The organism is Polynucleobacter arcticus (genome assembly GCF_013307205.1).
Taxonomy (GTDB): Bacteria; Pseudomonadota; Gammaproteobacteria; order Burkholderiales; family Burkholderiaceae; genus Polynucleobacter; species Polynucleobacter arcticus.
Window position 1 is genome coordinate 467,129 of sequence record NZ_CP028940.1, and the last position, 57,671, is coordinate 524,799.

General features: G+C 47.3%; 52 protein-coding genes, 1 tRNA gene, 1 other RNA gene, 2 pseudogenes and 1 riboswitch (2 of these 57 running past the window's edge). Of the genes and pseudogenes, 33 read left to right on the top strand and 23 right to left on the bottom strand.

What is annotated here, in order from left to right; genetic code table 11:
• Together DN92_RS02495 and DN92_RS02500 are read left to right on the top strand one after the other, a co-directional pair.
• Nucleotides 1-60, top strand: the end of a protein-coding gene (locus tag DN92_RS02495; RefSeq protein ID WP_173959767.1) for a DEAD/DEAH box helicase. It extends 1,479 nt beyond the left edge of the window; the window shows 60 of its 1,539 coding nt (coding positions 1,480-1,539); its start codon lies beyond the left edge, outside the window; its stop codon occupies nt 58-60.
• A 2-nt stretch (nt 61-62) separates the two neighbouring features.
• Entirely contained in the window at nt 63-626 is a 564-nt protein-coding gene (locus DN92_RS02500; protein WP_173959768.1) for a chorismate--pyruvate lyase family protein, read from the top strand.
• Between the two features lie 13 nt (nt 627-639).
• Here the strand turns inward: DN92_RS02500 and DN92_RS02505 are convergent, their stop codons facing one another.
• Nucleotides 640-1,449, bottom strand: coding sequence for a uroporphyrinogen-III synthase (locus tag DN92_RS02505; RefSeq protein ID WP_173959769.1), 810 nt, complete (start codon nt 1,447-1,449; stop codon nt 640-642).
• A 22-nt stretch (nt 1,450-1,471) separates the two neighbouring features.
• On the bottom strand, nt 1,472-2,452 hold the full coding sequence (gene hemC, locus DN92_RS02510) for a hydroxymethylbilane synthase (protein WP_217426038.1): 981 nt from the start codon (nt 2,450-2,452) through the stop codon (nt 1,472-1,474).
• Nucleotides 2,453-2,496: 44 nt separating this feature from the next.
• Here hemC and argH point away from each other — a divergent pair, with 44 nt between their 5' ends.
• Genes argH through DN92_RS02525 form a run of 3 tightly spaced genes read left to right on the top strand, consistent with a single transcriptional unit; the run spans nt 2,497 to nt 6,001 of the window.
• A complete protein-coding gene (gene argH / locus DN92_RS02515; RefSeq protein WP_173959770.1) occupies nt 2,497-3,915 on the top strand; it encodes an argininosuccinate lyase in 1,419 nt (472 codons plus the stop codon).
• A gap of 5 nt (nt 3,916-3,920) precedes the next feature.
• Nucleotides 3,921-4,472 (top strand): TRAP transporter small permease subunit, encoded by a 552-nt coding sequence (locus DN92_RS02520; protein ID WP_173959771.1) that lies wholly within the window; start codon nt 3,921-3,923, stop codon nt 4,470-4,472.
• Nucleotides 4,469-6,001 (top strand): TRAP transporter large permease, encoded by a 1,533-nt coding sequence (locus DN92_RS02525; RefSeq protein WP_173959772.1) that lies wholly within the window; start codon nt 4,469-4,471, stop codon nt 5,999-6,001. Before DN92_RS02520 ends, DN92_RS02525 begins: the two co-directional genes overlap by 4 nt.
• A gap of 43 nt (nt 6,002-6,044) precedes the next feature.
• Here DN92_RS02525 and DN92_RS02530 read toward each other — a convergent pair.
• The 4 genes from DN92_RS02530 to DN92_RS02545 all read right to left on the bottom strand — a co-directional run bounded on the left by DN92_RS02530 (nt 6,045) and on the right by DN92_RS02545 (nt 11,239).
• Nucleotides 6,045-7,396, bottom strand: a protein-coding gene (locus DN92_RS02530) for an IS3 family transposase (protein WP_437342745.1) whose coding sequence is annotated in 2 segments (ribosomal slippage) — nt 6,045-6,934 and nt 6,934-7,396 — 1,353 coding nt in all. Because the reading frame shifts where the segments join, the coding sequence is not laid out codon by codon here.
• Nucleotides 7,397-7,477: 81 nt separating this feature from the next.
• Nucleotides 7,478-9,745, bottom strand: coding sequence for an arginine/lysine/ornithine decarboxylase (locus tag DN92_RS02535; RefSeq protein WP_173959773.1), 2,268 nt, complete (start codon nt 9,743-9,745; stop codon nt 7,478-7,480).
• Nucleotides 9,746-9,783: 38 nt separating this feature from the next.
• The gene (gene dcd, locus DN92_RS02540; RefSeq protein WP_173959774.1) at nt 9,784-10,350 is read right to left on the bottom strand and encodes a dCTP deaminase; all 567 of its coding nucleotides are present in this window, start codon (nt 10,348-10,350) and stop codon (nt 9,784-9,786) included.
• Nucleotides 10,351-10,390: 40 nt separating this feature from the next.
• Nucleotides 10,391-11,239, bottom strand: coding sequence for a formate dehydrogenase accessory sulfurtransferase FdhD (locus DN92_RS02545; protein ID WP_173959775.1), 849 nt, complete (start codon nt 11,237-11,239; stop codon nt 10,391-10,393).
• 134 nt (nt 11,240-11,373) lie between these two features.
• Here DN92_RS02545 and metG point away from each other — a divergent pair, with 134 nt between their 5' ends.
• From metG to panC, 4 genes are all read left to right on the top strand, one after another.
• Nucleotides 11,374-13,044 carry a methionine--tRNA ligase gene (gene metG / locus DN92_RS02550; protein ID WP_173959776.1) on the top strand — a complete coding sequence of 557 codons (1,671 nt, stop codon included), beginning with the start codon at nt 11,374-11,376 and terminating at the stop codon, nt 13,042-13,044.
• Between the two features lie 150 nt (nt 13,045-13,194).
• Nucleotides 13,195-13,383, top strand: a complete 189-nt coding sequence (locus tag DN92_RS02555; protein ID WP_173959777.1) for a DUF3460 family protein — start codon at nt 13,195-13,197, stop codon at nt 13,381-13,383.
• A 76-nt stretch (nt 13,384-13,459) separates the two neighbouring features.
• Nucleotides 13,460-14,257, top strand: a complete 798-nt coding sequence (locus DN92_RS02560) for a segregation and condensation protein A (RefSeq protein WP_254598361.1) — start codon at nt 13,460-13,462, stop codon at nt 14,255-14,257.
• Nucleotides 14,254-15,105, top strand: a complete 852-nt coding sequence (panC, locus tag DN92_RS02565) for a pantoate--beta-alanine ligase (RefSeq protein WP_173959779.1) — start codon at nt 14,254-14,256, stop codon at nt 15,103-15,105. Before DN92_RS02560 ends, panC begins: the two co-directional genes overlap by 4 nt.
• A 51-nt stretch (nt 15,106-15,156) precedes the next feature.
• Here the strand turns inward: panC and DN92_RS02570 are convergent, their stop codons facing one another.
• The 7 genes from DN92_RS02570 to DN92_RS02600 all read right to left on the bottom strand — a co-directional run bounded on the left by DN92_RS02570 (nt 15,157) and on the right by DN92_RS02600 (nt 22,682).
• On the bottom strand, nt 15,157-15,456 hold the full coding sequence (locus tag DN92_RS02570; protein WP_173959780.1) for a hypothetical protein: 300 nt from the start codon (nt 15,454-15,456) through the stop codon (nt 15,157-15,159).
• Nucleotides 15,457-15,967: 511 nt separating this feature from the next.
• Nucleotides 15,968-16,900 (bottom strand): methionyl-tRNA formyltransferase, encoded by a 933-nt coding sequence (locus DN92_RS02575; protein ID WP_173959781.1) that lies wholly within the window; start codon nt 16,898-16,900, stop codon nt 15,968-15,970.
• 1 nt (nt 16,901) lies between these two features.
• Nucleotides 16,902-18,149 carry a formyl-CoA transferase gene (gene frc / locus DN92_RS02580; protein WP_173959782.1) on the bottom strand — a complete coding sequence of 416 codons (1,248 nt, stop codon included), beginning with the start codon at nt 18,147-18,149 and terminating at the stop codon, nt 16,902-16,904.
• 134 nt (nt 18,150-18,283) lie between these two features.
• The gene (locus tag DN92_RS02585) at nt 18,284-18,712 is read right to left on the bottom strand and encodes a PAS domain-containing protein (protein ID WP_173959783.1); all 429 of its coding nucleotides are present in this window, start codon (nt 18,710-18,712) and stop codon (nt 18,284-18,286) included.
• A gap of 94 nt (nt 18,713-18,806) precedes the next feature.
• Nucleotides 18,807-20,057, bottom strand: a complete 1,251-nt coding sequence (gene frc, locus DN92_RS02590; protein ID WP_173959784.1) for a formyl-CoA transferase — start codon at nt 20,055-20,057, stop codon at nt 18,807-18,809.
• A gap of 85 nt (nt 20,058-20,142) precedes the next feature.
• A complete protein-coding gene (oxc, locus tag DN92_RS02595; RefSeq protein WP_173959785.1) occupies nt 20,143-21,852 on the bottom strand; it encodes an oxalyl-CoA decarboxylase in 1,710 nt (569 codons plus the stop codon).
• Nucleotides 21,853-22,064: 212 nt separating this feature from the next.
• The gene (locus DN92_RS02600; protein ID WP_173959786.1) at nt 22,065-22,682 is read right to left on the bottom strand and encodes a Crp/Fnr family transcriptional regulator; all 618 of its coding nucleotides are present in this window, start codon (nt 22,680-22,682) and stop codon (nt 22,065-22,067) included.
• 70 nt (nt 22,683-22,752) lie between these two features.
• Nucleotides 22,753-22,967: riboswitch (cobalamin riboswitch) on the top strand.
• Between the two features lie 148 nt (nt 22,968-23,115).
• On the opposite strand from DN92_RS02600, the gene DN92_RS02605 reads away from it, so the two are divergent.
• The 8 genes and pseudogenes from DN92_RS02605 to DN92_RS02640 all read left to right on the top strand — a co-directional run bounded on the left by DN92_RS02605 (nt 23,116) and on the right by DN92_RS02640 (nt 29,562).
• Nucleotides 23,116-25,233: a TonB-dependent receptor gene (locus tag DN92_RS02605; protein ID WP_173959787.1), complete on the top strand. Its 2,118-nt coding sequence runs from the start codon at nt 23,116-23,118 to the stop codon at nt 25,231-25,233.
• A 10-nt stretch (nt 25,234-25,243) separates the two neighbouring features.
• A complete protein-coding gene (locus DN92_RS02610) occupies nt 25,244-26,149 on the top strand; it encodes an ABC transporter substrate-binding protein (RefSeq protein ID WP_173959788.1) in 906 nt (301 codons plus the stop codon).
• The gene (locus DN92_RS02615) at nt 26,149-27,126 is read left to right on the top strand and encodes a FecCD family ABC transporter permease (RefSeq protein ID WP_173959789.1); all 978 of its coding nucleotides are present in this window, start codon (nt 26,149-26,151) and stop codon (nt 27,124-27,126) included. Before DN92_RS02610 ends, DN92_RS02615 begins: the two co-directional genes overlap by 1 nt.
• Nucleotides 27,123-27,884, top strand: a complete 762-nt coding sequence (locus DN92_RS02620) for an ABC transporter ATP-binding protein (protein ID WP_173959790.1) — start codon at nt 27,123-27,125, stop codon at nt 27,882-27,884. The genes DN92_RS02615 and DN92_RS02620 overlap by 4 nt, the downstream gene beginning before the upstream one ends.
• A 51-nt stretch (nt 27,885-27,935) precedes the next feature.
• On the top strand, nt 27,936-28,220 hold the full coding sequence (locus DN92_RS02625; protein WP_173959791.1) for a hypothetical protein: 285 nt from the start codon (nt 27,936-27,938) through the stop codon (nt 28,218-28,220).
• Nucleotides 28,201-28,422, top strand: a pseudogene (locus tag DN92_RS10720) (cell division protein ZapA); the annotation flags it as partial. The gene DN92_RS02625 and the pseudogene DN92_RS10720, both read left to right, overlap by 20 nt.
• Nucleotides 28,423-28,524: 102 nt before the next feature.
• Nucleotides 28,525-28,743: non-coding RNA, 6S RNA (gene ssrS, locus DN92_RS02635), on the top strand.
• Nucleotides 28,744-29,562, top strand: a complete 819-nt coding sequence (locus tag DN92_RS02640) for a sulfite exporter TauE/SafE family protein (RefSeq protein WP_173959792.1) — start codon at nt 28,744-28,746, stop codon at nt 29,560-29,562.
• A 19-nt stretch (nt 29,563-29,581) separates the two neighbouring features.
• On the opposite strand, the gene DN92_RS02645 is transcribed toward DN92_RS02640, so the two are convergent.
• The 6 genes from DN92_RS02645 to DN92_RS02670 form a co-directional block, all read right to left on the bottom strand.
• On the bottom strand, nt 29,582-31,105 hold the full coding sequence (locus tag DN92_RS02645) for a malonate--CoA ligase (protein ID WP_173959793.1): 1,524 nt from the start codon (nt 31,103-31,105) through the stop codon (nt 29,582-29,584).
• 38 nt (nt 31,106-31,143) lie between these two features.
• A complete protein-coding gene (locus DN92_RS02650; protein ID WP_254598362.1) occupies nt 31,144-32,052 on the bottom strand; it encodes a Bug family tripartite tricarboxylate transporter substrate binding protein in 909 nt (302 codons plus the stop codon).
• A 205-nt stretch (nt 32,053-32,257) separates the two neighbouring features.
• A complete protein-coding gene (locus tag DN92_RS02655; RefSeq protein ID WP_173959795.1) occupies nt 32,258-33,562 on the bottom strand; it encodes a malonyl-CoA decarboxylase in 1,305 nt (434 codons plus the stop codon).
• Between the two features lie 128 nt (nt 33,563-33,690).
• The gene (gene lgt, locus DN92_RS02660) at nt 33,691-34,488 is read right to left on the bottom strand and encodes a prolipoprotein diacylglyceryl transferase (protein ID WP_173959796.1); all 798 of its coding nucleotides are present in this window, start codon (nt 34,486-34,488) and stop codon (nt 33,691-33,693) included.
• Nucleotides 34,489-34,507: 19 nt separating this feature from the next.
• Nucleotides 34,508-34,972, bottom strand: a complete 465-nt coding sequence (locus tag DN92_RS02665; protein ID WP_173959797.1) for a DNA polymerase III subunit chi — start codon at nt 34,970-34,972, stop codon at nt 34,508-34,510.
• An 18-nt stretch (nt 34,973-34,990) separates the two neighbouring features.
• Nucleotides 34,991-36,586, bottom strand: a complete 1,596-nt coding sequence (locus tag DN92_RS02670; protein ID WP_496430661.1) for a leucyl aminopeptidase — start codon at nt 36,584-36,586, stop codon at nt 34,991-34,993.
• A gap of 124 nt (nt 36,587-36,710) precedes the next feature.
• Between DN92_RS02670 and lptF the strand changes: the two genes are divergently transcribed.
• The 3 genes from lptF (at nt 36,711) to DN92_RS02685 (ending at nt 39,986) form a co-directional block, all read left to right on the top strand.
• Entirely contained in the window at nt 36,711-37,826 is a 1,116-nt protein-coding gene (gene lptF, locus DN92_RS02675; RefSeq protein WP_173959799.1) for an LPS export ABC transporter permease LptF, read from the top strand.
• Nucleotides 37,823-38,977, top strand: a complete 1,155-nt coding sequence (gene lptG, locus DN92_RS02680) for an LPS export ABC transporter permease LptG (RefSeq protein ID WP_173959800.1) — start codon at nt 37,823-37,825, stop codon at nt 38,975-38,977. Before lptF ends, lptG begins: the two co-directional genes overlap by 4 nt.
• A gap of 67 nt (nt 38,978-39,044) precedes the next feature.
• Entirely contained in the window at nt 39,045-39,986 is a 942-nt protein-coding gene (locus tag DN92_RS02685; protein ID WP_173959801.1) for a CysB family HTH-type transcriptional regulator, read from the top strand.
• Between the two features lie 42 nt (nt 39,987-40,028).
• Here the strand turns inward: DN92_RS02685 and DN92_RS02690 are convergent.
• A tRNA-Leu gene (locus tag DN92_RS02690) sits at nt 40,029-40,113 on the bottom strand.
• Nucleotides 40,114-40,254: 141 nt separating this feature from the next.
• On the opposite strand from DN92_RS02690, the gene DN92_RS02695 reads away from it, so the two are divergent.
• From DN92_RS02695 to galE, 9 genes and pseudogenes are all read left to right on the top strand, one after another.
• Complete coding sequence (locus DN92_RS02695) at nt 40,255-40,974, top strand: YebC/PmpR family DNA-binding transcriptional regulator (RefSeq protein ID WP_173959802.1); 720 nt, start codon at nt 40,255-40,257, stop codon at nt 40,972-40,974.
• 48 nt (nt 40,975-41,022) lie between these two features.
• Nucleotides 41,023-42,300: a phosphoribosylamine--glycine ligase gene (gene purD / locus DN92_RS02700; protein ID WP_173959803.1), complete on the top strand. Its 1,278-nt coding sequence runs from the start codon at nt 41,023-41,025 to the stop codon at nt 42,298-42,300.
• A 126-nt stretch (nt 42,301-42,426) separates the two neighbouring features.
• A complete protein-coding gene (gene hemF, locus DN92_RS02705; protein WP_254598363.1) occupies nt 42,427-43,278 on the top strand; it encodes an oxygen-dependent coproporphyrinogen oxidase in 852 nt (283 codons plus the stop codon).
• 16 nt (nt 43,279-43,294) lie between these two features.
• Nucleotides 43,295-43,984, top strand: coding sequence for an adenylyltransferase/cytidyltransferase family protein (locus DN92_RS02710; RefSeq protein WP_217426039.1), 690 nt, complete (start codon nt 43,295-43,297; stop codon nt 43,982-43,984).
• Nucleotides 43,985-44,026: 42 nt separating this feature from the next.
• Nucleotides 44,027-44,416 (top strand): annotated as a pseudogene (gene rsfS / locus DN92_RS02715) (ribosome silencing factor); the annotation flags it as partial.
• 14 nt (nt 44,417-44,430) lie between these two features.
• On the top strand, nt 44,431-44,874 hold the full coding sequence (gene rlmH, locus DN92_RS02720; protein WP_173959807.1) for a 23S rRNA (pseudouridine(1915)-N(3))-methyltransferase RlmH: 444 nt from the start codon (nt 44,431-44,433) through the stop codon (nt 44,872-44,874).
• Between the two features lie 7 nt (nt 44,875-44,881).
• Nucleotides 44,882-45,505, top strand: coding sequence for a Maf family protein (locus DN92_RS02725; protein WP_173959808.1), 624 nt, complete (start codon nt 44,882-44,884; stop codon nt 45,503-45,505).
• A complete protein-coding gene (gene rng, locus DN92_RS02730) occupies nt 45,502-46,965 on the top strand; it encodes a ribonuclease G (RefSeq protein WP_173959809.1) in 1,464 nt (487 codons plus the stop codon). The genes DN92_RS02725 and rng overlap by 4 nt, the downstream gene beginning before the upstream one ends.
• A 19-nt stretch (nt 46,966-46,984) precedes the next feature.
• A complete protein-coding gene (gene galE / locus DN92_RS02735) occupies nt 46,985-47,989 on the top strand; it encodes a UDP-glucose 4-epimerase GalE (protein WP_173959810.1) in 1,005 nt (334 codons plus the stop codon).
• Here the strand turns inward: galE and msbA are convergent.
• Nucleotides 47,986-49,749: a lipid A export permease/ATP-binding protein MsbA gene (gene msbA, locus DN92_RS02740; RefSeq protein WP_173959811.1), complete on the bottom strand. Its 1,764-nt coding sequence runs from the start codon at nt 49,747-49,749 to the stop codon at nt 47,986-47,988. The genes galE and msbA overlap by 4 nt on opposite strands.
• A gap of 10 nt (nt 49,750-49,759) precedes the next feature.
• Between msbA and DN92_RS02745 the strand changes: the two genes are divergently transcribed.
• From DN92_RS02745 to DN92_RS02755, 3 genes are read left to right on the top strand one after another with little or no spacing between them, the layout of a single operon-like run.
• Nucleotides 49,760-50,521, top strand: a complete 762-nt coding sequence (locus DN92_RS02745; RefSeq protein ID WP_173959812.1) for a glycosyltransferase family 2 protein — start codon at nt 49,760-49,762, stop codon at nt 50,519-50,521.
• Complete coding sequence (locus DN92_RS02750) at nt 50,518-51,309, top strand: glycosyltransferase family 2 protein (RefSeq protein ID WP_173959813.1); 792 nt, start codon at nt 50,518-50,520, stop codon at nt 51,307-51,309. Before DN92_RS02745 ends, DN92_RS02750 begins: the two co-directional genes overlap by 4 nt.
• Nucleotides 51,310-51,319: 10 nt before the next feature.
• Nucleotides 51,320-52,477, top strand: coding sequence for a glycosyltransferase family 9 protein (locus tag DN92_RS02755; protein ID WP_173959814.1), 1,158 nt, complete (start codon nt 51,320-51,322; stop codon nt 52,475-52,477).
• A gap of 27 nt (nt 52,478-52,504) precedes the next feature.
• On the opposite strand, the gene dnaE is transcribed toward DN92_RS02755, so the two are convergent.
• Nucleotides 52,505-56,131, bottom strand: coding sequence for a DNA polymerase III subunit alpha (gene dnaE, locus DN92_RS02760; RefSeq protein WP_173959815.1), 3,627 nt, complete (start codon nt 56,129-56,131; stop codon nt 52,505-52,507).
• A gap of 15 nt (nt 56,132-56,146) precedes the next feature.
• Here dnaE and gluQRS point away from each other — a divergent pair, with 15 nt between their 5' ends.
• The gene (gluQRS, locus tag DN92_RS02765) at nt 56,147-57,094 is read left to right on the top strand and encodes a tRNA glutamyl-Q(34) synthetase GluQRS (RefSeq protein WP_173959816.1); all 948 of its coding nucleotides are present in this window, start codon (nt 56,147-56,149) and stop codon (nt 57,092-57,094) included.
• On the opposite strand, the gene DN92_RS02770 is transcribed toward gluQRS, so the two are convergent.
• Nucleotides 57,081-57,671: the end of a DEAD/DEAH box helicase gene (locus DN92_RS02770; RefSeq protein ID WP_173959817.1), read on the bottom strand. It continues 852 nt past the right edge of the window; the window shows 591 of its 1,443 coding nt (coding positions 853-1,443); the start codon falls outside the window, past its right edge — the gene reads right to left on this strand; its stop codon occupies nt 57,081-57,083. The two genes, gluQRS and DN92_RS02770, sit on opposite strands and share 14 nt — an antisense overlap.

Sequence of the window (57,671 nt, forward strand, 5' to 3'; positions counted from 1 at the left end):
GGTCCACGTTTTGCTAAACCCAAAACTGGCGGTCAACGTAGAAGCTTTAGCGGCAACTAAGAATGGTTCACCGTCGTCGCCTCCGTTCTGCATGGAATCGAGTCGATTCCGGTGAGCTCCATCAAGCGCCACGTCAGTGGCAGCCTTGGCTTAGCGACACGGGCTCTTTAACCCAAAAAATTGAATGTGCAATTGGACAAAAACTAGAAGTACTAGTGTTGCGAGATTGCCGGCAAAACCTGAATAGCGACGAAAGTCGCTATTTTCATTTCAAAATCTCCCGTTGCCGAATCCGAGAAGTATTACTTTGTACTAATGGTGTTCCACTAGTCATGGCACGAAGCATCATTCCCACCACCAGCTCAAGCGGCAGTAATCAGGAGATTCTGCGCTTAGGTAAAAGACCATTGGGGGCTGCGTTGTTTGCAAAAACCCGGATGCGCTCAAAAAAGAAGTCGCCTCGAGAAATCGCCCGTTTAGATAAACAAAGTACCTTATGGAAAACCTGTTTTCAGCAGTATGCTGATTTACCGTCGGTTAGTTGGGCAAGACGAACGCTATACCGACTTAAAGGGCGCCCACTCTTAGTGAGTGAAGTATTTCTACCCGCGCTACTGCACTACTAAACTACTCAAGAGATTAAATAGCGATCCAAGCTTGTGATGCTGCAATCAAAGCATCATCACCAGGCTCGCAAATAAGTACTTCGCCAAACCCTACCTGCTCGGCAGCATCTGCAATATTGCGATGTGGACAAATCGCCGTAGCGAGGTCTAGAGGCAATTGCGCTTGCCCCAAATACCGTACCGCTTCAGACGAGGTCAACAGCCAAAGTGATTGCGCAAAATCGATCTCATGAATTTGATTCCAGGCCGGGCTACTGAGATCCAAGGGCACGCGCGCATATACTGAAATGGCTTCGACTCGCGCCCCTGCATTACTCAGGGTTTCAGCCAGCCAATCACGTCCACCCTCGCCTTTAAAAATCAGAACTTTTTTAGAGGGCCAATCCCAGTGCAGTGTCTGCATTTTGCTCCACAAACCCTCAGAATCCCAGCTGGTATTGTCTCGAGGAAAAATGACTTCTGTCGGCGTACTTTCGATACCGATGCCATGATTTTTTAAGGCAGACATACTACTGCCACCCATCACCCCAATCGGTATTGGGCTTTCCGATAGATCTTGCCATGACTGCTCCAGTAAACGCATCGTGCATTCAATGGCATTCGGGCTTACGAAAATTGCTAGGTCCACAGACTGAAGGGCTTGAGTGATTTGATGAACTAAACCACCATCATCCTTCGGTACGATAGTTAGCAAGGGTAAAGAAATAATCGTAGGTGAGCATTCTGCTTCAATACCGGTCTTAAGTAAGCTCGCTTGCAGCGCCTCTGATAACTGCCGAGCCTGTCCGCTGGGGCGAGTAATAACAATGGTCTTGGTGCTCATTGGTAAATGGCCTTACTAATGATTATTTAGGCAAACCATGAGGTAATAGACTGGCAGCGCCCTGGGCAATTAAATCTTGCGCTACAGAAAAGCCCAAGGCTTCTGCGTCCTCAAGACTCTTCACCGAACCTTCGGCACTAGCTAAGCAACTCGATGTGCCATCTACACTGGCAACAAAAGATCGGATGTGCATCTGATCTTGATTCCAAGTGGCATAAGCAGCCAATGGCACTTCACAAGAACCTCCAAGCTGGCGTGAGACCATACGCTCAGCGGAGACTGCATACAAGGTTGGCAAGTCATTGAGGGGCGCAAGCCAAGCTTTGATATTCGGATGCTGACTCAGGGTTTCAATACCTAATGCGCCTTGCCCAGCAGCTGGGGTGTAAGGATCAATCGGTAATAAAGCACGAATACGACTTTCCAGACCGAGGCGCTTTAATCCTGCAGCGGCCAAAATAATGGCATGGTACTCACCACGATCTAGCTTACCCATGCGGGTATCTAGATTGCCCCTCAAGGGCTGAATTTCTAGATGCGGGAACTTGGACCTCAAAACGGATTCACGGCGCAGACTAGAAGTGCCCACTACCGCGCCTTTAGGTAGATCCTCTAAGCTGGCGTAGTCGTTCGATACGAATGCATCATGCGCATCCTCCCGCGCCATGACGCAAGACAAGTCAAAGCCTTCAGGCATGACCATCGGAACATCTTTTAGGGAATGTACTGCCAAATCTGCCCGGCCATCTTCAAGAGCCGTTTCAAGCTCTTTCACAAATAAACCCTTTCCACCGACCTTAGAGAGTGCCTTATCGAGTATTTGGTCTCCCCGGGTAGTCATACCCAAGATTTGTACGTCGCATTGGGGATAGAGCTTTTTAAGGCAATCCCGGACGTGTTCAGCCTGCCACATGGCAAGCCGGCTCTCGCGGGAGGCGATTACCAGACGCTTAGGGGCAGTGGAGATGGTACTTATAGAGCTAGAAATGGGAGTTTGGGACATAACAATTTAAAATAATCAAAGACCTACACCAATATACTGCGTTTATGAGCTCATCAAATAATTCCCTCGCCAACAAAGCCCAAGCTTGGTCGGCCCGTTTTACCGAACCCGTCGACGAACTAGTTCAGCGTTATACCGCCTCCATTGGCTTTGATCAACGCTTTGCCTTAGTAGATATTGCCGGATCTTTAGCCCACGCTGAAATGCTAGCTACCCAAAAGATTATTAGCGCGCAAGATTTAGCAGATATTCAAAAGGGTATGGCTCAGATCAAGAGTGAAATCGAAGCTGGTGAATTTCATTGGCAACTCGCTTTAGAAGACGTTCATCTGAACATTGAGGCTCGCCTCACCGAATTGGTTGGCGACGCTGGTAAGCGTCTGCATACTGGTCGCTCACGTAACGACCAAGTAGCAACAGATCTGCGTCTGTGGTTGCGTGATAGTGTTGATCAAATTGCGGGCACCCTAAAGACCTTGCGCATTGCCTTGCTAGATCTTGCGGAGACACACGCTGCCACGATCATGCCTGGCCATACTCACCTACAAGTTGCCCAGCCAATCACTTTTGGTCATCACTTGATGGCTTATTACGAAATGTTTAGCCGTGATGCTAGTCGCTTAGCTGATTTACGTACTCGCTTTAATCGCCTGCCATTAGGTGCGGCTGCTTTAGCTGGAACCACCTACCCAATCGATCGCGAGCAAGTCGCTAAGGCCCTCGGTTTTGACGGGATCTGCAACAACTCACTTGATGCCGTATCTGATCGTGACTTTGCAATTGAGTTCTGCGCCTTTGCATCTATTTTGATGATGCATGTTTCACGACTCTCTGAAGAATTGGTACTGTGGCTGAGTCCACGCTTTGGCTTTATTGATTTGCCAGATCGCTTTTGCACTGGTAGTTCGATCATGCCGCAGAAAAAGAACCCCGATGTACCGGAATTAGCGCGCGGTAAAACAGGTCGCGTATACGGTGATTTGATCTCTCTATTGACATTGATGAAGAGTCAGCCACTGGCCTACAACAAAGATAACCAAGAAGACAAGGAGCCTTTGTTTGATGCGGTCGATACCGTGCAAGATACTTTACGCATCTTCGCTGATATGGTTCCACACATACAGGTTAAGGCAGATGTGATGAAAGCAGCTGCTGAAGAAGGCTTTGCAACTGCTACTGATCTTGCTGATTACTTGGTTAAAAAAGGTTTAGCATTCCGTGACGCTCATGAAGCAGTAGCCCATGCGGTAAAGGCCTGTGTTGGTCGTAATTGCATGTTGACTGATCTCAGCCTTTCTGAATTGCGCTTTGCTTGCGGCTTGGATAATCGTCCTGAACTCATGGGCGACGATGTGTTTGCTCTATTGACTGTAGATGGGTCCGTTAATTCACGTCAGCATGCTGGCGGCACCGCCCCAGTCCAAGTACTCGCTGCCATCAAACGGGGTCGCGCAGATCTTTAAACGGTATGGGTTTTTGGGGAACGCTCTCAACCGGAATTGACCGCCTCAATCAATTTCTAGGCAAGGTAGCCAGCGTGATGATTTTGCTATCTTGCGTGATATCGGCTGGCAACGCCTTACTTCGCTACAGCTTAGATATGAGCAATAACTGGCCACTAGAATTACAGTGGTACCTCTTTGGCGCTGCCGTCATGCTCGGCGCCTCCTACACTCTTAAACTAAATGAACATGTTCGAGTCGATCTCATTTACTCACAGCTATCGGATCGCGGACGCCTCTATACCGATCTCTTTGGTTTGATCTTTTTTTTGATGCCCGCTTGCATCTTATTTACCTGGCTATCTTGGACAGCTCTGTTTTACCCATCGTGGTTAGTCTCAGAGCATTCAGCCAATGCAGGTGGCTTGTTACGCTACCCCATTAAGTTTATTGTGCCGTTTGGCTTTTTTATGCTGAGCCTCCAAGGGATTTCAGAGATCATTAAACGTATCGGCTTCCTAACAGGCAAAAACACCCTGCCAGCCGCCGATCTCCATTATAAAAAGCCCATGCAATGATTCCACTCGAATGGATGCCGCCACTGATGTTTGGTGGGCTTATCGTGTTTATGTTGATCGGCTTTCCGGTGGCTTTTTCTTTAATGGCGGCAGGTCTCTTCTTTGCTGGCATCGCCATCAGCGAAAACTTCTTTGGCATGCCATTTCTGCAAGCGATTCCGCAACGCATCTTTGGTAGCGTACTCGCCAATGACCTCCTTCTCGCCATCCCCTTCTTCACCTTCATGGGTGCCATCCTAGAACGCTGTGGCCTTGCTGAAGAAATGCTCGATTCCATGGGTCAGCTTTTTGGTCGCATTCGGGGCGGTTTGGGTTACTCTGTAATCATTGTGGGATTCATACTGGGCGCCATTACGGGCACAGTGGCTGCTCAGGTGATCGCTATGGCCATGATCTCTTTGCCGGTAATGATGCGTTACGGCTACAACATGCGCTACGCTACGGGCGTTTTAGCAGCCTCTGGAACGATTACTCAACTAGTGCCGCCCTCCTTGGTGCTCATCGTACTGGCTGATCAGCTCAAAACTCAAAGTGGTAGTGCCGATGTTGGCAGCATGTACCTGGGTGCTTGGGGCCCATCCCTTTTACAAATTGGTCTTTTTGCGCTTTACACCTTCTTCCTTTCTCGGTTTAGACCCCACTACCTACCCGCTGCTCCAGAGGGCGAACTCACCCTCAAGGGCTGGGCGCTCTGGAAAAAATGTCTCCTGGGGATCGTTCCCTCTGCCGTACTGATTTTCTTGGTACTGGGAACCATCATGACCGGTATCGCAACACCCACTGAGTCTGGTGCAATGGGTGCGATGGGCGCCCTCCTCTTAGCCTGGATTCGCAGAGCGAGTATCCCCAATCTCACGGGACTCATTCAGGAGGCCTATCAAAATACGATGCGCATTACCGCTATGGTGGTATTCATCTTGATTGGCTCTACCTGCTTCTCAGTAGTATTTCAAGGGGTTGATGGTGGGCACTGGGTTGAAGAGCTATTCTCAAACCTGCCTGGTGGTTGGGTTGGCTTCTTAGTCGTCGTCAATCTATTTGTTTTCTTCTTGGCATTCTTTTTGGACTTCTTTGAGATCGCCTTCATCATCGTTCCTTTACTTGCGCCAGTTGCAGTGAAGTTACTCGCCCCAGTTTTATTGGCTTCGATGAACGGTAATCCCCAAGCGGCTGCAAGTGCTGCCCTAGTCTGGTTTGGTGTGATGCTGTGCGTGAATATGCAAACCTCATTTATGCACCCGCCGTTTGGGTTTGCACTGTTCTACTTGCGTGGAGTCGCGCCTAAGGAAGTCAAGAGCAGCGACATCTATTGGGGTGCATTACCTTGGGTGGTGCTTCAACTCATTATGGTTGTGCTTGTTGCCGCATTCCCAGCGCTAGTCACTACGTTTCTGGATAAGCCTGCAGCAGTAGCGCAAAGTCAGGAGTTTGATTTCGCAACTACCGATGAAGGGGAGACGGGTGCATCGCAAAGCAAAGTTGATGAAGATGCACCGGTGGTCTTCCAATTGGATAAGCCAGGCAAATAAAAACCACCCGCATGAACTGACCCCCAGTAGTTGGACAGTTTAGTTAGGTTAGCACGAGGGATTGAGTTCGGTATTTCACCGGGCTTAATCCCTTTAGTTTTTGTTTGATTCGATCATGGTTGTAGTAATGGATATATTCTTTAAGTTCTGTTTTAAATGATTCGATACTTTCAAACCTTCTCCGATAGAAGAACTCTGTTTTCATAATCCCGAACCAGTTTTCCATCACTGCGTTATCTAAGCAGTTACCTTTTCTAGACATGCTTTGAGTAATGCCTTGCTGGTGTAGGGCCTGTTGATACAGCCCCATTTGGTATTGCCAGCCCTGGTCTGAGTGCAATACTGGCCTGTCTTCATTCTTGAGTCGTTTGAAGGCGCTCTTTAGCATCTGCATTACTGAGCTAATCTGTGGTCGATCAGCAATCTCATAGGAGATGATCTCTTGGTTATATAGATCCAGGATGGGTGAGAGATAAACTCGCTCGCCCTTGATATTGAACTCAGTCACATCAGTCACCCACTTTTGATTGGGTGCTTTAGCTATAAAGTTGCGCTCTAACAAGTTAGGGGCTGCCTTACCCACAGACCCCTTATAAGACTGATAGCGCTTGGGCCTCACAAGGGACTTCAGTCCTAGTTGGCCCATCAGCTTTTGCACGGTCTTGTGGTTTAGGTATTGCTGTTGATTACGCAGCTCTAAATGTACCCGCCGATAGCCATAGCGACCCCGATGGGCATTAAAGATCTGGGTGATATGCTCTTTAGCCCCCTGATAAGGATCAGCTTTACTACTGGCTGCCCGCCAGTAGTAGTAAACGCTTTTAGCCATCTTGGCGATGAGTAGTAAGTCTGGTAAACGGTAATGCGGCCTTAGCTCAGTAATTACTTGGGCTTGTTCTCTTTTACTGCTTTGCTCTGAGCTAAGGCTTCTAACTTTTTTAGGTAGGCAGCCTGTGCTTCGGCATACCCCAAACGTCTTCGCAACTCTGCCGGCGTGAGCTCCGAGATAGGCTTTTTGAGTAATGCTTTGATATTAAATTGGGACATCGGCGGTTGTCCTCTCTGTCGATTGGCAAGGGCTGTAATACCGCCTTCATTGTAGAGTTTTTGCCATTGCAAAATGGTGGTCATACTACCAATCCCAAAGTGGGCAGCAGCTGGCCTAGCTGATATCTGATACTGTGCCATGTACTCTAGAACCTGTACTTTGAACTGCGGGGAGTGGCGTTGGTAGCTAGGATTAAGACCACTATGGCCACGTGCTTGATAGGCTAAAGCCCATTTGCGGACATCTGAGTGACTAATCTCAAATAAGTGACTTACCCGCTTAAGACCACCTGACTTTAGAAACTCTTTAACTACCTTTAGCTTGAACTGCTTGCTGTACTTGCTCATAAAACAAAACCCCCTTGGTTGGACATAACGTCCAACTTTTGGGGGTCAGTTCAGTAGGTGGCTTTTACTCAGCAAGAATAATTACAAAGTGATATCCGGCTCTTGTCTTACACAATCAACGTAGTACTCGCTACTTCCATTGATATCGCCCTTCACTAATCCATGAATATCAGTCTCAAAGCCTGGGAATTGCGCATTGAAGTCCCGAGCAAAGTAGAGATAGTCAATGATGCGTTTATTAAAACGTTCACCCGGAATTAACAAAGGAATGCCTGGAGGATAAGGGGTGACTAGCATTGCAGTGATGCGACCCTCCAATTGATCTAAAGGAACGCGGTCCACTTTCTTGTGCGCCATCTTGGCCCAAGCCTCTGAAGGCATCATCGCCGGCACCATATCGGAGGTATACATCTCCGTAGTCATACGAGCCACATTGCGGCTCTTATAGAACTCATGAATCTGCTGGCAGATATCCTTGAGGCCAACGCGCTCATAGCGAGGGTGTTTGGCTACGAACTCTGGCAATACTTTCCAAAGAGGGGCGTTCTTATCAAAGTGGTCTTTGAATTGCTGTAACTCGGTTACTAAGGTATTCCAACGCCCTTTAGTAATACCGATAGTAAACATGATGAAGAAGGAATACAGGCCACACTTCTCCACGATCACGCCATGCTCAGCTAGATACTTAGTGACAATGCTTGCCGGGATACCCATGGAGCCAAAGTTACCCTCGATATCTAAACCAGGCGTCACTACTGTCGCCTTAATGGGGTCGAGCATGTTGAAATCTTCAGCCACCTTGCCAAAGTCGTGCCAGCTCGCATTGGGTTCTAGTATCCAATCAGAGCGCTCACCAATACCCTCTTCGGTTAAGTGATCTGGTCCCCAAACCTTGAACCACCAGTCGGCTCCAAACTTGTCATCCACCTCACGCATTGCGCGCCGGAAGTCCATTGCTTCAGCAATCGACTCCTCAACCAAGGTAGTGCCGCCAGGTGACTCCATCATGGCAGCAGATACATCACAAGATGCAATGATGGCGTACTGCGGGCTAGTTGAGGTGTGCATCAAATAGGCCTCATTAAAACAATCGCGATCTAACTTGGTGTCTTCAGCATCCTGCACCAATACCTGTGATGCTTGTGAAAGGCCAGCTAACAACTTGTGAGTAGATTGGGTAGCGAACATCAAACTCGTTTTAGTACGCTTACGATCGGAGCCGATGGCATGCATATCTTTGTAGAAAGGATGGAATGCGGCGTGAGGCAACCAAGCCTCATCGAAATGCAATGAATCTACTTTGCCATCTAACATCTCTTTAATCATCTCTACGTTATAGATGATCCCGTCATAGGTGCTTTGTGTAAGCGTCATGACACGAGGCACTACGTTCTTGTCTTTGATAAATGGATTGGCGTCAATTTTCTTCTGGATGTTTTTCCACTCAAACTCTTCCTTCGGAATCGGACCAATAATGCCCAAATGATTACGGGTTGGCATCAGGAAAATCGGAATTGCACCCATCATGGTGATGGAATGAATCACTGACTTATGGCAATTGCGATCCACCAGAACCACGTCACCAGGAGCAACCGTGGAGTGCCAAACAATTTTGTTTGAAGTAGAGGTGCCGTTGGTTACAAAGAACAAATGGTCCGCATTAAAGATGCGCGCAGCGTTGCGCTCGCTTTGCAACACAGGACCCGTGTGGTCTAACAACTGACCCAACTCTTCTACTGCATTACATACGTCAGCACGGAGCATGTTTTCACCAAAGAATTGATGAAACATACGGCCTACTGGACTCTTTAAGAAAGCCACACCGCCGGAATGTCCTGGGCAATGCCAAGAGTAAGAACCTTCCGAAGCGTAATTCGTTAAGGCGCGGAAAAATGGCGGCGCTAATGAATCGAGGTAAACCTTCGCTTCACGAATGATGTGACGAGCCACAAACTCTGGCGTATCTTCATTCATATGAATGAAGCCATGCAACTCGCGCAAAATATCGTTAGGCATATGGCGTGAAGTACGTGTCTCGCCATATAAGAAAATTGGAATATCTTCATTGCGCTTACGCACTTCAGTAATAAAGGCGCGTAGGTTGTTTAATGCAGGTAAATCATGGTCTTCAGAGTCAGAAACAAACTCTTCGTCGTCAATCGAAACAATAAAGCTAGAAGCACGGGAGGCCTGTTGGGCAAAGGATGTCAGGTCGCCGTAGCTAGTTAAGCCGATGACTTCCATCCCCTCAGTTTCAATCGCTTCAGCTAAGTCGCGAATACCCGAACCTGAAATATTTTCAGAACGAAAATCCTCATCAATAATGATGATTGGGAAACGAAATTTCATGAGTACCCTTAAATTCGCCGGTGTGGCGATTAAACAGATTAAGTCTTCGGCAGAGTTACACCGACTTGGCCTTGATACTTACCGCCGCGATCTTTGTATGATGTGCCACACACTTCATCACTCTCGAAGAACAGTACTTGAGCGCATCCCTCGCCCGCATAAATTTTCGCAGGCAATGGCGTGGTATTAGAAAACTCGAGCGTCACATAACCTTCCCACTCGGGCTCGAATGGCGTGACGTTCACAATGATTCCGCAGCGCGCATAGGTACTCTTGCCAACGCAGACAGTCAATACGCTACGTGGAATCTTAAAATATTCAACGGTTCTTGCCAAAGCAAAAGAGTTTGGTGGAATGATGCAAACCGGGCCCTTAAAATCAACAAACGATTGTTCGTCGAAATTCTTAGGATCGACAATGGTGCTGTTGATATTTGTGAAGATCTTAAATTCATCAGCGCAACGAATGTCATAGCCATAGCTTGAAGTGCCATAGCTCACAATTTTTTGCCCGGCGGCATCGTGGCGGACCTGCCCAGGTTCAAACGGGCTGATCATGCCTTGCTCGCCCATACGGCGGATCCAGTGGTCAGATTTAATAGTCATGGCCGAATTGTAAAACCATCACAGGCCATGTGCCCAGAATTTAAGAGGCGACAGGTGGGGAGGTAAAAATGACCCTCTCAGGGGCATTGAAGATCTCAAAATGCTTCCCAGAACAACGGGATAGGAGGGTGAGATTGGTTTTGCGGGCCAACTCTAGTCCCATCAAGGTCATGCCGGAGCGGGTCATCAAAAAAGGAATGCCCATCTGAGCGCCTTTGATGACCATCTCGGAGGTCAAACGCCCGGTAGTAAAGAAAATGAGGTCTTTACCTGGTTTATCGGCTAACCACATCAAACCTGAAATAGAGTCCACGGCATTGTGTCGCCCCACATCCTCAATAAAATGCAGTAATCGGACTTTGTCATTGCCGTCCCGCTCAAACACTGCGCAGGCGTGAACGGAACCTGATTTCTTATAAATGGAGTCATGAGTCCGGATATCGTCAATGAGCGCAACAATTGCCTCTTGGCTTAGCCCAGGCCCATCAGAAAGCCGAATTTCAGACATTTCTTCAATTAAGCCGCCAAACATCGTCCCTTGGCCGCAACCCGTTGTGACGACCCGCTTGCTAGTGAGTGCATCAATGTCTACCGTGCTGCGATGGGTCTTCACGGCAGCTGAATCAGTCTCCCAGTCCACCTGAATGCTGGCAATATCATCTGGCGACTCTACTAAGCGCTGGTTACGTAGGTAACCCAGCACCAAGGCCTCAGGGGCGCTCCCCAGGGTCATCAAGGTGACAACCTCGCGTTTGTCCAGATAGATGGTGAGAGGGCGCTCTCCAGGAATATGGGTATTCTTAATGCGCCCGGCCTCATCCATGATTTGCACTTCGTGCACCAAGGGCACGGATGCACTAGACATCTGAATATTGTGGGGTGAAGCCATTAAACATCTCTTAAATTAGGACCGAATCTAATTTTACTTTAATCGCAGACTAAAATTGGTACAGAAGTTTGGGCTCAAGCCCCATAATCTGATATTCCTATTTGTTGAATTTTTCTATTTAAGTCCGCTTTTTCATGAGTAGCTCCAAACGTCGCCTCCTAGTTACCTCCGCCTTACCTTATGCCAATGGCCAGATTCATATTGGGCATTTAGTGGAATATGTCCAGACTGATATTTGGGTCCGCTTTCAAAGGATGCGTGGACACGAGGTTCATTACGTTGGCGCCGATGACACTCACGGCACACCCATCATGTTGCGCGCCGAAAAAGAAGGCATCACTCCTAAAGAACTTATTGCCAATGTTTGGAAAGAACATAAGCGCGATTTCGATGACTTCTTAATTTCTTTCGACAATTACTACACTACCGATAGCCCCGAGAATGAAACCTTATCTCAGAGCATCTACCTCAAGCTACGTGATGCAGGTCTTATTGAAAAACGTGCGATTGAACAAGCCTACGATCCCGTTAAAGAAATGTTCTTACCGGATCGCTTTATCAAAGGCGAATGTCCTAAGTGTGGCGCTAAAGATCAGTATGGAGACTCTTGCGAAAAGTGTGGCGCAACCTACTCTCCAACAGATTTAAAAAATCCCTTCTCTGTCGTGAGCGGTGCAACACCCATTAAGAAAATTTCTGACCATTACTTCTTTAAGTTATCAGACCCCCGTTGCGAAACATTCCTGCGTGACTGGACTCAAGTCAGAACTCCGCTACAACCGGAAGCTCGTAATAAGATGAAGGAATGGGTTGGGCAAGCTGGTGATAGCAAGCTTGGTGACTGGGACATCTCTCGTGATGCACCCTACTTTGGCTTTGAAATCCCCGATGCTCCAGGCAAATATTTTTATGTCTGGCTTGATGCTCCTATTGGTTACTACGCCAGCTTCCTCAATTACTGTCAGAGTAAGGGCATGGACTTTGAGGAATGGGTCAAACCTGACACCACTACAGAGCAGTATCACTTCATCGGTAAAGATATTCTGTACTTTCACACGCTATTTTGGCCAGCGACCCTGCACTTTGCAGGCTATCGCACGCCAACGAATGTATTTGCGCATGGCTTCCTGACCGTCGATGGCGAAAAAATGAGTAAGTCCCGCGGCACATTGATCTCAGCTCATAGTGTCATTGAGTCGGGCTTTAATCCAGAATGGTTCCGCTATTATTTTGCAACAAAGTTAAATGACAGCATGGAAGACTTGGATCTCAATCTTCAAGACTTCGTTGCCAGAGTCAACAGTGACCTTTTAGGCAAGTACATCAATATCGCTAGCCGCAGCGCTGGCTTTTTAGTGAAGCGTTTTGGTGGCGTCGTATCTGATGCAGCAATGCAAAATCCATTGCTCACTGACATTACTTCTGCCAGTGACAGAATTGCTGAGCTCTATGAGGCGCGTGAATACGCAAAAGCACTGCGCACCATCATGGAGTTAGCTGATAAGGTCAATGCTTTTGTGGACGAAAACAAACCCTGGGAAATCGCTAAAGACCCAGAGCGTGAGGCTGACTTACAAAGAGTTTGTAGCGTGACTTTGGAAGCGTTCCGCCTAATGAGCCTCTACCTCAAGCCAGTACTCCCACAAGTCACTGCGGGCGTTGAAGAATTCCTTTCTGTGCCTACAATGACCTGGGATGACGTTAAAACCCCGCTTTCTAGTCAAAACCCGATCAAGCCGTATAAACACCTCATGACTCGTGTTGAAGCGCCACAAATCGAGGCTTTATTGGCAGCAAACGTATAAAAACAGGCTCAAAACTGCTAATTTCCAATAAATAGCCAAATAGTCGGTAAGTTTGTAGGAAAAATCGTTAATAATGATGGGCTAGGTGGAAAGCTGCCGCCCAGTATTTTTTGTATGCTATTGAATTAATTGAGAATTTTAGGAAATATGATGGCTAGATATACATCTGAATTCACCCAGTTCTTAGATGAGCTCAAATCCGAGAAACCGCATCTCGAAGCAGGCCAGCAGGCTGGTCGCGCACTACTTTGGGACAAAGAGCCTCTGACTACTGAAGATCAGCGTCGAGCCAAGGCTGCTAAGTTAAAACAACGCGCCTACGTTTATTCGAATGACTAACTCAGGTAACGCATTGGGAGCTGAGCCAAGCATCCAAGCTGAGCTGCTCGACAGCACCCCATCCGTTACGGATGGCATGTCATCAGCTTTCGCAAAACTGTATGGAGAGCCATTATTTAAGCTCCCAACTGATCTTTACATTCCGCCTGATGCGCTAGAAGTTTTCTTAGAAGCATTTGAAGGCCCACTCGATCTTTTGCTTTACCTCATTCGTAAGCAGAATTTCAATGTCCTTGATATTCCAATGGCGCAGGTAACGCAGCAATACCTGAGCTACATCGATCAAATTCGCCACCACAACCTAGAGCTCGCTGCTGAGTACCTTTTGATGGCAGCGATGTTGATTGAAATTAAATCTCGCATGTTGCTGCCAATGAAAAAAGCTGACAGCGATGAAGAGGTTGAAGATCCCCGTGCAGAGTTAGTCCGTCGCCTCTTAGAGTACGAGCGTATGAAGCTTGCCGCTCAAGAGCTCGACCAAATCCCGCAACAAGGCCGTGATTTCCAAATCGCTCATGGCTATGTCGACACAACGGTTGCAGTGACATGGCCTGAAGTCAATCAAGATGATCTGCAAATGGCCTGGCGAGATGTATTGCACCGTGCAAAACTAAATCAGCATCACACCATTACTCGCGAAGAATTGTCGGTTCGTGATTTCATGACGCGTATTTTGCGCCGCCTGCAAAGCACCCGCTTTGTAGAATTTGGCGAACTCTTTGAAGATGCCATCAAGTCTGGCAAAGGTATTCCAGTAGTGATCGTGAATTTCATTGCCATGCTCGAGCTCTCACGCGAAGCCTTGGTGGAGATTACCCAGGCAGAGCCCTATGCACCGATCTATGTGCGGCTTGCCTATACCCCTGTTGCATGAAAATTATTAGCGATATACAAGAGTTGCGCGACCACTTGCGTGGACAAAATCGCGCCTCCTTTGTGCCAACGATGGGCAACCTCCATGAGGGACACCTGTCACTGATGCGACTGGCTAGGCAACATGGCGATCCCGTAGTCGCCAGCATCTTTGTCAATCGATTGCAGTTTGGCCCTAACGAAGATTTTGATAACTATCCCCGCACGATGCAGGCAGATATCGACAAGCTAGAAAAAGAGGGGGTGTACATCTTATTTGCACCCACTGAACGCGACTTGTATCCACAACCCCAGGAGTATCGAGTCGACCCGCCGCAGCAACTAGGCGATATCCTTGAGGGTGAGTTCCGCCCCGGTTTCTTCAAAGGTGTTTGTACTGTTGTACTGAAGCTCCTATCTTGCGTACAGCCCAAAGTAGCGGTTTTTGGCAAGAAAGATTACCAGCAGTTGATGATTATTCGTCAGATGGCCAAACAATTTGCACTGCCTGTAGACATCATTCCAGGGGAAACCATCCGAGCAGAAGATGGGCTTGCACTCTCTTCTCGTAATGGCTACCTATCCAAAGAAGAGCGTGCAGAAGCACCAGAATTACTAAAGACCTTAAAAGAAGTTCGTGCACGCATCCTCGATTTGAGTGAGCGCAATACGCACTCACTTGGCGAGGTCGAAAAGATGGCTGTTGATATGCTGACTGGTCGTGGCTGGCAGCCGGACTATATTGCTATTCGCCAACAAAGTGATTTGGCGCCCGCCTCAAATGAGAGCCTTGAAGCTGGAGAGCCACTAGTCATCCTGACAGCCGCCAAGCTAGGTAATACGCGCTTGATTGATAACCTCGAAATCTAAGTAACTTGCTCACTCTTCAATAGCACGCAAAGCTGTTGCTATTTCATGAATTTAAGACTTCACCTTCTCAACCAGTAATGCTTTTTTATCGATGATCAGCATTTGCTCGCTAGGGCAAATTAGTATATTGCGATAGCGTAAAGGTACATATTCATATGGACCACTACTGGCAACCTTCCATTTACTACCGTCATACAGGGTAAAGGCATCTCCCGGATTGCCATAAAAAGTGATGGGCTCCTTGATAGCTGACTTGTAGCAAGAAATGCTGTCTTCTTTAGAGGACTGGGCAGGAGCCAGCGCAGATATAGACACTAATCCCAATAAAATCCAGGCTCTATATAAGAACATTATTTTTTATGAGCTGAAGCCAGCGCTTCTGAGCAGTCTTTTAACCAAGAGAATCCCAACTTAGTTGGAGATACATATTTACGCCGTGCATCAATTTTGCAAACTTCAGCTTTGATGAGTTTTAAATCTATTAACTGCTTTGTAATTGAATGTAGCGTTGCTTGAGAGGCAATCTCTTACATTAGTATGAGATCCAAAACAGAGAGGGGAGTGCCCTCCGCGTGTGCGCAGAGCACGGCTTCAAGCACCATGACCTGTTTGTATTCAGTCAATTTATAGCGCTTATTGATCTTTCTCAGGGCGTTAGAGAAATGCAGGTATTTAAAGCATATTTCGGACATACGATAATCGTATTCCCCGAAAGGGTATTCACCTAGAAAAATCGAAAACAACTTTTATATTTAAAAACGAAGACTATTTTAAATATTATAGAAAAAATAGGTACGCTACCGAACAATACGGCTAAGCATCAGTCAGGTCTGAGATAAAAAAACAGGTCGGAAATAGCGGTCTATAGCGCTAGAAACTGACCTACCTCTAGGTTCAATTCCTTTGCCAATTCAGCACCAGTGACCTTTCCTGCTCCACCTTTTGCCTTGAGGACCTCAATCTGTCCGCCATGACAGGCAATGAAGAAAGAGTCCAGGGTAATCTGAGTAATTTCTCCGGGCTTGCCTTTAACAGCGCCATAGGTGGCAGTGACATGCTTATGGCAATCGTAGATCTGTACCTTTTGCTCGCCTAACTTAGTCCATGCACCAGGCGCAGGATTGGATGCTCGGATGAGGTTATAGATTTGGGTAGCGTGGGTTGCCCAATGAATTTGAGCGGCATCTGCACCAAACCATCCCTCATAGTTAGCCTGTGACTCATCTTGAACTAACTCTTGATGTTTATTACCTACTACAAGATCAGCAGCCTCAAGCAGTGCTTGAACACCTAAGGGGAATAAGTGATCGAAATAGATCTTGCCTAAGGTGTCATCGGGCCCGATGGATACCTCTTTTTGCAAAATGATCTTGCCTTCATCCAGACCATCGGATGGGCGGAAGATGGTGAGCCCAGTCTTTTCTTCACCCAAGGCAATTGCCCAATTAATAGCGCTAGGGCCACGGTACTTCGGCAGTAAAGAGGGGTGGTATTGGATGGTCCCATGCTTTGGAATCTTACAAAGCTCTTGCGGTACGAACTGCAGGACATAGGCCATGATGCAAATATCAGCCTTGCTATCAATCATCGCTTGCACTGCCTCAGGACCCTTAAGGGAGGCAAATTGCAAGGGAGTTAAACCCCTTGCAATCGCAGCCTCTTTCAGTACCTCGGGTTTAGTGGATTTAGGATTGTCAGGTGGACAAAAGACAGCGACCACCTCATCGCCTCGATCTAAAAAAGCTTCTAAAACCACCTTACCAAAATCCGCACTACCAATTAGCGCAACCCGCATCTTAGATCACCTTATCGTGACGAAGAGAAATCAATTCATCAGTAGTAAAACCGAGCTCACTCAGAATCTCATCGGTATGCTCCCCCAGTAGTGGTGAGCGAGTGACATCGGTTGGGCTATCGGACATCTTTATTGGATTGCCAACGGTAAGGTACTTGCCACGAATCGGATGATCTACCTCAACGACAGTACCAGTGGCTCGTAAAGAAGGTTCTTCTGCAATTTCTTTCATAGACAAAATAGGGCCACATGGAATGTCGTATTTATTTAAAGTGTCCATTACCTCAAATTTTGTCAAAGTCGATGTCCATTTTTCAATCTCAGCAAAAATTTCCATAAGACGGGGCAAACGGGCCATTGCAGAGGAGTAGTTGGGGTCTGTAATCCAATCTTCGCGACCAATCACCTTGCAAATAGCCTCCCATACTGGGGCTTGAACTACGACATAAATATAGGAGTTTGGATCTTGCTCCCAGCCCTTGCATTTCAGAATCCAACCTGGCTGACCGCCTCCAGAGGCATTGCCGGCGCGGGGCACAGAGTCACCGAACTCACCATTCGGAAACTGCGGGTACTCTTGCATAAGTCCATTACGCTCTAAGCGCTGTTGATCACGTAATTTCACGCGGCACAGATTTAATACAGAATCTTGCATTGCCGCCAATACTTTCTGACCGCGGCCAGAATGGGTACGTTGATACAGCGCGGTCACAATCCCCAACGCTAAATGTAAGCCTGTACCGCTATCGCCGATCTGAGCGCCAGTCACCATTGGTGGGCCATCATCAAAACCGGTGGTGGATGCTGAACCGCCAGCACATTGCGCGACGTTTTCATATACCTTGCAATCTTCGTAAGGACCGGGACCAAAACCTTTAACTGACGCCATGATCATCATCGGATTGAGCTCTTGAATACGCTCCCAAGAAAAACCCATACGGTCCAAAGCGCCTGGTGCAAAGTTCTCAACGAGAACATCGCACTCCCGAATTAGGCGCTCTAAAATTTCTTTACCGCGAGGCGTTTTGGTATTGACGGTGATTGAACGCTTGTTGTGATTCAGCATGGTGAAATACAAACTATCTGCATCGGGGATATCGCGCAATTGACCGCGAGTCGCATCACCCTCACCAGATTTTTCCACTTTAATTACATCCGCACCAAACCAAGCGAGTAATTGCGTGCAAGTGGGTCCTGACTGAACGTGGGTAAAGTCGAGGACTTTTACCCCTTCTAATGCTTTTGCCATGATTAAAGTCCTAACAAGATTGAAATTTTGAATTTATCCAATTTTACCAGCGAGGGAATCTTAAGAAACTAGCTCTTAGTAACGCGCCTTACTCAACGGACAGACAAGGCTATAACCCTGTTTTTGACCATAAACTATGATTGAGGCCCCTCAAGATCAGAAATGCGCTTCTTGAGCGCCCTTTCTTCTGCAAAGCGCTCGGTCTCATCCCGAATCACTGCTGCCACTCCATTAGCCTGATGTTTTTCATCAAACAGCATACCCACAGTAAATGCAATCGATAGGGTATGGCCATCTTTATGCTTAGCAGGAACCTTTAACAATGATGTGCCATAACGCGTGGTCCCCGTTTCCATCGACTGGCTATAGCCGTCGTGATGCCTTTGGCGTTGGCGCTCTGGAACGATAAGATCTAAAGTACTACCTAGCGCCTCTTCTTCTGAGTAGCCAAAAATTCTGGTGGCTGCCGCATTCCAGAGAACAATTTTTTCATGGGCATCAGCAACGACGACCGCATCGCCAACACAGTCCAATAATTGAAGCAAATCTACAGTGGTTTTCATCTGGATAGTCTAAAGACTTTTTTACCTACTAGGGAATAAAAAAGGCGCTCACTAGGAGCGCCTTTGAAGCTAAAACCCATGCTACGAAGTTTGGTTATACCGCTTTAGCAGTGTGCAGCTTAGCAATATCATCTGCACTGTAGCCAAGGTCAGCTAACACTTCGTCAGTGTGCTCACCCAATACTGGGGATGGCTTCACTTCGATCTCCAGATCAGAGAACTTAATTGGGCTACCGATAGTCAAATATTTGCCACGTACTTTGTGGTCAACTTCAACAATAGAGCCGCTCTTACGCAAGTCTGGAGATGCTGCCAATTCTTTCATGGAGAGAACTGGTGCACATGGAATATCGAACTTGCGGAGAATATCCACAGCTTCGTATTTAGTCTTATCCTTAAGCCACTCTTCAATGGTTGCGAAGATGTCAAAAATCTTGTCTTGACGCGCTTCCGCAGTCATGTAGGTAGGATCTGTTGCCCACTCTGGCTTACCAATCGCACGAGTGATTGGCTCCCAAGCGTGACCTTGAATAGTGAAGTAGATGTAGGCGTTTGGATCTGTTTCCCAACCTTTACACTTCAATACCCAACCTGGCTGACCACCACCACCAGCATTACCGCCACGTGGAACTACGTCAGAGAATGTGCCATGAGGATACTGTGGATACTCTTCGAGGTAGCCAATTTTGTCCAAACGCTGTTGATCGCGCAACTTGACGCGGCACAAGTTCAATACTGCATCTTGCATTGAGCAAGATACCTTTTGACCTTTGCCAGTTTTTTGACGCTGCATCAATGCAGTCAAAATACCAATCGCCAAATGCATACCGGTGTTGCTATCACCTAAAGCAGCAGCAGAAACTGTCGGAGGACCATCCCAGAAACCAGTTGTGGAAGCGGCACCGCCAGCACACTGAGCAACGTTCTCATACACTTTTAAGTCTTCGTATGAGTGGCCATCGCTAAAGCCTTTTACGGAAGCCATGATCATCTTTGGATTCAATTCTTGAATACGCGCCCAGCTAAAACCCATACGGTCTAAAGCGCCTGGACCAAAGTTCTCAACCATCACATCAGATGTTTTGATCATTTTCTCTAAAACTTCTTTACCTTCTTGAGTCTTTGTATCCAAAGTCAAAGAACGCTTATTACCATTCAACATCGTGAAGTACAAAGCATCTGCACCTGGGATATCACGTAATTGGCTACGAGTCACGTCACCAGAACCTGGGCGCTCAACCTTGATCACGTCAGCGCCGTACCAAGCTAACAATTGTGTACATGCAGGACCGGCTTGTACGTGTGTGAAATCGATGATGCGAATACCGTCTAATGGTTTAGTCATGTTTGATTCTCCTTAAAGTATTTCTTAGTGTTGCTAAATGTATTCTTAAAATATTACTTACGTATTACTAATCGTTACCGATAAATTACTTCTTACCAGCAGCAGTAGATGGATTTAAATTCGTTAAACGTCCACTTTCTGTACCAGCAGTTTCATCAATCACAGCGTTAATCAAAGCAGGCTTACCTTCAGCGATAGCCTTAATCAATGCTGCTTCCAATTCCGCGGGAGTAGTGACGTAATAGCCAACACCACCGAATGCCTCAATCATCTTGTCGTAACGGGCATTCTTCACGAATACAGTTGGCGCTACATCTGCACCACCGGTTGGGTTGACATCAGTACCGCGGTACACACCGTTGTTATTGAAAACAACTGTAGTAATTGGTAAGTTGTAGCGACAAATGGTTTCTAATTCCATACCGCTAAAGCCGAAGGCGCTATCACCCTCAACAGCAACAGTCGGCAAGCCACTCGTCACCGCTGCGCCAATCGCATAACCCATACCAATACCCATGATGCCCCAGGTACCGGAGTCGAAACGCTTACGTGGTTTATACATATCCACAATGGCACGGCAATAATCGAGAGTATTTGCACCTTCGTTTACCAAGTTCACATCCGGGTTTTGCTTGATCACATCACGAATAGCGCGCAGTGCGCCATGGAAGTTCATTGGTGAAGCTTCTTTGGCCAATGTTTCTGCCATCTTCGCCATGTTTTTGTCTTTTTTCTCGTTGATCGCACTGATCCACTCATCAGCTGGTTTTGGTACCGCTGCAATTCCCTTCAAGAGCTCACCAACGCATGAACCAATGTCACCGATTAATGGTGCGTCGATTTGTACGTTGCTATCCACTTCGTTTGCTTGAATATCAATTTGAATAAATTTCTTAGGATCCTTGCCCCAAGTCTTACCCTTACCGTGTGCCAGCAACCAGTTCAAACGCGCGCCTACCAACAACACGGCATCGGCTTCAGCCAATACGAATGAACGAGCTGCAGAAGCAGATTGCGGGTGATTATCTGGCAACAAACCTTTAGCCATCGACATTGGTAAATAAGGGATACCAGACTTTTCAATCAAAGCACGAATATCTGCATCTGCTTGTGCATAAGCAGCGCCTTTGCCCAAGAGGATCAATGGGCGCTTAGCACCCTTCAATACATTCAATGCGCGCTCTACAGCATCAGGCGCAGGAATTTGACGTGGAACTGGATCGATTACCTTGAAGATGGATTTTTTAGCTTCTTCAACAGGCATTGTTTGAGCCAACAACTGTGCAGGCAAGTCCAAATACACGCCACCTGGACGACCAGAGACAGCCGCACGAATTGCACGAGCAAAACCAATGCCGATATCTTCGATATGGTTGATACGATATGCCGCTTTGCAATACGGCTTAGCTGCATTGAGCTGATCCATCTCTTCGTAATCGCCCTGCTGCAAGTCAACGATTTCACGCTCACTCGAACCAGAAATCAAAATCATCGGGAAGCAGTTCACCGTAGCATTCGCTAGCGCTGTCAAACCGTTCAAGAAACCAGGCGCTGACACAGTCATGCAGATACCAGGCTTTTGAGTCATGTAACCTGCAATCGCTGCAGCGTTACCAGCATGCTGTTCGTGACGGAAACCAATGAAGCGCAATCCTTCAGCTTGGGCTAAACGGCATAGGTCGGTAATTGGAATACCTACTAGACCAAAAATGGTGTCTAGGTCATTTGCTTTTAATGCATCAATGACGAGGTGAAAGCCATCAGTGACTTGTGTATTTTGATTGTCTGTTGTCATAGAATTTTTGTAGTTAATTACACCGCCCGAACGTACAACCTGTACGGTGCAATTTAGCTTTCGCCAACTGTCTCCAATTAAGTTATTAGTGGTGCCACGGGTACCTAGAAAAATCCCCGTCAAGGCTGAATAGAATCTTAGGGCTGGGGGTGGAGATCATCATTGACTTCGGTCAATTTCCCCTGAAATCCAGCTGTAACTAGGGTTTCTAGTTAAATAAAAAGCTCTTTGTGCTTTGTTTTTAAGCGACTTAAAGTCTCTGGGGATAGGTTGAGGTAGGCTGCCAGCTCCTTTTTAGGGAGTAACTCGAATAAGTCCTCGTATTTGCGCAAGAAACGCTCTACACGGCCGGGCGCATCAAGCATATGCAAAGTGATGGTATGAGCCATGATCTCACTCATCAAGCGCATCACCTCAAACTCAAAACTCTCTTTTAAAGGCTTATGGGCATCTAAAAACTCAGCCCACTTCTTAAGGGGCATGCGAGCAACACGAGCCTTGGTTACGCAAGCAATGCTATATGGAGCGGCCGTCTTGAGCCGCCAAGCTGCGTAACTCGTCTCAATATCTTTCTCGATAGCAAAACGCAAAATCATCTCTTTTGCATCAGCACTGGAGACGATCCGCTTCAAAATTCCGTCGAGCACGAAGTATTGCTCCATCTGATGGTCACCTTGATGGAGCAGGATCTCTGATTTTTTGAGGTCCGAGATTACCAAATAGCGCTCTAATTCAGCCATGGACTCCGGATCCAAGCTATTGAGCACTGAATTTTGGCTCAGCTGCAAACGAATCAGGTTTTTTTCGGGGTGCTTATCTAACGCAGTCATGAATCCTTAATCCTAGAGAAAGCATTGTAGGCTTTTTTAACCCTTTAATCAGATTCGAAGCTAGCCTGTGATAGAATAGCGGGGTAGTGGTGCTTTATTGCAGTGCAATAAAGTTAAACGGGAAACACTAAACGTGTGCTGCCCCCGCAACGGTAAGTAAATACACCCTAACTTTTAGGTGAGGATGTGAGGAGTCTGAGTAAGCCACTGTGCGTGTCAATTGCATGGGAAGGCCAGATTCTGAGATTTACTAGCCCGGATACCGGCCAAGACAAGTGGAATTTTGCGGACGGGGATCTTCGCGCGCTAATGAAGCATCCCATGCCCGCACGGCAGGGATGACCAATTGACGCCTGAACTCTCAAATGTGAAATTCTGTTCGACCCAGCTTACGGGGAAGTGAGCTAGGTAATTCGAAGGCAGAAAGTTCACCATGAAACAGCAGTTCAGTAGTAAAACTCTAGTCGCCCTTCTTTGCGGCGCAGCAACAACATTCAATGCAGTAGCTCAAAACTCACAATCGACAGTCATCGTCTCAGGATCACGATTTGAGGAGAACTTAAATGAGGTTCCAGCAAATGTACAGGTCATTACACGGGAAGAAATTGCTGAATCAACATCAAGCAATATTCCTGACATCTTGTCTCAAATAGGCGGTTTAAATGTCAGAAATACCGCTGGTGGGCAATTAAATCTGGGCGCCACAGTTGACATGGGTGGCTATGGACCAACAGCAAGCAGCACGACGCTTGTTTTGATCGATGGCCAGCGAATTAATGCTATCGATTCATCTAGCGTATCTTGGGAATCTATTCCGCTAGACTCAATTAATCGTATTGAAATATTACGTGGTGGTGCAAGTGTTCAGTACGGCAATGGAGCCTTAGGGGGAGTTATTAACATCATCACCAATGGTGGAAGTAAAAATCTCAATCAAGCATCTACCAGCTATGGAAGTTTCAACACCCTAGTTAACAATGCCATTTTTAGAAATACCGTTGACCAAACCACATTGCAGTTGAGCGCCAATACTTCCAATACCAGTGGTTGGCGGCAGAATTCAGCCGCAAATGCATATGCATTTGATGCAAAAGTAACTCAATCCCTAGGTGGAAAAGATAACGTCTACGCCGACGTCTTTTACAGCTACTCAAATCAACAAATGCCGGGAGGCACTCTAGGGCAAGTTGGTCAAGGGAATCCACAGCTTGCCAAATTCAATAACATTGGCTCAGGAAATACCGTCAGCAATACCGGCTTTAGAGCCGGCATTGCAAAAGAATTAAATGGTATGTTCAACCTAGAGGTAGATGGTTTTTATAGCAATAAAAATACTTTTTTTAATCAACCGTATTACTCTACTGCCGCATCAGGTGTTGGTGACTACCCCACCATCAGCCCCTCCTTCACAAATTATGGAGGTTGGCAGGCTAACTTCAGTCCTCGTATTAAAGCCAACTTTGGCTCATTGGGAACCAGCATCTTGGGGTATGAATTTAACAAAGCGAGTCAGTCCTCGGGTAGCAACTATAGTTCTGTCATAAATGCAGCTGCGGATAGAGCCTACCCGCCTGGACCATATGGTGTCTCAAGTCTTCCACTCCAAAGCTCAACCAGTGCAAGCCTCTATAGCCAGTCGGTGTACTTTATTGGAAAGCTACCAGTTGTTAATGGTCTTGACTTTGATGGGGGTTATCGATATCAAACGCAAAGTGCAAGCGCTAACGGAGTTAGTATCTGGAGAGGGACTACCAACGCCAATCCCAGTCAAACCTACTCGGCCAATGCTGGGGACGTAGCACTCAACTTTAAGTATCTTGACGGGCAGCGGGTTTACATCAAGTGGAATCAATCCTATCGATTTCCTAATGTAGACGAATTTTGGGGTTGGTCTAGCGCTGGAGGGAGTCCGCAGTTTGGAGGAATCTTAAGACCTCAAACTGCACAAACTTATGAAGTTGGTGGAAATTGGCGCGTACTGAAAACCAATTTGACTGCATCAGTTTTTACTTCAGTTTCTCAAAACGAAATTTTGTATAACCCCGCTACCTTTAATAACTCAAACTCACCCTACAACATTAATAGAAATGGAGCGAACTTAAATATTCTCACGGCATTCACTTCAAAGCTTTCATTTGGTGGTGGTGGAACTTTACAAAACGCTTTTTATGCTAACGGACCCTACCAAAATCAAGCTATTGCACAGGTACCCAATTTGCTACTAAACGCTAGAGCTACTTATGCACTTACCAGTAATTGGTCACTTGGTGGTGCAGTGAACTATGTGAGCAATCAGCGCTATGATGCCGCACCTGCCTATTACAACAGCCTTAATGTCATGCCCTCATATACGGTTGCGGATGTTTATGCAAACTATAAAGCTGGAAATTGGGAGACCCGACTCACCGTGAAAAACGTTGGAAATGCACAATACTCAACATACGGAGGTTATGGTTTCGTCCAGCTACCCGATAACAGTAGTGGTAATAGCTACTACTATTACGCCAACGACCCTAGGTCAGTTTTTGTAAGCGCTAAATATAACTTCTAGATCCACAAAGATGAATATAAACGTGAAGTCCGCGACTCGCTCCTGCTATTTTGCGATCGGGGTTGCTTTATTTTTAATGGGCGCCTCTTTGGTAGTTTTTGCAGTCCCTGTTTCGGTTATGGATGATCGGGGTGTTGCAGTGGTATTTGATAAACCTCCCCAGCGTGTCGTTAGTCTCTTACCCTCTCTCACTGAATCAGTTTGCGCTTTGGGTAAATGCAGTGCTTTAGTTGGAGTCGACCGTTTTTCTAATTGGCCAAAATCAATTCAGGATTTACCCAAGCTGGGTGGCATAGGAGATGTCAATATTGAGCGTATTGTGCAACTCAAACCAGATGTTGTTTTGCTGGAGAAGGCCTCACCTGTTATTGCACGCCTCAATGGATTGGGTATTAAAACTTTTTCACTCGATATTAAGTCTATGGGTGATGAAGAGCGAGCACTTAAAAAACTGGATGCTGTTTTGGGTACTGCAGAGAGCGGGCGTGTGTGGAATCAAATTCAACAACAGGTCATGCGTGCTCATAAGCAAATCTCCTTTAATGGAAAAGATATTCGCGTATATTTTGAAGTCAACCCAGCACCATTTGCTGCCGGAAGAAATTCTTTCATCGGTGAAATACTGTCACAACTCAATTTGATCAATATCATTCCCGAGTCGCTAGGGCCATTCCCAAAGATTAATCCTGAGTTTGTGGTGCAGGCTAAGCCTGATGTCATTCTACTTACCGCATCCACCGCTACTGAAGTTCAGAAGCGTCCAGGATGGGGCTCTATTCCAGCCGTTTCAAAAAATCAAATTTGTGTATTTACCAGCGAGCAAAATGACATCTTGGTACGCCCTGGCCCCCGTATGGGTGAGGCGGCGCTGATTATTTCTGGGTGCATTCAAGAGAAGATGTCATCATCTCGGTAATGCAGAATAATTATTTCCTAGCCAAACTATTGAGCCTGCTGATTCTGAGTGCAATCTTAGTATTGCTCGGAAGTCTAGTGGGTAGCACAGGCACTGCATGGAATACATTGGGTGCTGATCAAACTATTCTTTTTGATATTCGACTACCCCGATCGTTGGGCGCCTATCTGGCTGGTGCCTTATTGGGTCTTGCAGGAGGTATTGCGCAAAGCTTGTTTCGCAATCCATTAGCTGATCCCTACTTACTGGGTAGCGCATCAGGGGCATTGTTTGGAGTGGGGATCATGCTCTGCTTCGTCTATATTGGTAATTCCTGGTTGGAGATAATTGGCTTAAATGGCGGCGCTTTTATTGGGGCCTTATTCGGAGTGCTAGCCTCCCTACTTTTGGCTGGTGGCTACGGTAGCTCTTTACGTCTTTTGCTATCTGGCGTGGTGATTAGCGTCATCCTAGGAGCCGCAAATTCTATATTCACATTCGTGCGTCCTGATCTCTTGCAAAGCATTCAGTCTTTTATGCTGGGTAATACGACACTAATCAGTTGGTCTGGTGTGGTCATCATGGCAATTGCTTTAATACTTTGCTTACTCGTCACCCTCGTTATCAGCCCTGTACTAGATGCACTATCGCTAGGTGAAAATACTGCCCGCACTTTGGGTTTGCCTCTAAATCAGTTACGTCTAATCTTGATTGGCATTCTTGCTCTTGCGACTGGCTGCGCTGTTGCGCAAACTGGCTTAATCGCTTTTGTTGGACTAGCTGCACCACATTTAGTCAGAAAACTTGCTAATGGTCGACAACGGGTGCAAATTTTGCTCTCCTGTCTTGGCGGTGGGATTTTATTGCTGAGCTCCGATCTGATTGCCCGCACCCTCTTTGCGCCGATTGAAATTCCTGTTGGCGTAGTCACTGCAGTCATCGGCGGCCTATATCTGCTGATCCTACTAAGGCGAACATCACTTGGGGGGCGCCCATGAAAACCCGCCAGCTCAATATTTATAGAGGTCCATGTGCGATTCTCACTAATCTCAATTTAGATATCCCCCGAGGGAAATGGACCAGTGTTATCGGCCCCAATGGCGCGGGCAAATCCTCCCTCTTACAAGCGATGGCTGGCCTACTCAAGTGGGATGGCTCAATCACTATTGATGAAGTGAATTTTTCCTCATACTCACAAAAAGATCTGGCGAAGAAAGTTGCCTGGCTTGATCAAGGCTCAAATACAGCAGATGAACTTGGCGACTCTCTCAGCGTATACGACACTGTCATGTTGGGGCGCCTACCTCATCAAGGATGGTTGCACCTGCCTTCTGAAGCTGACCATACTTCAATTGAAAAAGCCTTGCAGCAGACCGATGCCTGGCATTTACGACATCGCTTATCCCAAGCGCTCTCTGGGGGAGAGCGTCAGCGAGTCCTATTAGCAAGGCTTCTTGCTGTGGACTCTGACATCCTACTCATGGATGAACCACTAGCTAATTTAGACCCCCCTCATCAAGCCGATTTTATGAAATGGCAACGAGATTTAATGGGTCAAGGCAAGACCTTGGTGACTGTTTTGCATGAGATTCACTTTGCCTTGAGAGCAGACTATCTCATCATGCTGAATAAAGGCAGTCTGCATTTTCAAGGTTCCAGCCAAGATCCCAAAACACACCAAGCCCTAATGGCGCTGTTTGATGGCCGTATTCGCCTAGAAAAGCTAGGGAATGATTGGGTGGCCTTGCCAAACTAACCTTTGAAACAGGAGTTTCACAAAGCTTTTTCCTAAGGCTACAATGCCTATATGTCTGAGCACACCCCTCACTTCCCAAGCGAATCAAGCGAACCGGATTCAATAGATGCCGCATTACAGAGGCTGTCTAGAAAAGTTCAGCTCCTTGCGGATGCTGTAAAAGCACTGCATCAAGATCGCAGTCAGCTTGAAACGAAGATTGAGGATGCGCAAAAACGAATTCAGCATATTTTGAGTCGCTTGCCAGAGCAGAGTGATGGACGTCAATTGAACTTACTCGGCGAGCCCGCTGCACCAACAAACCCAGAGGATGACAATGAGCCAACAACGCATTGAAGTAACCCTCGCCGGTCAAAAAATTACCCTAGCTACAAGCACTGAACATGAGCCCTTACTGCGCGCAGCGTGCATATTGGTAGATGAACAAATTCAGCTAGCAGTCAATGGTGGTAACCGCAGCATTGAGCGCGCCAGCATGATGGCTGCCCTGAAGATTGCTGGCGATCTCATTAAGTTACAAACAGCACCTCAAGCAACAACAGCATCAAGTGCATCCTCCAATACTGATGCCGACGAGATCACTCGACTCCGCAATGAAATTCATTTGCTGGAAGATCAGGTGGATGCTTTGATGCAAACCCTTTCCCTGCCTGGTTCGCCAAGGCCAATAGTTCCTTGAACCGATGCGCAAGCATCAGGAACGATCTTTACCTTGTGGGCGTGAGCGTTTCGAATCTACACAGTGGCAGCCTCGCGCTGTTTACTCCCTGAGCTCCTTAATGCACCCGAAACAGAGTAGCCGTTCCACCTTGAACCTTAGGGTTCAGGATGACGGCCTAGCGGCTAAGGCGGGGAATTCATGTCAATAGCTGATATCACCATGCTGATGTTGTGCGGTAGCATCTCTGGCTTTTTAGCCGGACTTCTTGGCATTGGGGGCGGGATGATTTTGGTGCCCTTCATGATTGTGGTCTTCAATCATTTAGGATTTGGTCAAAATGTCATCGTCCATATGGCGATTGCAACGGGTATGGCAACCATCCTCTTCACTACCACTTCCGCTATCTGGGCACATCACAAACACAACTCGATCGACTGGAAGTTGGTTGCCGCACTCAGTCCTGGGTTAGTGATTGGTAGCCTCGTTGGCGGTAGCGAAATCTTTGAGGCAATCAACACTTCTTGGCTGTCTTTATTTTTTGCGATATTTATCGTGTACACCTCGATTCAGATGATCATCAATAAAAAACCTACTGCCGGACGAGAGTTGCCGGGCGCACTAGGTCTTTTTTCTTTCGGGGCATTTACGGGTGTTATTGCCAGCTTAGTTGGCGCTGGCGGAGCATTCATCACCGTGCCATTCATGCTCTGGTGCAATGTCAAGCCACATACTGCAATGGCTAGCTCTTCGGGTCTGGGGTTTCCGATTGCAGCAGCCGCAACCATCGGCTACATGTATGGAAGCTGGGGTAATCCCAATCTTCCAGAAGGTTCATTAGGGTTTGTTTATGTTCCTGCAGTGCTCTGCATTGTGGCACTCAGCATATTCACTGCCCCACTCGGCGCGAAAATGGCAAGAAAACTCAATGTCGCACAGCTAAAGCGCATTTTTGGGATCATGCTGTTTATGCTTGCAGCCTTCATGTTTAATGAAAGCCGCAAAGCATTTGGTTACTAAGGCAGTATTTTTACCGCCCTTAGTTGGTGTATTGCTGACGCAAAATATTCTTTTGCACTTTACCCATTGCGTTACGTGGCAAATCAGAAACGATTTCTAAGCGCTTCGGAATCTTAAAGTTGGCAATTTGGGTTTTCAAAGTAGCAATCATGGCTTGCGCATCTAACTTAGCGCCAGCTTTCGGCACTACTACCGCCATCACTGCCTCGCCAAAATCTGGATGCGGGATACCAATGACAGCACTTTCATCCACGCCATCCATATCGTCAATAAAACTCTCGATTTCTTTTGGATAGACGTTATAGCCACCAGAGATAATCAGATCCTTACTACGACCAACGATACAGAGGTAATCCTGAGGCGCATTGCCGCCGTTGGCAGCACCACCCCAGCGACCGACGTCACCCGTCATGAACCAGCCGTCTTTGGTAAATTCTTCGGCAGTTTTTTCTGGCATGCGCCAGTAGCCCTTAAATACATTCGGGCCTTTAACTTGAATACTACCAATTTCATCTACGCCGCAGGGCTTGTTATTTTCATTGACTACGCGCACCTTGACACCAGGCAGCGGAAGGCCAACGGAACCACCAACACGATTACCTTTGTAGGGATTTGAAACTAGCATCACGGTTTCACTCATGCCGTAGCGCTCAAGAATAGGTTGACCAATTACCTCTTTAAAGGTGTTAAACGTTTCAGTAAGCAAGGGTGCGGAGCCAGAAACAAACAGGCGCATATTACGAGTGACATTTTTATTGAAGCCCTTGTCTGCAAGCAGGCGTACATAGAATGTAGGAACACCCATCATGACAGTAGAGTTGGGCATGTGATGAATGAGTTGCGCTGTATCAAGACGTGGCAACCAAATCATTTTGCTACCATTGATCAATGCGCCATGAGCCGCAACAAATAAACCGTGGACGTGGAATATCGGGAGGGCATGCAATAAGACATCGCCTTTTTTCCAACCCCAAAACTTTTGTAGTACTTGTGCATTACTTCCCAGGTTCTTATGGGTGAGCATGGCACCCTTGCTGCGTCCGGTTGTGCCTGAGGTATATAAGATGGCCGCTAAGTCGTCATCTTTCACGGCAACAGTTTTGAACTTGTCGCTTTGACCAACAGCACGCTCCAACAAAGTGCCCTTACGATCTTCATCCAAGGTAAAGACATGCTTAGTACCCGTCTTAAAAGCTACCTTAGATACCCAAGAGAAATTCTTACTGCTGCAGACTACGACTGCAGGTTCAGCATTTTCCAAAAAGTATTGAATCTCTGCCGCTTGATAGGCAGTATTGAGAGGTAGATAAACATAGCCGGCCTTTACGGTAGCTAAATACAGAAAGAGTGCTTCAGGTGATTTTTCAACCTGCACAGCAATGCGAGATCCCGCTGGTAGCTTAAGACCCTTTAACAGATTCGCCATTTTGGCTGTAGCTCGCTCTAGATCACTCCAGGAGTAATACAGGCCATCATGGGTTTCTAATGCACAAGATTGCTTATCTTTGGGAAAACCTTTTTCCAGTACAGAATATAAATTCATTTAAGCCTCAAATTAAAACCAGCAAATTAAATCAAATATTAGTCAAGCTTAGCACCAGAGGCTTTAGCCACCGCAGCCCAGCGCTTGATATCCGCAGACACAAACTTACCAAATGCATCACCAGAAAGCGTTGGAGTTTCAGAGCCGTTGTTAGTCCAGATTGCCTTGAGTTCTGGCGTATTAACTGCTTTTTGAACTTCCGCAATCATCTTGTCGACGATGGGCTGCGGAGTTCCTTTAGGAGCAAACAAGCCATACCAAGTCGCAACCTCGTAACCCACTAAACCAGCTTCAGCAGCGGTAGGTACATTCGGAAATCCAGGTGCGCGTTTTTGTGAGGCTACCGCTAATGCAACGATAGTGCCATTTTTGATTTGAGCAGCCGAAGATCCCAAACCATCAAACTCTAAATCTACTTGGCCTGCAATCAGATCTTGCATTGCTGGGCCTGCGCCCCGGTAAGGTATGTGCGTAATAAAAGTCTTGGTCAGCATTTTAAATTGCTCGCCAGCCAAGTGATGTGTAGAGCCATTGCCAGCACTAGCGTAGTTGAACTTGCCTGGGTTCTTTTTCAGGAGCTCAATGAATTCTTTTAAGTTTTTGACTTGTACATTTTTTGGATTTACCACAATCACTTGTGGTGGGCTAGCAATCATCGCTACAGGAATGAAGCTTTTCTCGATGTCGTAATCCAGGTTGGGATACATAGAGGGGGCAATAGCATGATGAGCAGCGCCAACAAAAAAGCTATATCCATCTGGAGCCGCTTTGGCAGCAATAGAGGCACCTACTGTACCGCCAGCACCACCACGGTTATCAATAATAATTTGCTTGCCCAATTGCTTGGTCAGCTGGTTTGCCAAAGGACGGGCAAAAGCATCAGTACCGCCGCCAGCAGGAAAGGGCACCACAAAGGTAATGGGTTTGTTTGGCCACTCTTGAGCCATTACAGCCAATGGAGCTGCGCAAATAAAAAAGAGTGTCTTCTTCAAAAAACTGAATGAGACTGCGGAATATGAATTTACTGCAGTAGACATGCTTATTTCCTGTATTTTTCCGGCTATTGGGCCGGTTTAATCTTTGTGGCTAATTTTTGAACCCCTCATTCTAAGGGACTTGCGAAATTCATCAGAAATTAGCCTAGCGCTCAGGCTAGGATGCCATTAAGCGACCTACTGCCCTGGAATAGACAATTTCACCATTAGCAAAGCGCTCGTGGTTATCTTCCACACTGCCTAGGTCATAGAGATAATTCACCATCAGGCCAGCGGATTGACGCAATCCTTTACGAGATAAATCGCCTGCCCAGTTAATGAGGTGCAACTTGGCGCCATTACCCAGATGGAACTTCGCAACTGGATTGCCATCTCGCCCAGTAGAGGCCAGGCCCAAATAGATACTGGCCAAGGTTAATAAGGCCTCTTTTTCTTTCTCAGAAGCCAAATCGGGATGCCAGCCACCCGCCAATCGCTCAGTCCAAGATTGACTCTCGAGCTTTAGTACGGCCAAAGCCGTATCTCGCGCTAGCTTGAGAGCGGGCTTCAATCTATCCGCAGGCACACCAGCACCTAAATTCCCACCAGCAGCAACCCAATCCATAAAGCCCGGAATGGGCGATAAAGTCACAAACGTTTTTATCCCAGGGAATTCTGCATGCAGCTGCTCAGCCACCCTCTTAATTAAAAAGTTGCCCATCGATACGCCGCGAAGACCAGGCTCGCAGTTGCTAATCGAATAAAAAACAGCCACTTTAAATTGAGAGACTTGATCAACTACCTCTGCTTTTTTATCCACTAATGGTGTAATCACCGTCGGGATTTCTGGCAGCAGGGCAACCTCTACAAAAATTAAGGGCTCACTGGGAAGTTGGGGGTGGAAAAAAGCAAAGCAGCGACGATCAGGCTGCAAGCGACGACGCAAGTCATCCCAACCATCAATAGCATGAACTGCCTCATGCTTGATTAGCTTCTCCAGCACTTCTGCGGGGGACTTCCAGTCAACCCGATGCATTTTTAGAAAGCCGGGATTGAACCAAGAGGATAGGACGTGACGTAAATCAAAATCCACTGCAGCTAACTCTGGTTTTTTATCCAATAGTTGCAGCAGGTCGCGACGCATTTCCACAACGGCGGCAGTACCTTGACTCGCACGATTGAGGCGACGGAAAAATTCTTGGCGAGGAGATTCGACAACTTTTTGAAGCTGAATGTAATTACGCGCACTGGAATCAGCAACGAAATCTTGCGCAGCCTTCAAAACTGCATCGGCTTGTGGATGGAGTTTTTCAAAAAGATAGGTAAAGAAAGATACGTACTGATCTTTAGCCAATTTGCGATAGTTGTTCACTACATCATCAGCCATGCTGAGGGCATTAGATTCGCCTCGCTCTGAGATCAGGCGTTTGATCGCATTGTTTGCCTTAGATAAATTGCGGGCTTTAGTTAACTTTTCCAGCATGGTTGGCTTTCAATTGAGTTGAAAATAATCAGAAATTGGGCAAGCTCAGGCAAAAGGTGGATGTTTTAGTCAGTTGAGTCAATTTTTAAGAAATTAACTACAAAAGACCCAAAAAAACCCAGTTTTAACTACTGATAAGTGCCATTTTTCGTATTCACCCTAACTATAAGGTAAATTCCGAAAATGATCATGGGCACAGAAAGCCACTGCCCCATCGTCAGGCCGAGACCTAATAGACCCAAGAAGGCATCAGGCTCTCGAGCAAATTCAGCTAAGAAACGACAAACGCCATAGCCCAGTAAGAATAATCCTGAAATCTGCCCCAACCCTCGAGGTTTGCTGGAATAGATCCACAGAACAATACCCAAGCAGACTCCTTCACCCAGTAGCTGGTAAATCTGCGAGGGATGGCGTGGAATAGAGTCGATCATCGGAAAAACCATAGCCCACGGCAAGTCAGTTGGCCGACCCCACAGCTCGCCATTAATGAAGTTCCCAAGCCGACCAAATGCTAGGCCAAACGGAACCAGTGGGGCAACCAGATCACTCACAACAAAGAAGGAGACTTTGCGACGGTAAGCGAACCAAAGTAATGCCAGCAAGACACCTAAGAGACCGCCATGAAAAGACATGCCGCCTTCCCAAATTTTGAAGATGCTCAGAGGATGTGTGAAATAGTACTCTGGCATATAGAACAAGGTGTAACCCAAGCGTCCCCCCAGTACCACACCTATTACACCAGCGAAGAGCAGATCCTCGAGATCCTTATAAGTCCAACCCAAGGATTGATATCTCGGAGCGCGTATACGCAGACGGCCCAATAAAAGAAATTGAGCAAAGGCCAAGAGATACATCAGCCCATACCAATGAATAGCAAATGCACCAATACGAATTACGGCAGGATCGAATTCGGGATGAATCAACATACAGGGGTATGCCTAGCGATCATGCTTTAGATTGATCGAAGTTGTGCAGCTCATGACCTAAGTCACGATAAGCCTTATAGCGTTCGCGACCGGCGAGGCGCTCCGCTTCATTGATAGTCACAACCTCAACAACACGGGGAAAGCGTGCAAGCAAAGCAGGTACATCTTGAGGCATTTGCATGCCCAAATGGATCAAGACATCTGCATGGGGCAGTTGATTCAGAGCAGGCGATAAAAAAAGGTCTGTCAGTACGACTGGCGTATCGATTGCTGTCTCATCCTCAATAAAGCAATGTGGCAAGAAATCCGTTGCGCTAAATGTCCAGAGGATTTCATCTAACTTTTTGAGGTCTGCCTTCGCGCCCACCATCACAATATTGCGAACTGGCTCACCAACAGGTGTAGCGCTCCAGATCTTGCGTGTTAAGCGACACGCATATTCCAGCTTATCGCTGACATTGCTATGAAAATCGATGCGAGCCATCCCTGTCGTCTTCCGCTTTTACTTTTGCTCAAGCAAATAATTTACGAGCAAGGGTACAGGGCGACCCGTCGATCCTTTAGCGGCACCACTCTTCCAAGCAGTGCCTGCGATATCTAAGTGAGCCCATTTATATTTCTCAGTAAAACGCGACAAGAAGCAGGCTGCAGTAACGCTTCCAGCTGGGCGTCCGCCAATATTCGCCACATCCGCAAAATTGGATTTCAGTTGCTCATGGTATGCCGCGTCTAAAGGTAGGCGCCACACAGTATCCAAAGAGGCATGACCCGCCTGAGTCAGTGAATTTACTAAATCCTCATCATCAGAAAATACGCCACTGTGCACATGACCCAATGCAATGATGCAGGCACCAGTTAAGGTGGCTACGTCAATGACTGCCTTAGGCTTAAAGCGCTCAACATAAGTTAAGGCATCACACAAAATCAAACGGCCCTCAGCATCGGTGTTGAGAACTTCAATAGTTTGACCCGACATACTCTTCACAATGTCACCCGGACGAGTAGCTTGACCTGAGGGCATATTTTCGCAAGTTGGAATAACGCCAATGACATTCTTTTTCAGCTTCATTAGGGCAGTGGCGTACATTGTGCCAATCACAGATGCCGCGCCGCACATGTCGTACTTCATCTCATCCATCGCCTCACCAGGCTTCAAAGAAATGCCACCGGTATCAAAGGTAATTCCCTTACCCACCAATACGATTGGGGCTTCACCCACTTTTCCACCTTGGTGACGCATCACAATAAATTGGGGTGGTGTATCAGAGCCTTGGGCTACTGATAAAAACGAACCCATACCTAAGGCTTCAATTTGTTTACGACCTAGAACTTCAACCTTCAATCCTGTCTTTTTACTTAAGCCTTGCGCTGCTTTCGCCAAGTAGGTCGGTGTGCAAACATTCGGAGGCAAATTACCCAAGTCTTTGGCTAAGTTCATACCCTCAACCATCGCTGCACCTTCAGGTACCGCCCCCTTTAATTCCTTGGCACATGCATCATTACCAGCGAAGGTGAGGTGAGTAAAGGCATCAGCCTTGTCTTTAGCCTTAAATTTCATTGCAGGCTGACGAACTCCAAAACGGTAGGCTTGATCACCCGCATACTGAACTGTCAAACGCACTTCTTCGGCAATAAAGTGAGCGCGATGACCCAAAGCAAAGCTCGGGATGAACCACAGCGCATTTTGAATCGATCCACCGCTCAACTGCTTTAAAGCTGCGCGAGCGATTTTGGAATAGGCATTCAAGTTGCGCGCACTCGCGGGCGCAATATCTCCCAAGCAGACCAACAGAATACGTTTCACCTTGACTCCGGCTGCAGCCCAGGTTTTTTCGGCACGCATCACGCAAGTAGATGCCGGCTGGCTATCTAGATCTCCCACCACGCTAGCATGGCTAACTGAGCCGCCCAGTAAGCGGTCTAACTCAACCAGAAGACCAGATTTGGATTTTGTGGCTGCCAAAGCATCTAAATCCGCTTTTGAATAGGCTAAAACCAAGCAATCGGAGTTCTGCGCTAATAAGATAGCTAGACTCTCCCTGATGTGCTTAGGGTTATTTACATCAGCTTGGGAAAAAATCTTGGTGCTAAATTGAATAGTCATCTTGTCTTACAGTATTTTTAAGTCGATTCAAGGGGAAAAACGGATATTTATCCATTATCCTCCGACATGCAGGTTCACATCTTGAGTGGGCCAATAACAGCTACCCCACTATCCATTCATGATCTTTCACCAAGCCCTTCGCCGCGAACTCAGTTTTACGACTGGTGGCGTCTTTTTGGTCTTGGTGACCATCATGATTACCACCCTGGTCATCCGAATTCTAGGTTTTGCAGCTAATGGCGCGGTTAATCCCGAGGATGCCTTAGTGCTGATAGCGTTAGCCACTATTGGCTATATGGCAGTACTGCTGACCGTATCTCTTTTTGTGGCAGTCTTGATAGTGTTAGTGCGTTGGTACAAAGATTCAGAAATGATTGTTTGGTTTGCCAGCGGCTTAAGTATTGCCAGCCTCATTCGACCGATACTCCGTTTTGCAACACCGCTCATTGTCATCATTGCCTTATTGGCTCTTTTCGTCTGGCCTTGGGCCAATCGCGAATCCACCATTATTAGTCAACGCTTTAAACAACGCAGCGATGTTTCTATGGTTGCTGCAGGCCAATTTAGAGAGTCAGCAAAGGCGGAGCGCGTATTTTTTATCGAAGAATTGGATGTCGATAAAGGTGAAGTAAAGAATATTTTCTCTGCTGAAACTAAAAATGGTCGCCTTAGTGTTGCCGTTGCCTCCACAGGATTTATTGAGAATGCAGCAGGTGGCGGAAAATCGATTGTGCTAAATAATGGTCGCCGCTATGAAGGATTGCCCACACAGCCAGACTTTCGCATCTTAGAGTTCGCTGAATACGTTACTAATATCCGCAACAAGGATGCCCTAGAGCCACCACCACGCGACCGCGAAAAAACGGTCATGGAGCTACTCAATGAGCAAAATCCTCGGCAGCTAAATGAAAGTCGTGCTGAGCTGCTTTGGCGCGTTGGTTTACCTCTGATGGCATTGGGCCTAGTATTGATTGCCATCCCACTTGCCTATGTCAACCCGAGGCTAGGCAACTACACAGCGATGTTTTATGCGGTGCTGATTTATCTTATCTACAGCAATCTACTCAACCTCTCGCAAAATTTTGTATCGCAAGGGAAGATTCCTGTTTTTGTGGCTGCATGGCCCATACATGCTTTAGCTTTTACCATTGCCTTTTTACTGATCCGGAACCGCATCAACCCGTCCTTAAAGTGGTGGCGCCGTCAATTACCTTCATTTTTGGCCAATAGATGAAATATCTATTTCCCTACATTTTCGAACGCTATATAGCAAGACAGATCTACGGGGCCTTTGGCTTCATTCTTTTCGCACTGGTTGCGCTATTTTTATTTTTTGATATCCTCAGCGAACTTGGCTCAGTCAAGGGTCAATACACTCTGCCACTGGCCCTCCTGCATGTGTTATTGAAAGCACCTAGTCGTATTTCGGAGATCATCCCCATTGCTGGTTTAATTGGCAGTATTTACGTGTTTGCTATGTTGGCCAGTCAATCCGAGTTCACGATTTTGCGAATTGCGGGTTTAGATGTGCGCAGAGGCCTGAAGACGTTGGCCAAAATTTCCCTCCCCCTGATTATCTTCACTTTAGTGATGAGTGAATGGCTAGGGCCCTACACCGAAAACCTCTCTGACCAAATCCGCATGAGAGCTTTGGGCTCGTCCTATAGTGCGCAATTTAAAACTGGGGTTTGGGTAAAAGATCGCTTGCGAGATGAGGCCGGCAGTGGACCAGTTCGGCCTGGTGTGCGCTACGTCAACGTTGGCAATATTGCACAAGACAATGAGATCCAAAATATCCGCATGTACGAGTTTGATGATGCCTATCGACTTCTCTCCATTCGTAGCGCGATATCTGGGCGCTTTGATCAAGCGGGCACTTGGACCTTGAATGATGTCACCGAAACTCGTTTTAAAGAAAACAAGCAAGCAGATCCATTAAATCCGGTCTTCTCAGCACACACTTTTACTCACCCTATCGTGAGCCTAGACTCTGAAGTCACGCCTCAGATTTTGAGCGTTCTTTTAGTCAGCCCTGAAAAAATGTCCATCTTGAGTTTGGGTCAGTTTATCTCCCACCTCAGAGACAATAAGCAGGATGCACAACGTCATTCGATTGCGTTCTGGAAAAAAGTAATTTACCCATTCACAATTTTTGTGATGCTGGTATTAGCTTTGCCATTTGCTTACCTAAAAGTCCGCTCCGGTAGTGTTGGAATCAAGGTGTTTGGCGGGATCATGCTGGGCATGAGCTTTCAGCTGTTTAACTCACTATTTTCCAACGTCGGACTTCTAGGTGCATGGCCCACCCTCCTGACGGCACTAACGCCGCCTTTGCTGTACTTCGTACTGGCATTGGTGGGTTTGCGCTGGGTCTCTAAAGCTTAATACCTCAAAATCATATAGAATTTAATTCCTATATCGCTGGCGATATAAAGAATGGAATGGAATCGATATGAACTTGCACCAATTTCGCTTTGTACGTGAGGCCGTTAGGCAGAATTTCAATCTCACCACCGCCGCTAAGGTCCTATTTACCTCACAGCCAGGGGTCTCTAAAGCCATTATTGAATTGGAAGATGAGTTGGGCGTCGAAATCTTTCGCCGCCACGGCAAACGTATCCGCTCACTTACCGAGCCTGGTAAGCGAATTCTAGTTTCTATTGAGCGAATTCTGGATGAAGTGGAAACCTTGAGAAGAGTCGGCAAAGACTTTGCTAGCCAAGATCAGGGTAGCTTTGTGATTGCCACCACCCATACTCAAGCCCGCTATGCATTACCCAAAGTCTTGACAGAATTTACCAAGCGCTTTCCAAAGGTACGCGTCAGCATTCAACAGGGTAGCCCGGGACAAATTGCCGAACTACTCATTCATGATCGAGCAGATATTGCGATTGCAACGGAAGGCATTGCAAACACGCCAGGCGTATTAGCTTTGCCGGGATATCAATGGCAACACGTCGTCATGGTGCCGCTGAGCCATCCACTGCTCAATCAGTCGGCAATCACCTTAGAAGAAATTGCAAAGTACCCGCTCATCACCTACGACAAAGCATTCGCAGGTCGTAGCAAGATTGATGCCGCTTTCGGACTGCGCAATCTGACTCCCGATGTGATTTTGGAGGCGATTGATGCAGATGTCATTAAGACTTATGTTGAGACTGGCATGGGTGTCGGTATCGTGGCGGGTTTAGCATACGATGCAGATCGGGATCGTAATCTGAGAGTCATTCCAGTTGGGCACTTGTTTGGAAATAACGTCACGCATCTAGGAGTGAAGCAAGGCGCCTATCTGCGCTCTTTCGTCTACACCTTTATCGAGCTGTTCTCACCTACCCTCACCAAAAAAATTGTTGAGCAGGCAATGAATAGCGAGTCAGAAACTTACGAGATTTAAAGCTTTGCGCATCTCGCGGCGTCGGTAACAGCCTATTTGAGATGGTGCCCCGGGGCGGACTTGAACCGCCACGCCTTGCGGCACCGGATTTTGAGTCCGGCACGTCTACCAATTCCATCACCGGGGCAGGTGTTTGCAGTGGAAAAACTGCATTGAAGCAAACTAAGAGGTGAGAGTGTAACAAAAAAGTAGTAAGAGTCCCATTATTGAGCTGAGAAGCCCTTAAAATGACTTCCTCAAGCCACATTACACAAAAGGACTTACCCGTATGGCCGGCCATTCGAAATGGGCCAATATTCAGCACCGCAAAGGACGTCAAGACGAAAAGCGCGGCAAGATTTGGACCAAACTGATTAAAGAAATTACGGTTGCAGCTAAATTAGGCGGCGGCGATATCGCTACAAACCCACGTTTACGCCTAGCAATTGATAAGGCTAAAGATGCCAACATGCCGAATGACAACGTGCAACGGGCAATTCAGCGAGGCACCGGCTCCTTAGAGGGCGTGAATTATGAAGAAATTCGTTATGAGGGTTATGGCTTTAATGGCGCCGCCATCATCGTGGATTGCTTAACGGATAACCGCACTCGTACCGTTGCCGAAGTGCGCCATGCATTTGCAAAAAATGGTGGAAATATGGGTGCCGAAGGTTCTGTCGCATTTATGTTCAAACATTGCGGTCAAATGTTGTTTGCTCCAGGCACGAATGAAGATCTACTCATGGAGCTCGCGCTGGATGCAGGCGCTGAAGATGTCATCACGCATGATGATGGCTCACTTGAAGTACTCACCCCAGTCCCTGAATTTCCTAAAGTACAAGATGCACTCAGTAAAGCAGGTTTAAAAGCAGAGCTAGCAACCGTCACGATGCGCCCCGAGACTGAGACTGAACTCGAGGGTGACCAAGCTGAAAGCATGCAAAAACTATTGGATGCGCTGGAGAACTTAGATGATGTCCAGGAAGTTTTCACAAATGCATCGCTCTAAGCCTTTAATTACTTTAATGTCATTTATCAACGTCTTTATTAGCTCCTTATGAAAATTCTTCTGATTGGCTCTGGTGGCCGCGAACACGCTCTTGCTTGGAAGCTGGCCCAATCCCCAGAAGTACAAACCGTCTATGTAGCCCCTGGTAATGGCGGCACTGCCACTGCAAAACAAACGGCAGCCGGCATTCAGAACCTTCCCATCTCCGATCTTCAAGAGCTGGCAGACTTTGCTCAGCGTGAAAAAATCCATCTCACAGTAGTTGGACCTGAAGCTCCCCTTGCAGCAGGCATCGTCGATGTATTCCGCAATCACGGTTTACGTATTTTTGGACCCACTCAGCTGGCTGCACAATTAGAATCCTCTAAAGATTTTTCTAAAGCATTTATGAAGCGGCATGGCATTCCCACGGCGGAGTACCAGACATTCTCAAATATTTTAGAAGCCCATGCTTACATTGATGCTCAAGGTGCGCCAATCGTTATCAAAGCGGATGGACTTGCCGCCGGCAAGGGTGTTGTCGTTGCAATGGATCTAGCAGAAGCCCATGCCGCGGTCGATATGATGCTGGCCGACAATAAGCTAGGCAATGCTGGTGCACGCGTGGTGATTGAAGAATTTTTGATTGGTGAAGAAGCGAGCTTTATTGTTCTGGTCGACGGCAAACAGGTTTTAGCTTTAGCCACTAGCCAGGATCACAAACGCTTACTCGATGCTGATCAGGGCCCGAATACTGGCGGTATGGGCGCATACTCGCCAGCACCTGTAGTTACCCCAGAAATTCATGCGCGCGCATTACGCGAAGTCATCATGCCAACGGTCAAAGGCATGGAGGCTGATGGCATTCCCTACACCGGCTTTCTCTATGCGGGCTTGATGATCTCCCCAGATGGCAAGATTAAGACCCTAGAATTTAATTGTCGTATGGGTGATCCAGAAACACAGCCCATCATGGCGCGCTTGCGTAGTGATTTAGTCAAAGCACTGGATCATGCGGTCGATGGCACCTTAAACGAAGTGGAATTAGATTGGGATCGTCGCACTGCATTAGGCGTGGTACTCGCAGCCCATAACTACCCCGATACCCCGCGCAATGGCGATGTGATTACCGGCATTCCTGCCGATACCGAAGATCAACTAACCTTCCATGCGGGTACCAAACTACAAGATGGCAAGCTAGTCACCTCCGGTGGTCGCGTGATGTGTGTAGTGGGTTTATCTGACACAGTTCGCGGCGCACAACAAAAAGCTTTTGAAGCTATCTCTCAAATCCAATTTGATGGCATGCAATATCGCAAAGATATTGGTTATCGTGCAGTGAAGTAATTACACTAATTTTGATCATTCAACACAAAGCACCTTTCATCCTTGTCATCTCCTGAGCGAACTCAAATCCATATTGCAGACTTAAAAGAGTATTTTTTGGGCCTGCAAGCACGCATCACCACAGCAATGAGTGCATTGGATGGCAAGGCATTTATGGTCGATGCCTGGGAGAAGCCGGAAGATAGCAAGCTAAAGGGTTATGGTCGCACCTGCACTTTAGATGGCGGCAAAATTCTCGAGAAAGGTGGCGTGGGGTTCTCTCACGTTCGTGGCGATCAGATGCCTCCTTCTGCATCACATCATCGCCCAGAACTGACGGGACGCAGTTTTGAGGCCATGGGTGTTTCTGTCGTGTTTCATCCACATAACCCCAAAGCACCCACAACCCATATGAATGTGCGCTGCTTTATTGCGCAAGCTCCGGATAAGGAACCTGTTTGGTGGTTTGGTGGTGGCTTTGACCTTACTCCTTACTATGGCGTCGATGAAGACTGCAGGCACTTCCATCAGACAGCTAAAGACGCCCTAGATCCATTTGGCGAAGATTTGTATCCCCGTTTTAAAAAATGGTGTGATGAGTATTTTTATCTCAAACACCGTGAAGAGCCTCGTGGTATTGGTGGTATCTTTTTTGATGACTTTAATAGCTTGGGTTTCGAGCAAAGCTTTGCGATGACACGTGCCGTGGGTGATGCCTTTATTGATGCTTATTTACCGATTGTGGAACGCCGCTATAAAGAGAGTTTTACAGCCGAAGAAAAAGCGTTTCAGGAATACCGGCGTGGCCGCTATGTGGAATACAACTTGATATTCGACCGCGGGACCATTTTTGGCCTGCATTCCGGTGGACGTACCGAGTCTATCCTGATGTCGATGCCACCGGTAGTACAGTGGTGGTACAACTGGCAGCCAAAACCTGGCACACCTGAGGCTAAGCTTTATGACTATTACCTTAAGCCGCGCGACTGGCTAAACTAACTTGATATCGCACCATTTGGACACAATAAAAAAAATTGGCATTCTGGGCGGCACGTTTGATCCACCCCATCTTGGCCATCTCAAGCTGGCAACCCATTTTGCAAAAATTCTGCATCTGGATGAATTGCTGCTCATTCCGAGTGGGGAACCCTGGCAAAAAGAATCTAGCATCACGCCTGCTGAGCTTCGCTTTAAGATGACTGAAGCGGCTGGCGTAGATTTAGCTATTGAATTTCTCCAACTCAACATACCAACGCGAATTAGCACTGACCGCATAGAAATGAATCGACCTGGGCCCAGCTACACACTAGATACGGCTAAAGCTCTCAGGGAGCGTTTTGGGCCTCAGGTCAACCTAACTTGGTTAATGGGGGCAGATACTCTTTTGAACTTACCAACTTGGAACTCTTGGGATCAATTGCTGAATTATCTGAATTTCGCAGTAGCTAGCAGACCTCATCATTCACTTTCGGCGGAAATCAGCCTTGAAATGAAGGTCTTACTAGAAAAGCATCAATGTATTGATGCGGATGCCCTTGCAAAAAGTCCTTTTGGCCGCATCTACTTAGATAACAGTCTTTCGGTCGATCTTTCCTCAACGCAACTCCGCGATCAACTGAAAAGTTTGGCCCGAAGCACGATTGCCTCCGAGCATATCCCTTCTCACGCACTAGAAATCGTTACAAATTTGGATCTGTACAAATAATCAGACTAAGATCAACCTTATATACAAAATATCAAAGAAACTATGGACTTAACAAAATTACAACGTGTAGTGATTAACGCCCTTGAAGATGTCAAGGCGCAAGATATTCGCGTTTACGACACCACCAAGCTCAGTGAGCTATTTGACCGAGTCATTATTGCAACGGGTACTAGCAATCGCCAGACTCGTTCCTTGGCAATGTCCGTTAAAGAAGATGTCAATGCCAAAGGCGGAGAAGTCATCTCTGTTGAAGGCTTAGAAACCGGTGAATGGGTGCTCGTCGATTGCGGCGACATTGTGGTGCATATCTTGCAACCGGCATTGCGCGCCTACTACCAACTCGAAGGTATGTGGGGGGCCAAACCAGTCCGCGTTAAATTGGCAGCCGATAAAGGCTTAGTCAAAGCAAGTGGGCCTGAAGACGACGAAGAGTAATTTTTTTAGCAATGCGTTTAACGATTGTTTCGGTTGGTCACAAAATGCCTGAATGGGTTGCAACTGCAACCCATGATTACATTAAGCGCATGCCTGCAGATTGCAGTATTGAAATCAAAGAGATCAAGCCAGATCTGACGCCAGCCAAAGAAGCTGTCAGAATTGCCGCAGCCGTTCCCAAGGGTTCTCGTGTTATCGCTCTGGATGAGCGCGGTAAAGATCAAACTACCCAGCATGTCGCCACTCAATTAGCTCAATGGCGACAAGAGGGCTTTGACATTACCTTTTTAATTGGTGGCGCAGATGGCCTTGATCCCAGCCTGAAAGAAAGTGCTCAAGCAATGTGGCGTCTCTCAAGCCTGACCTTACCTCATGCGATGGCAAGAGTCCTTTTGGTGGAGCAACTATATCGGGCATGGACTATTCTGCAAGGCCACCCTTATCATCGCGAGTAGTCAGCTCATGTTTACCTCTATTTACCTCGCCTCACAAAGCCCACGTCGACAAGAACTACTAAAGCAAATCGGCGTGCAGTTCGAGATGCTGATTGCTGCACCTGGTGAGGATACTGAAACCCTCGAAATACCCCTACCGAATGAAAAAGCACGTGATTATGTTGAACGCGTGACGCTCGCCAAAAGCGCTATTGCCTTAGCAAGATGGCAAGAGAGCGGTAAACCTTGGGCACCGATCTTGTGCGCCGATACGACTGTGAGTCTACCCGGAAGCCTTGTTGGTGAGATTCTCGGCAAACCTAGCGATGCGGCTGATGCCACACGTATTTTGAACATGCTGAGCGGTAAAGTACATCAAGTACTCACCGCAGTCGCACTCGTAATTGATCCGAATACCAACCCTGTATGCCGCGTGCAAATATCCGAGGTGGAATTTGCCCGCCTGACCCCTGAGCAAATTACCAACTATATTGATAGTGGCGAGCCTTTTGGTAAGGCTGGCGCTTACGGCATTCAGGGGCATGGAGGCGCATTCATCCCCTCAATCAAAGGTAGTTATAGCGGTATTATGGGATTACCTATTTATGAAGTGAACCAATTATTGGATTTCGCCAAAGTTACCCGCATATGAATGAAGAAATTCTGATCAATATCACCCCCCAAGAAACACGGGTGGCACTCATTCAGCAAGGTGCCGTGCAAGAACTACAAATTGAGCGCACCCGTCAACGTGGCATTGTTGGCAATATCTATTTAGCAAAAGTTGTTCGCGTACTACCTGGTATGCAGTCTGCCTTCATTGAAGTGGGTTTAGAACGCACTGCATTTATGCACGTCGCTGACATTACGCAAAATAATCCGCAGGCACAAATTGAGAAGCTCCTCTTCGAAGGCCAAAATGTTTTAGTGCAAGTTCTCAAAGATCCGCTCGGCACTAAAGGTGCTCGACTGACTACCCAACTCAGTATTGCTGGCCGTAACTTGGTTTACTTGCCGCCAGCTGGCACTGATACAGCTACTGAAAAATATATTGGTGTATCCCAAAGAATTGATCAACCCGAAGAGCGTGAAGCCATCAAAGCGCGGCTGACAGGACTGATGCCTGATGATGAAAAGGGTGGGATTATTGTGCGCACTAGCGCCCAAGATGCCAGTGACACTGATCTACAGCACGATATGCATTACCTGCGTACCACCTGGGAAAAGATCCGCGAGGCCGTGAACTACAAAGCTGCACCAAGCCTGCTCTATCAGGATCTCAGCCTCGCTGAGCGCGTATTGCGGGATGTTGCTGGCGAAGAAACTTCAAAAATTCGAGTGGATTCAGCTGAGAACTTTGAAAAGCTCAAAGGATTTGCTACGCTCTATATGCCCAATTTATTGGATAAGCTGACACTCCATCGTGGTGAGCGCGCCCTCTTTGACTTATTTGATGTGGATGCTGAGATTAATAAGGCGCTTGGCAGAAGAGTTGACCTTAAATCTGGCGGCTACCTGATGATTGACCAAACAGAATCTATGACTACCATCGACGTGAACACAGGTAGCTATGTGGGTGCGCGTAATTTGGATGACACTGTATTTAAAACCAATCTGGAAGCTGCCCAGGCTATCGCCCGTCAACTGCGCTTACGCAATCTTGGCGGCATCATCATCATTGATTTTATTGACATGCTCAGCAAAGATCATCAAGAGTCAGTTTTACATGAACTCAAGCGAAATTTAGATCGGGATCATGCCCGCACATCAGTGAATGACTTCTCTTCATTGGGATTAGTAGAGATGACGCGCAAACGCACTCGAGAATCTCTAGCCCACATTACTTGCGAACCCTGCGCTATCTGCCAAGGCAAAGGTGAAGTTAAAACCGCACAAACCATTTGCTACGAGATTTTGCGTGAGATTGTGCGTGAACATCGACAATTCAATCCCCGCGAATTCAGAATCGTCGCTGCTCCAGACGTGATAGATCTTTTCCTTGAGGAAGAAAATCAATTCTTAGCGCAGCTAGGCGACTTTATTAGCAAGCCCATCAAACTCCAGGCTGAAGGTAGCTTCCGCCAAGAACAATACGATATTGTTCTCAGTTAACTGATTCAGCGAGGTCCATTTGAATATCTTACTAACAGGCGGCATGGGTTACATAGGCAGCCATACTGCCGTCCTTCTGGCAAATGCTGGTCACCAAGTCTACATTTATGACAATCTTTGCAATAGCCATGCGTCTACTTTGGAGCGTATTCAAAAAATTACCACGAGAACCATCGGATTTACCGAGGGGGATATCCGGAACACCGAAAAGCTCACCCAAGTTTTGCGTGAGCAAAAAATTGAGGCAGTCATTCATTTAGCCGGCTTAAAGGCTGTTGGGGAGTCCTCACAGAAGCCGATTGAATACTATGCAAATAATGTGCAAGGCAGTATTAGCCTCATTCAGGCAATGCAATTGGCTGGCATCAATACCTTAGTCTTTAGTAGCAGTGCAACCGTGTACGGAGATCCCACATACCTGCCCTATGATGAAGATCACCCCACCAAACCAACAAATCCTTATGGTCGAAATAAGCTCCAGATTGAAGACATACTCAGAGACCTGAGTGCGAGTGATCAAGAATGGAAGATTGGTTGCCTGCGATATTTCAATCCCGTTGGCGCTCATGAATCCGGACTAATCGGAGAGGATCCGAATGGCATTCCGAATAATTTAATGCCGATGATTGGGCGGGTAGCAAATGGAGCATTGCCATCACTCAATATTTTTGGAGATGATTACGATACCCCTGATGGCACAGGAAAACGGGACTATATTCATGTCATGGATTTAGCCGAGGGGCATCTAGCAGCACTGAATTGGCTCAAAACCAATCCGGGCTGCCACATCTTTAACTTAGGAAGTGGCGACAGTTACAGTGTTTTAGACCTACTTCATCATTTTGAGGAAGCTAGCAGCCAGAAAATCCCATATCAAGTAGTAGGCCGTCGACCAGGAGATTTGCCTGAGTACTACGCTAAGGCTGATAAAGCCAATAGATTGCTTGGCTGGAGTGCCAAGAAAAATCTATCCGATATTTGCAGCAGCTCTTGGCTTTGGATCAAGAACTCTCGAAAGCATTAAGCATTCGAAAACTGAATACGATGAAGATTGGCATACAAACCATCCTTAACAATCAGCTCTTCATGTGAGCCATTCTCGATCACTTGACCATGTTCGAGAACTACAATGCGATCCGCATGCTCAATGGTTGATAAGCGGTGAGCAATCACTAAGGTAGTTCTACCAGCCATCAATCGCTCTAAGGCATCTTGCACTTGACGCTCGGATTCAGAATCCAAGGCTGAAGTAGCTTCATCCAAAATCAGGATTGGCGCATTCTTGTATATCGCCCTGGCAATCGCCAAACGCTGACGCTGACCACCCGACAAACGGTTACCGCTATCACCAATTTGCGTATCAATACCCTCTGGTAATTCTCTCATCAGGGCAGATAAGTTGGCCGCTTCGAGCGCCTCGATCACACGGCCACGATCGATGCCTTCCGGACCAACCGCGCCATAGGCTACGTTTGCAGCAATGCTATCGTTAAAGAGAATGACATCCTGGCTTACAAAGGCGATTTGCTTGCGCACGTCAGTCAGAACAATATCCTCCAGCGGAATGCCATCTAAGAAAATTTGCCCACTAGTAGGCTTATAGAAACGGGGCAATAAATTCACCAAAGTAGACTTGCCACCTCCGGATGGGCCGACAAAGGCTACAACCTCACCGGGGTTAATGCTTAAGTTCACATTAGCAAGAGCATCCTTACGCCCGACCTCCTGCTGATAGGAGAAGCCTACATCTTCGAATCGGATAGCGCCCTTAGCTTTATCAAGGGGCTTCATATTTTCTTTGCGAGATTCATCCTCTTCAAAGGGTTGATCCATGAGGGAAAAAATCATTTCTGCAGCAGTAAGACCGCGCTGCAAAGGCTGATTAATATCAGCCAAATGCTTGATCGGTGAAATCACCAACATCATGGCAGTAATAAAAGCTGCAAAACCACCTACAGTAGTTCCTTCAGCAGCAGATTGCATCAGAGCAATGACTAGCACAATGGATAGTGCCATGGAGGCAATGAGTTGGGTAATCGGCTGATTGAGTCCACCAGCCACTGCGGACTTTAAAGCGAACTGGCGCAGACGATCTGCCTTATCCATGAAACGGCGCATCTCATACCCTTCAGCACCATGTACCTTCACAATCTTATAACCAGCAGCAGCTTCTTCTACGATATAGGCAAGCTCGCTAGTTAAAGCCTGTTGTTCACGATTTAAACTGCGTAGACGCTTATTAATCTTGCTCATCACAAAAGCAATAATCGGAAAAATGATTAGTACCACTAGAGTCAACTGCCAATTTAAATAAATGAGGTAGCTGATTAAACCAATAACCGTTAGCGAATCTCTCACTAAACTAATTAACATCCCCCCCATAATCGAAAGAACATTGTTCACCTCAAAAACAACGGCATTGATTAAATTAGACGCGGAATTCTTCTGAAAGAAAGTAGTTTTTGCATGTAACAGTGTTTGAAACATCTGCTGACGCAATTTCAGCAGCACCGCATTAATTACACGCGTCAGTAAGTAATTGGATAAGAATTGAGCCAGACTTCGAACAAGAGCCAAGCCGACCAAGAAAACGGGCACCTGCCACAACTTACTATCAAGCTGCCCCGTAAATCCCTTGTCTAACAAAGGCTTCATTAAGGCCGGTATGGAGGTTTCAGCACCAGCAACCAGAGCCATGGCTAGTAAAGAGCCAATAATCAGGCGAATATGGGGCTTGAGGTACTGAATTAAGCGATTTAGGGCGGTACGGTCTTGAGCATTCATATAATGAATTATGCCCACCTTATCCGTCATACTCATCACCCGCAATGAAGAGGCCAATTTGGCCGATTGTTTGAGCTCCCTCGAGGGGATTGCCCAGCAAATTGTGGTGGTGGATACCAACAGCAGCGATCGAACCCTGGAAATCGCCAAAAAGTATGGGGCTGTTATTGCCCAACCAGCCGATTGGCCTGGTTTTGGCCCCCAAAAGAACCGTGCTTTAGAGTTGGCAACCGGCGACTGGGTCCTTTCCCTAGATGCCGATGAAAGGCTCACTCCAGCCCTCCGCAGTGAAATTCTGACAGCCATCCATCATTCTGCTCACATAGACTGTTTTGCTATTCCACGCCTTTCTTGGTACTGCGGTCGCTTTATTCGCCACTCTGGCTGGAGCCCAGATTACGTTGATCGCCTGTTTAAGCGTGGCACTGCCCACTTTTCTAATGACCTAGTGCATGAGCGCCTCATCCCCAATGGTCAAGTAGCTAAACTAGAAAATCCTATGCTGCACTTTAGCTTCATGGACTTCTCACAAGTACTACAAAAAATTGATCGTTACTCCACTGCTTCGGCAGAACAGGCTTTTGCTAAAGGAAGGCGTAGCAATCCTCTGAAAGCCATTTTGCATGGCTTATGGGCCTTCATCAGAACCTACTTCATTAGAGCTGGTTTCTTAGATGGCTATGAGGGTCTTGCTTTAGCTATTTCAAATGCCGAAGGCAGTTATTACCGCTATATGAAAATTTGGCTCCTTCAAAAGCAAGCAGAAAAATGAAGATCAGCGTGATCGTTGCAACCTACAACAGAATCAATGCACTCGATTTTGTTTTGCAATCCTTAGACACTCAAACCGACCAGAATTTTGAAGTTCTGATTGCTGATGACGGCTCAAAATCTGACACTAAGAATTTCATTGAGTCTTTCAAGCTGCGTACTAAACTACAGATCAAGCATGTTTGGCATGAAGATTCAGGCTTTCGTTTGGCACTCATCCGCAATCGCGCGAGCGCAGAGGCCTCCGGAGACTATTTCATATACCTGGATGGGGACTGTGTTGTACAGCCTGATTTTGTAGAGCAACATAGAAAACTGGCAAAAACGGGTTGTTTTACGACTGGGAGTCGAGTCTTATTAAACGAGATCCTCACTAAGACAATCCTCTCCTGGCCCAAATGGGACTTTGAAAAATTTTCTGATCACTTATTAAGCTATCGGCTGTCTAGCGGCATCAACAAATACTGGCCACTGAAGATCAAGCTGGGTGACGGGGCTTGGCGCAACTACAAAAAGTTCGTATGGCGCCGCATCAAGGGCTGTAATCTAGCCTGCTGGAAAACCGATGCGCTAGCTATTGGCGGCTTTGATGAAACCATGACAGGCTGGGGTCACGAGGATGCAGATTTTGTTTTCAGACTTCAGAATAAGGGCTTGATTCGTAAGTCGGGTTCTTGGTCTACAGAAGTGTTACATTTATACCACCGCATCAACGATCAATCTAACGCCGCAGAAAATGCGCGTCGTGTGCGTGAAAAAATTCTGGCTAAGGCTACATCAGTTGAGTGACATTAAGCCCATGACTGCATGCTCGGCACTAAGACCTAAAAAGGTTTTGTTTATTGCCACTCGACAAATTGGCGATGTACTCGTAACGACGCCGCTCATTTCAAAGGCACGTGAGCTTTGGCCAGATGCGGAGTTTCATTTTCTGGGCTATCGCGGTAAGCTCGACATGCTCAATGGCAACCCAGATATTGCCCGGACTATTGAAACCTCAGACCGCCCCAGCCTCAAAGAATATCTCTCCTTATTTTTTAAACTCTTTCAGCGCTACGACTTAGCAGTAGTCACGCAACCGAGTGATCGTGCCTATCTTTATGGTTTGGTAGCGGCCCATCAACGGGTCGGCGTACTAGGGGGGCATCCGCAAGGATTAACACCTCAGGATAAGGAAAAGAAAAGTAAAAGTGATCGGCAGAATGCCTGGAAGAAAGCCATTAGCTTGCATACGGTTGATGTCGACTACTTCGCACAACACGTCATCACGGAAAAGCTACGCCTGCTTGAGGTTTTTTATAAAAACACACAAGACCTATTTGACAAACCCATTTCGGTTACTCCACCCACTGGAGAGCCTATCACCCCAAGTATTGCCATTCAACTTCATTCACCCTATGTGGTGATACACCCAGGGCCCCTGACCGCTTACAAACGCTGGCCGCTTAGTTATTGGCAGACCTTACTGACTTGGATTGTCAAACACGGATTTCAAGTGGTCCTGAGTGCGTCACCAGCAAAACAAGATCTTCAGCTCAATCAGGACATCCTCTCTTTGTTGGATGAAGAGACTCGTCAGAATGTTGTTGATGCCGCCGGGCTTCTAACGATTCCTCAAGCAGGGACATTGATTCGAGGAGCGCATGCTTATATTGGGGTAGATACCTCCATCACCCACCTTGCAGCAGCCTGTAACACCCCAACCATTGCTTTATTTGGTCCCACTCCACCAAGCAACTTTGGGCCTTGGCCTAACGGGTTTATTGGGATGCAGCCCTATCAATTAAGAGCGCGCACGCAAACCGTGGGTAATGTCACGATCTTGCAAGGTCCAGGTGAATGCGTGCCCTGCCGTAAAGCGGGTTGTGAAGATCGCGCTAGTAGCAAAAGTGAATGCTTAGACCGACTAGAACCGATACAAGTGATTGAAGCATTTCAATGCGCAATCATGAAATAAAAACTAAGTGATGTCGGTGATACTAATTTACTGGTATTGAACCTGAACAGTATTAGATTGTTTTGTAGCTAGGATTTGATTCAGGCTGTGTAGACAAGCGTCATCAGGATAAATGCGCAATTCTTCTGGGAACTGCATCAGGCAAGCGCCACCACTCGTAGTGACGTTGGCAGTCAACATTAAACCCTTCATACCCTCATTGCCACCTGGCATCGTTGCGGCTGCAGGTCCTAACCTGGGATCCCGCACGCGATTGCTCATGAGATAAGGACCGATTTGGCTACGCAAGGATTTGAGGTCAGTGGCTGAATCAATACTGAGATGAATATTGCGGGCAAAACGCATTCTCGCGCCAGTGATATCCATCACTGCCTCAGACACGATACGCACCCCACCAGAAAACTTATCTGGCGTAATGTTGACTTTGGCAACTAATAGCTCATCCTCTTTCAGCCAAGAGCGATTAGGTTCATAGACTTCGCTGTAAAGGGTTACTTCAATTGCAGCAGTACCATCATCAATGGTGGCAATCATCATGCGGCCACGCTGACCTGTGAGCATCCGCGCAGAAGTAATAATGCCGGCGATGAGCTGGTCCTTACCCTCGGTCACCTTCGCTAATGGCTGACGTATGAAATGCGCTGTCTCGTCGCGGTAAGCATCGAACATATGTCCAGTTAAACAAAGCCCAAGAGCATTTTTCTCATCCTGAAGACGCTTCTTTTCTGACCAGGGTAGCTCGCGAACTAACTCAGGTAAATGACGATCCTCTTCACCTGCTACTTCAAACAAACTCACCTGATTGATTGAGGCTTCAGCTTGTTCTGCCGCCTCAATTGCACGGGCAAGCGAAGCCAATAAAGTGGATCGAATATCGTAAGGATTACCGCCGGCAGCAATGAGGTCTTTGTATAGACTATCGAAGGCACCGGCACGCATCAAAGCCTCAATCGCACGACGATTGACTTGCCTACGATCGACTCGCGCACAGAAATCAAATAAATCCTTAAATGGGCCACCAGCCTCACGCGCTTTTACGATGATCTCAATCGCCGCTTCGCCAGTACCCCTGACAGCACCCAAACCATAACGAATGTGACTGATCGGTGAGTCAGGCGCAGCATCAGGCGCACGCAACGGCGTAAATACATACACACCAGTATTAATGTCGGGTGAGAACACCCGAATCTGATTGGCCAAACAATCGTCATACAAAATCTTCACCTTATCGGTGTCATCCATTGCCAGTGATAAGTTGGCCGCCATAAATTCAGCTGGATAGTTCGCCTTTAACCAAGCGGTTTGATATGCCAAGAGTGCATAGGCTGCAGCGTGGGATTTGTTAAATCCGTAGCCGGCAAAACGCTCCATCAAGTCATAGATCTCATTGGCCTTACCTTCGGTAATACCACCGGCTTTTGCGCCATCACTAAAGATCTTGCGATGCTGCGCCATCTCTTCAGGTTTCTTCTTACCCATCGCACGGCGCAACATATCGGCGCCACCTAAAGAGTAGCCGCCGATCATCTGCGCCATCTGCATGACCTGCTCTTGATAGACCATGATGCCGTAGGTTTCTTGGAGAACAGGCTCAATACGGGGATCTGGATACTCTACTTTTTGACGTCCATGCTTACGCTCAATAAAGTCAGGGATCAAATCCATTGGGCCTGGGCGATAGAGTGCTACCAGCGCAATAATGTCTTCGAAGCGGTCAGGCTTTGCTTCACGCAGCATGCCTTGCATACCGCGACTCTCCAACTGGAAGACGGCAACGGTATTGGCATTCTTTAAAACCTCAAATGCCTTCTCGTCATCAAGCGCTATCTCGCCAATATTCCAATCTTTTCGATCCGCATGGAGTGTCTTGATCCACTTCTCAGCAGCTGCCAAAATAGTGAGGGTCGTTAGACCCAAGAAGTCGAATTTAACAAGGCCTATCGCCTCGACGTCATCTTTGTCAAACTGGCTGATGACCGAACCACTCTCCTGCTCTTTGGAGTCTTTTGCTTCCTGTGTATAGAGCGGGCAAAAATCCGTTAAACGGCCAGGAGCGATTAATACACCACCCGCATGCATACCGACGTTACGAGTCATACCTTCTAACTGCTGAGCTAGGGATAGAAGCTGGCGCACCTCATCCTCATTCTTTTCGCGCTCACCTAATTGCTTCTCTTCCTTCTTCGCCATTTCAATAGTCATGTACTGGCCCGGCTTATTGGGAATTAACTTGGCAATCCCATCTACGAAGTTGTAGCCCTGCTCCAGTACGCGACCTACGTCACGAATGGCTGCTCTTGCCGCCATCGTTCCAAAGGTGGCGATTTGACTAACCGCATCTTTGCCGTACTTATCTTTTACATACTGAATGACGCGATCGCGCCCATGCTGACAGAAATCGATATCGAAGTCGGGCATGGATACCCGCTCTGGATTGAGGAAGCGCTCGAAGAGTAAGTTGTAGCGCAGTGGATCAAGATCAGTAATACCTAGTGAGTATGCAACTAAGGATCCCGCACCAGATCCACGACCTGGGCCAACCGGCACACCATTATTTTTCGCCCAGTTAATAAAGTCCGCAACAATTAAGAAGTAGCCTGGGAATCCCATCTGCGCAATCGTCTTCACTTCAAAGACGAGGCGCTCGCGGTAGCGGGTCTCCTCTTTGGCGCGTTCTTCTGGATCTGGGAAATTGCGCTCCATATGGCGCTTCAAACCCACTTCCGATTGCTGCAATAAATAATCATCGAGCGTGATGCCGGGCGGTGTCGGAAAATCCGGTAAGCGTGGCTGACCCAAAGTCAGAGAGAGATTGCAGCGTTTAGCAATTTCTACTGAGTTTGCCAGCGCAACTGGTAAATCCGCAAAGCGCTTTTCCATCTCCGCTTGAGAGAGAAAATATTGCTCTTCACTAAATTTCCGAGTACGGCGAGGGTTACCTAGCAACTCACCCTCGGCAATACAGACCCGCGCCTCATGTGCTGTGAAATCACTTCTCTGCATGAACTGCACAGGATGCGTAGCCACGATGGGTAAATCTAATTCACTAGCAAGGTGACAAGCAAGCTGTAGGTGTTTTTCATCCTGAGGATGGCCGCCACGCTGAACTTCAATAAAGAACGCATTGGGAAATAGCTTTGCCCAATGTTGAGCGGCAGCTTTGGCTTGAACTTCTTGATCAGCTAAGAGCGCGGTACCAACATCACCCCAGCGTCCGCCTGAAAGTGCGATTAAACCAAATGACAGTGTTCTTTTTGCTGCTTTATCTTCCGCCTTAGAGGCAGGCTCATTAAACCACTTGGGATTGATCTCGGCGCGACCACGCGACTGATTCTCTAGGGAGGCCTTGCTTAACAACTGGCAAAGATTGAGGTAGCCAGAATGGTTTTGAACCAAAAGCAATAAACGGTGGGGTTGATCAGGATCTTGAGGATTGCTAATCCACACATCAGCCCCAGCAATCGGTTTAATACCGCTAGAGCGAGCAGCAGTATAAAAACGGACTAAGCCAAATAGATTACTTAAATCTGTCAGGGCCAAAGCGCCCATACCGTCTTTTTCGGCAGCAGCTACCGCATCGTCAATGCGAACGACGCCATCCGTAATGGAAAACTCGGAATGGACGCGTAGATGAACAAAATGGGGTGAAGCCATGAGATCATTTTAGCTGTGCCGAACCTCAAAAACCCCTCACCCCCAGCCGACGGCTATCGCGGGCGATTTGCCCCCTCACCTACAGGTCCGCTGCATGCGGGATCGTTGGTTGCCGCCCTCGGAAGCTGGCTAGATGCCCGTCAAAATCAAGGGAAATGGCTGCTCAGGATCGAGGATTTAGATACCCCCCGCTGTATTCCGGGGGCCGATCAAGAAATCCTGCGCCAGTTGCTTACCTGCGGCCTCTCTTGGGACGAGGAGCCAAGCTGGCAATCCCAGCGTCGGGAACACTACCAAAACGCTCTGGAGCGCTTAAATGCGCTCCAAACCATCTATCCCTGCACTTGCTCTCGACAAACCATTGCAAGCGCTCTTGGATCCCACGGCGTGATTACCCCTCGCAATCAAGAAATGGTCTATCCAGGCACTTGCCGACCCAGCCAAATGATGGCGAATGATGCAATTGCTAAGCCAGCGACTGCATGGAGACTTGCCCTCCCCCCGAATCTAGTAATGGAGTTTGAAGATCTCATGCTAGGAAAGCAGCATCAAGCCTTAAGCCAGGGGGTGGGGGATTTTGTCTTGCGCCGCCGGGATGACGTATTCACCTACCAACTCGCTGTCGTGGTGGATGATGCCGAGCAAGGAATTACCCATGTCGTGCGTGGACAAGATTTACTCAGCAATACAGCGCGACAAATTTATCTGCAAAAGATCCTGGGGTATTTAACTCCAAGTTATTTGCACCTGCCGCTTGTACTGGATGAGCACGGTGAAAAACTCAGTAAGCAAACTTTAGCGACAGCCATTCATACTGAAAATGCACAACAGGCTTTACAGGAATTACGTAAAGCAGCGGTGCATTTAGGATTGAGCAATCTGCCCGATGGAAAAGCTATCTCCATTGCTGAGTGGCTTTTAGCAGCCACCCAAGCCTGGAATAGAAAAATTACTTCTTCTTAAAGCCGCCGAGTAAGGCGCCAACGGCTGGCTTCGCAGGCGTAATGCCGACTTTTTTCTCTTCGGAGTTAGTAGTGACAGAGGTCGGCTGAGGTGCAGCACTAGGCTCATACGGCTTATAGAAAAACGGGTCTGACATTTTTGCCGGCGCCTCGTATCGTGACGCACTTCTGCTTGATGCAGAGCTAGAGCTAGGGCTAGAACTAGAGCTAGGATTGCCTTCAGGCAAAGGCTGAACATCTAACTTTCGCTTCATCAACTTTTCGATGTCATCGAGTAAGCGTTTTTCACTGGCATCAACTAAGGCAATCGCATCGCCCTTACTACCTGCACGACCAGTACGACCAATACGGTGAATAAAGTCTTCAGCGTTGTAAGGTAACTCATGATTAATCACGCAAGGCATCGATGGAATATCGAGACCACGTGCAGCCACATCCGTTGCCACCAGTGCTTCAATCGCACCAGACTTAAATGCATCCAAAGTTAACGTACGCTCGCCCTGACTCTTGTCGCCATGAATCGCGCCCGCTTTAATACCCTCACGCTCTAGCGCTCGAGATAATTTTGCGCAACCTAA

Bases quoted from the DNA above. Each gene is read 5' to 3' on its own strand.
- DN92_RS02500 (WP_173959768.1), top strand. From the start codon at position 63: ATGGTTCACCGTCGTCGCCTCCGTTCTGCATGGAATCGAGTCGATTCC.
- DN92_RS02505 (WP_173959769.1), bottom strand. From the start codon at position 1,449: ATGAGCACCAAGACCATTGTTATTACTCGCCCCAGCGGACAGGCTCGG.
- hemC (WP_217426038.1), bottom strand. From the start codon at position 2,452: ATGTCCCAAACTCCCATTTCTAGCTCTATAAGTACCATCTCCACTGCC.
- argH (WP_173959770.1), top strand. From the start codon at position 2,497: ATGAGCTCATCAAATAATTCCCTCGCCAACAAAGCCCAAGCTTGGTCG.
- DN92_RS02520 (WP_173959771.1), top strand. From the start codon at position 3,921: ATGGGTTTTTGGGGAACGCTCTCAACCGGAATTGACCGCCTCAATCAA.
- DN92_RS02525 (WP_173959772.1), top strand. From the start codon at position 4,469: ATGATTCCACTCGAATGGATGCCGCCACTGATGTTTGGTGGGCTTATC.
- DN92_RS02535 (WP_173959773.1), bottom strand. From the start codon at position 9,745: ATGAAATTTCGTTTCCCAATCATCATTATTGATGAGGATTTTCGTTCT.
- dcd (WP_173959774.1), bottom strand. From the start codon at position 10,350: ATGACTATTAAATCTGACCACTGGATCCGCCGTATGGGCGAGCAAGGC.
- DN92_RS02545 (WP_173959775.1), bottom strand. From the start codon at position 11,239: ATGGCTTCACCCCACAATATTCAGATGTCTAGTGCATCCGTGCCCTTG.
- metG (WP_173959776.1), top strand. From the start codon at position 11,374: ATGAGTAGCTCCAAACGTCGCCTCCTAGTTACCTCCGCCTTACCTTAT.
- DN92_RS02555 (WP_173959777.1), top strand. From the start codon at position 13,195: ATGGCTAGATATACATCTGAATTCACCCAGTTCTTAGATGAGCTCAAA.
- DN92_RS02560 (WP_254598361.1), top strand. From the start codon at position 13,460: ATGTCATCAGCTTTCGCAAAACTGTATGGAGAGCCATTATTTAAGCTC.
- panC (WP_173959779.1), top strand. From the start codon at position 14,254: ATGAAAATTATTAGCGATATACAAGAGTTGCGCGACCACTTGCGTGGA.
- DN92_RS02570 (WP_173959780.1), bottom strand. From the start codon at position 15,456: ATGTTCTTATATAGAGCCTGGATTTTATTGGGATTAGTGTCTATATCT.
- DN92_RS02575 (WP_173959781.1), bottom strand. From the start codon at position 16,900: ATGCGGGTTGCGCTAATTGGTAGTGCGGATTTTGGTAAGGTGGTTTTA.
- frc (WP_173959782.1), bottom strand. From the start codon at position 18,149: ATGGCAAAAGCATTAGAAGGGGTAAAAGTCCTCGACTTTACCCACGTT.
- DN92_RS02585 (WP_173959783.1), bottom strand. From the start codon at position 18,712: ATGAAAACCACTGTAGATTTGCTTCAATTATTGGACTGTGTTGGCGAT.
- frc (WP_173959784.1), bottom strand. From the start codon at position 20,057: ATGACTAAACCATTAGACGGTATTCGCATCATCGATTTCACACACGTA.
- oxc (WP_173959785.1), bottom strand. From the start codon at position 21,852: ATGACAACAGACAATCAAAATACACAAGTCACTGATGGCTTTCACCTC.
- DN92_RS02600 (WP_173959786.1), bottom strand. From the start codon at position 22,682: ATGACTGCGTTAGATAAGCACCCCGAAAAAAACCTGATTCGTTTGCAG.
- DN92_RS02605 (WP_173959787.1), top strand. From the start codon at position 23,116: ATGAAACAGCAGTTCAGTAGTAAAACTCTAGTCGCCCTTCTTTGCGGC.
- DN92_RS02610 (WP_173959788.1), top strand. From the start codon at position 25,244: ATGAATATAAACGTGAAGTCCGCGACTCGCTCCTGCTATTTTGCGATC.
- DN92_RS02615 (WP_173959789.1), top strand. From the start codon at position 26,149: ATGCAGAATAATTATTTCCTAGCCAAACTATTGAGCCTGCTGATTCTG.
- DN92_RS02620 (WP_173959790.1), top strand. From the start codon at position 27,123: ATGAAAACCCGCCAGCTCAATATTTATAGAGGTCCATGTGCGATTCTC.
- DN92_RS02625 (WP_173959791.1), top strand. From the start codon at position 27,936: ATGTCTGAGCACACCCCTCACTTCCCAAGCGAATCAAGCGAACCGGAT.
- DN92_RS02640 (WP_173959792.1), top strand. From the start codon at position 28,744: ATGTCAATAGCTGATATCACCATGCTGATGTTGTGCGGTAGCATCTCT.
- DN92_RS02645 (WP_173959793.1), bottom strand. From the start codon at position 31,105: ATGAATTTATATTCTGTACTGGAAAAAGGTTTTCCCAAAGATAAGCAA.
- DN92_RS02650 (WP_254598362.1), bottom strand. From the start codon at position 32,052: ATGGCTCAAGAGTGGCCAAACAAACCCATTACCTTTGTGGTGCCCTTT.
- DN92_RS02655 (WP_173959795.1), bottom strand. From the start codon at position 33,562: ATGCTGGAAAAGTTAACTAAAGCCCGCAATTTATCTAAGGCAAACAAT.
- lgt (WP_173959796.1), bottom strand. From the start codon at position 34,488: ATGTTGATTCATCCCGAATTCGATCCTGCCGTAATTCGTATTGGTGCA.
- DN92_RS02665 (WP_173959797.1), bottom strand. From the start codon at position 34,972: ATGGCTCGCATCGATTTTCATAGCAATGTCAGCGATAAGCTGGAATAT.
- lptF (WP_173959799.1), top strand. From the start codon at position 36,711: ATGATCTTTCACCAAGCCCTTCGCCGCGAACTCAGTTTTACGACTGGT.
- lptG (WP_173959800.1), top strand. From the start codon at position 37,823: ATGAAATATCTATTTCCCTACATTTTCGAACGCTATATAGCAAGACAG.
- DN92_RS02685 (WP_173959801.1), top strand. From the start codon at position 39,045: ATGAACTTGCACCAATTTCGCTTTGTACGTGAGGCCGTTAGGCAGAAT.
- DN92_RS02695 (WP_173959802.1), top strand. From the start codon at position 40,255: ATGGCCGGCCATTCGAAATGGGCCAATATTCAGCACCGCAAAGGACGT.
- purD (WP_173959803.1), top strand. From the start codon at position 41,023: ATGAAAATTCTTCTGATTGGCTCTGGTGGCCGCGAACACGCTCTTGCT.
- hemF (WP_254598363.1), top strand. From the start codon at position 42,427: ATGAGTGCATTGGATGGCAAGGCATTTATGGTCGATGCCTGGGAGAAG.
- rlmH (WP_173959807.1), top strand. From the start codon at position 44,431: ATGCGTTTAACGATTGTTTCGGTTGGTCACAAAATGCCTGAATGGGTT.
- DN92_RS02725 (WP_173959808.1), top strand. From the start codon at position 44,882: ATGTTTACCTCTATTTACCTCGCCTCACAAAGCCCACGTCGACAAGAA.
- rng (WP_173959809.1), top strand. From the start codon at position 45,502: ATGAATGAAGAAATTCTGATCAATATCACCCCCCAAGAAACACGGGTG.
- msbA (WP_173959811.1), bottom strand. From the start codon at position 49,749: ATGAATGCTCAAGACCGTACCGCCCTAAATCGCTTAATTCAGTACCTC.
- DN92_RS02745 (WP_173959812.1), top strand. From the start codon at position 49,760: ATGCCCACCTTATCCGTCATACTCATCACCCGCAATGAAGAGGCCAAT.
- DN92_RS02750 (WP_173959813.1), top strand. From the start codon at position 50,518: ATGAAGATCAGCGTGATCGTTGCAACCTACAACAGAATCAATGCACTC.
- DN92_RS02755 (WP_173959814.1), top strand. From the start codon at position 51,320: ATGACTGCATGCTCGGCACTAAGACCTAAAAAGGTTTTGTTTATTGCC.
- dnaE (WP_173959815.1), bottom strand. From the start codon at position 56,131: ATGGCTTCACCCCATTTTGTTCATCTACGCGTCCATTCCGAGTTTTCC.